Source organism: Nonomuraea sp. NPDC005730, from assembly GCF_040630865.1.
Classification (GTDB): domain Bacteria; phylum Actinomycetota; class Actinomycetes; order Streptosporangiales; family Streptosporangiaceae; genus Nonomuraea.
The window spans coordinates 1-54,665 of sequence record NZ_JBEXYK010000068.1; the positions used below are offsets into that span (position 1 = coordinate 1).

At 71.4% G+C, this 54,665-nt stretch carries 44 protein-coding genes, 1 tRNA gene and 1 pseudogene; 27 read left to right on the forward strand and 19 right to left on the reverse strand.

Going from position 1 to position 54,665, the window contains the following annotated elements; genetic code table 11:
• A pseudogene (locus ABZ444_RS43600) lies at positions 1-657 on the forward strand (phospholipid carrier-dependent glycosyltransferase); the annotation flags it as partial.
• Here the strand turns inward: ABZ444_RS43600 and ABZ444_RS43605 are convergent.
• Positions 593-2,140, reverse strand: a complete 1,548-nt coding sequence (locus ABZ444_RS43605) for a hypothetical protein (RefSeq protein WP_358010069.1) — start codon at positions 2,138-2,140, stop codon at positions 593-595. The pseudogene ABZ444_RS43600 and the gene ABZ444_RS43605 overlap by 65 nt on opposite strands.
• A 100-nt stretch (positions 2,141-2,240) precedes the next feature.
• Between ABZ444_RS43605 and ABZ444_RS43610 the strand changes: the two genes are divergently transcribed.
• Both ABZ444_RS43610 and metG read left to right on the forward strand, forming a co-directional pair.
• Positions 2,241-3,461 (forward strand): glycosyltransferase, encoded by a 1,221-nt coding sequence (locus ABZ444_RS43610; protein WP_358010070.1) that lies wholly within the window; start codon positions 2,241-2,243, stop codon positions 3,459-3,461.
• A 119-nt stretch (positions 3,462-3,580) separates the two neighbouring features.
• Complete coding sequence (gene metG, locus ABZ444_RS43615) at positions 3,581-5,362, forward strand: methionine--tRNA ligase (protein WP_358010071.1); 1,782 nt, start codon at positions 3,581-3,583, stop codon at positions 5,360-5,362.
• On the opposite strand, the gene ABZ444_RS43620 is transcribed toward metG, so the two are convergent.
• Entirely contained in the window at positions 5,307-6,536 is a 1,230-nt protein-coding gene (locus ABZ444_RS43620; protein WP_358010073.1) for an FAD-dependent monooxygenase, read from the reverse strand. The two genes, metG and ABZ444_RS43620, sit on opposite strands and share 56 nt — an antisense overlap.
• Positions 6,537-6,690: 154 nt before the next feature.
• On the reverse strand, positions 6,691-9,864 hold the full coding sequence (locus ABZ444_RS43625; RefSeq protein ID WP_358010074.1) for a BTAD domain-containing putative transcriptional regulator: 3,174 nt from the start codon (positions 9,862-9,864) through the stop codon (positions 6,691-6,693).
• 18 nt (positions 9,865-9,882) lie between these two features.
• Between ABZ444_RS43625 and ABZ444_RS43630 the strand changes: the two genes are divergently transcribed.
• Positions 9,883-10,737 carry a TatD family hydrolase gene (locus ABZ444_RS43630; protein ID WP_358010075.1) on the forward strand — a complete coding sequence of 285 codons (855 nt, stop codon included), beginning with the start codon at positions 9,883-9,885 and terminating at the stop codon, positions 10,735-10,737.
• Between the two features lie 167 nt (positions 10,738-10,904).
• Positions 10,905-11,741 (forward strand): ubiquitin-like domain-containing protein, encoded by an 837-nt coding sequence (locus tag ABZ444_RS43635; RefSeq protein WP_358010076.1) that lies wholly within the window; start codon positions 10,905-10,907, stop codon positions 11,739-11,741.
• Between the two features lie 34 nt (positions 11,742-11,775).
• On the opposite strand, the gene ABZ444_RS43640 is transcribed toward ABZ444_RS43635, so the two are convergent.
• Both ABZ444_RS43640 and ABZ444_RS43645 read right to left on the reverse strand, forming a co-directional pair.
• Positions 11,776-13,044, reverse strand: coding sequence for an FG-GAP-like repeat-containing protein (locus tag ABZ444_RS43640; RefSeq protein WP_358010078.1), 1,269 nt, complete (start codon positions 13,042-13,044; stop codon positions 11,776-11,778).
• Positions 13,041-15,248, reverse strand: a complete 2,208-nt coding sequence (locus tag ABZ444_RS43645; RefSeq protein WP_358010080.1) for a protein kinase — start codon at positions 15,246-15,248, stop codon at positions 13,041-13,043. Before ABZ444_RS43645 ends, ABZ444_RS43640 begins: the two co-directional genes overlap by 4 nt.
• Before the next feature lie 47 nt (positions 15,249-15,295).
• Here ABZ444_RS43645 and rsmA point away from each other — a divergent pair, with 47 nt between their 5' ends.
• The 3 genes from rsmA to ABZ444_RS43660 all read left to right on the forward strand — a co-directional run bounded on the left by rsmA (position 15,296) and on the right by ABZ444_RS43660 (position 18,657).
• Positions 15,296-16,156: a 16S rRNA (adenine(1518)-N(6)/adenine(1519)-N(6))-dimethyltransferase RsmA gene (gene rsmA, locus ABZ444_RS43650; RefSeq protein WP_358010081.1), complete on the forward strand. Its 861-nt coding sequence runs from the start codon at positions 15,296-15,298 to the stop codon at positions 16,154-16,156.
• 162 nt (positions 16,157-16,318) lie between these two features.
• Positions 16,319-17,560, forward strand: a complete 1,242-nt coding sequence (locus ABZ444_RS43655) for an IS256 family transposase (RefSeq protein WP_358010115.1) — start codon at positions 16,319-16,321, stop codon at positions 17,558-17,560.
• A gap of 464 nt (positions 17,561-18,024) precedes the next feature.
• Complete coding sequence (locus tag ABZ444_RS43660) at positions 18,025-18,657, forward strand: NlpC/P60 family protein (RefSeq protein ID WP_358010082.1); 633 nt, start codon at positions 18,025-18,027, stop codon at positions 18,655-18,657.
• Positions 18,658-19,146: 489 nt separating this feature from the next.
• Here ABZ444_RS43660 and ABZ444_RS43665 read toward each other — a convergent pair whose 3' ends face one another.
• The 3 genes from ABZ444_RS43665 to ABZ444_RS43675 all read right to left on the reverse strand — a co-directional run bounded on the left by ABZ444_RS43665 (position 19,147) and on the right by ABZ444_RS43675 (position 22,122).
• Positions 19,147-19,950: an arginase family protein gene (locus ABZ444_RS43665; protein WP_358010083.1), complete on the reverse strand. Its 804-nt coding sequence runs from the start codon at positions 19,948-19,950 to the stop codon at positions 19,147-19,149.
• Between the two features lie 280 nt (positions 19,951-20,230).
• Entirely contained in the window at positions 20,231-21,265 is a 1,035-nt protein-coding gene (locus ABZ444_RS43670) for a hypothetical protein (RefSeq protein WP_358010084.1), read from the reverse strand.
• 344 nt (positions 21,266-21,609) lie between these two features.
• Positions 21,610-22,122, reverse strand: coding sequence for an RNA polymerase sigma factor (locus ABZ444_RS43675; RefSeq protein ID WP_358010085.1), 513 nt, complete (start codon positions 22,120-22,122; stop codon positions 21,610-21,612).
• Positions 22,123-22,456: 334 nt separating this feature from the next.
• On the opposite strand from ABZ444_RS43675, the gene ABZ444_RS43680 reads away from it, so the two are divergent.
• Positions 22,457-23,359, forward strand: coding sequence for a 4-(cytidine 5'-diphospho)-2-C-methyl-D-erythritol kinase (locus ABZ444_RS43680; protein ID WP_358010086.1), 903 nt, complete (start codon positions 22,457-22,459; stop codon positions 23,357-23,359).
• A gap of 270 nt (positions 23,360-23,629) precedes the next feature.
• Positions 23,630-25,447, forward strand: a complete 1,818-nt coding sequence (locus ABZ444_RS43685; protein WP_358010087.1) for an ABC-F family ATP-binding cassette domain-containing protein — start codon at positions 23,630-23,632, stop codon at positions 25,445-25,447.
• 141 nt (positions 25,448-25,588) lie between these two features.
• Here ABZ444_RS43685 and ABZ444_RS43690 read toward each other — a convergent pair whose 3' ends face one another.
• Positions 25,589-26,092 carry a MarR family transcriptional regulator gene (locus ABZ444_RS43690; RefSeq protein ID WP_358010088.1) on the reverse strand — a complete coding sequence of 168 codons (504 nt, stop codon included), beginning with the start codon at positions 26,090-26,092 and terminating at the stop codon, positions 25,589-25,591.
• Between the two features lie 56 nt (positions 26,093-26,148).
• Between ABZ444_RS43690 and ABZ444_RS43695 the strand changes: the two genes are divergently transcribed.
• Genes ABZ444_RS43695 through ABZ444_RS43710 form a run of 4 tightly spaced genes read left to right on the forward strand, consistent with a single transcriptional unit; the run spans position 26,149 to position 29,987 of the window.
• Positions 26,149-26,919: a trans-aconitate 2-methyltransferase gene (locus tag ABZ444_RS43695; protein ID WP_358010090.1), complete on the forward strand. Its 771-nt coding sequence runs from the start codon at positions 26,149-26,151 to the stop codon at positions 26,917-26,919.
• Between the two features lie 17 nt (positions 26,920-26,936).
• A complete protein-coding gene (locus tag ABZ444_RS43700) occupies positions 26,937-27,287 on the forward strand; it encodes a glyoxalase (RefSeq protein ID WP_358010091.1) in 351 nt (116 codons plus the stop codon).
• Between the two features lie 52 nt (positions 27,288-27,339).
• Entirely contained in the window at positions 27,340-28,815 is a 1,476-nt protein-coding gene (locus ABZ444_RS43705) for a CYTH and CHAD domain-containing protein (RefSeq protein WP_358010092.1), read from the forward strand.
• A complete protein-coding gene (locus ABZ444_RS43710) occupies positions 28,812-29,987 on the forward strand; it encodes a cytochrome P450 (protein WP_358010093.1) in 1,176 nt (391 codons plus the stop codon). The genes ABZ444_RS43705 and ABZ444_RS43710 overlap by 4 nt, the downstream gene beginning before the upstream one ends.
• Before the next feature lie 4 nt (positions 29,988-29,991).
• Here the strand turns inward: ABZ444_RS43710 and ABZ444_RS43715 are convergent, their stop codons facing one another.
• The 4 genes from ABZ444_RS43715 to ABZ444_RS43730 form a co-directional block, all read right to left on the reverse strand.
• Positions 29,992-30,825, reverse strand: a complete 834-nt coding sequence (locus ABZ444_RS43715) for an NUDIX hydrolase (protein WP_358010094.1) — start codon at positions 30,823-30,825, stop codon at positions 29,992-29,994.
• Positions 30,815-32,875 (reverse strand): RNA degradosome polyphosphate kinase, encoded by a 2,061-nt coding sequence (locus ABZ444_RS43720; protein ID WP_358010095.1) that lies wholly within the window; start codon positions 32,873-32,875, stop codon positions 30,815-30,817. The genes ABZ444_RS43715 and ABZ444_RS43720 overlap by 11 nt, the downstream gene beginning before the upstream one ends.
• Positions 32,876-32,930: 55 nt before the next feature.
• A complete protein-coding gene (locus ABZ444_RS43725) occupies positions 32,931-33,797 on the reverse strand; it encodes a TetR family transcriptional regulator (RefSeq protein WP_358010096.1) in 867 nt (288 codons plus the stop codon).
• A 79-nt stretch (positions 33,798-33,876) separates the two neighbouring features.
• A complete protein-coding gene (locus ABZ444_RS43730) occupies positions 33,877-34,815 on the reverse strand; it encodes an acyl-CoA desaturase (RefSeq protein ID WP_358010098.1) in 939 nt (312 codons plus the stop codon).
• Positions 34,816-35,120: 305 nt separating this feature from the next.
• Between ABZ444_RS43730 and ABZ444_RS43735 the strand changes: the two genes are divergently transcribed.
• From ABZ444_RS43735 to ABZ444_RS43790, 12 genes are all read left to right on the forward strand, one after another.
• A tRNA-Gln gene (locus ABZ444_RS43735) sits at positions 35,121-35,192 on the forward strand.
• Between the two features lie 135 nt (positions 35,193-35,327).
• Positions 35,328-36,779: a bifunctional UDP-N-acetylglucosamine diphosphorylase/glucosamine-1-phosphate N-acetyltransferase GlmU gene (glmU, locus tag ABZ444_RS43740; protein WP_358010100.1), complete on the forward strand. Its 1,452-nt coding sequence runs from the start codon at positions 35,328-35,330 to the stop codon at positions 36,777-36,779.
• On the forward strand, positions 36,776-37,753 hold the full coding sequence (locus tag ABZ444_RS43745) for a ribose-phosphate diphosphokinase (RefSeq protein ID WP_352321976.1): 978 nt from the start codon (positions 36,776-36,778) through the stop codon (positions 37,751-37,753). The genes glmU and ABZ444_RS43745 overlap by 4 nt, the downstream gene beginning before the upstream one ends.
• Before the next feature lie 97 nt (positions 37,754-37,850).
• Positions 37,851-38,480 (forward strand): 50S ribosomal protein L25/general stress protein Ctc, encoded by a 630-nt coding sequence (locus ABZ444_RS43750; protein ID WP_358010101.1) that lies wholly within the window; start codon positions 37,851-37,853, stop codon positions 38,478-38,480.
• A gap of 63 nt (positions 38,481-38,543) precedes the next feature.
• Positions 38,544-39,128 carry an aminoacyl-tRNA hydrolase gene (gene pth, locus ABZ444_RS43755; protein WP_358010102.1) on the forward strand — a complete coding sequence of 195 codons (585 nt, stop codon included), beginning with the start codon at positions 38,544-38,546 and terminating at the stop codon, positions 39,126-39,128.
• A gap of 236 nt (positions 39,129-39,364) precedes the next feature.
• Positions 39,365-40,741 (forward strand): sugar transferase, encoded by a 1,377-nt coding sequence (locus ABZ444_RS43760; RefSeq protein ID WP_358010116.1) that lies wholly within the window; start codon positions 39,365-39,367, stop codon positions 40,739-40,741.
• A complete protein-coding gene (locus tag ABZ444_RS43765) occupies positions 40,741-41,505 on the forward strand; it encodes a 3'(2'),5'-bisphosphate nucleotidase CysQ (protein WP_357974810.1) in 765 nt (254 codons plus the stop codon). The genes ABZ444_RS43760 and ABZ444_RS43765 overlap by 1 nt, the downstream gene beginning before the upstream one ends.
• 18 nt (positions 41,506-41,523) lie before the next feature.
• Positions 41,524-42,438, forward strand: a complete 915-nt coding sequence (gene cysD / locus ABZ444_RS43770) for a sulfate adenylyltransferase subunit CysD (protein WP_357974807.1) — start codon at positions 41,524-41,526, stop codon at positions 42,436-42,438.
• Positions 42,438-43,700: a sulfate adenylyltransferase subunit CysN gene (gene cysN, locus ABZ444_RS43775; protein WP_357974804.1), complete on the forward strand. Its 1,263-nt coding sequence runs from the start codon at positions 42,438-42,440 to the stop codon at positions 43,698-43,700. The genes cysD and cysN overlap by 1 nt, the downstream gene beginning before the upstream one ends.
• Positions 43,701-43,838: 138 nt before the next feature.
• Positions 43,839-44,738 carry a sulfotransferase gene (locus ABZ444_RS43780; protein WP_358010103.1) on the forward strand — a complete coding sequence of 300 codons (900 nt, stop codon included), beginning with the start codon at positions 43,839-43,841 and terminating at the stop codon, positions 44,736-44,738.
• Entirely contained in the window at positions 44,735-45,622 is an 888-nt protein-coding gene (locus tag ABZ444_RS43785) for a glycosyltransferase family 2 protein (protein WP_358010104.1), read from the forward strand. Before ABZ444_RS43780 ends, ABZ444_RS43785 begins: the two co-directional genes overlap by 4 nt.
• On the forward strand, positions 45,619-46,650 hold the full coding sequence (locus tag ABZ444_RS43790; RefSeq protein WP_358010105.1) for a WecB/TagA/CpsF family glycosyltransferase: 1,032 nt from the start codon (positions 45,619-45,621) through the stop codon (positions 46,648-46,650). The genes ABZ444_RS43785 and ABZ444_RS43790 overlap by 4 nt, the downstream gene beginning before the upstream one ends.
• Here the strand turns inward: ABZ444_RS43790 and ABZ444_RS43795 are convergent.
• From ABZ444_RS43795 to ABZ444_RS43820, 6 genes are read right to left on the reverse strand one after another with little or no spacing between them, the layout of a single operon-like run.
• Positions 46,640-47,530, reverse strand: coding sequence for a sulfotransferase (locus tag ABZ444_RS43795; RefSeq protein WP_358010106.1), 891 nt, complete (start codon positions 47,528-47,530; stop codon positions 46,640-46,642). The genes ABZ444_RS43790 and ABZ444_RS43795 overlap by 11 nt on opposite strands.
• Positions 47,527-48,780, reverse strand: coding sequence for a lipopolysaccharide biosynthesis protein (locus ABZ444_RS43800; RefSeq protein ID WP_358010107.1), 1,254 nt, complete (start codon positions 48,778-48,780; stop codon positions 47,527-47,529). The genes ABZ444_RS43795 and ABZ444_RS43800 overlap by 4 nt, the downstream gene beginning before the upstream one ends.
• Positions 48,768-49,622 (reverse strand): sulfotransferase domain-containing protein, encoded by an 855-nt coding sequence (locus ABZ444_RS43805; RefSeq protein ID WP_358010108.1) that lies wholly within the window; start codon positions 49,620-49,622, stop codon positions 48,768-48,770. Before ABZ444_RS43805 ends, ABZ444_RS43800 begins: the two co-directional genes overlap by 13 nt.
• Positions 49,619-50,515, reverse strand: a complete 897-nt coding sequence (locus tag ABZ444_RS43810; protein WP_358010110.1) for a hypothetical protein — start codon at positions 50,513-50,515, stop codon at positions 49,619-49,621. Before ABZ444_RS43810 ends, ABZ444_RS43805 begins: the two co-directional genes overlap by 4 nt.
• Positions 50,512-51,777 carry a hypothetical protein gene (locus ABZ444_RS43815; protein WP_358010111.1) on the reverse strand — a complete coding sequence of 422 codons (1,266 nt, stop codon included), beginning with the start codon at positions 51,775-51,777 and terminating at the stop codon, positions 50,512-50,514. Before ABZ444_RS43815 ends, ABZ444_RS43810 begins: the two co-directional genes overlap by 4 nt.
• Complete coding sequence (locus tag ABZ444_RS43820; protein WP_358010112.1) at positions 51,774-53,087, reverse strand: Wzz/FepE/Etk N-terminal domain-containing protein; 1,314 nt, start codon at positions 53,085-53,087, stop codon at positions 51,774-51,776. Before ABZ444_RS43820 ends, ABZ444_RS43815 begins: the two co-directional genes overlap by 4 nt.
• A 348-nt stretch (positions 53,088-53,435) precedes the next feature.
• Here ABZ444_RS43820 and ABZ444_RS43825 point away from each other — a divergent pair, with 348 nt between their 5' ends.
• Positions 53,436-54,455 carry a hypothetical protein gene (locus tag ABZ444_RS43825; RefSeq protein ID WP_358010113.1) on the forward strand — a complete coding sequence of 340 codons (1,020 nt, stop codon included), beginning with the start codon at positions 53,436-53,438 and terminating at the stop codon, positions 54,453-54,455.
• Positions 54,456-54,665: the final 210 nt, after the last annotated feature.

Below are 54,665 nucleotides of genomic sequence, written 5' to 3' on the forward strand. Positions count from 1 at the left end.
CGCAACTGGGACCAGGCCACCTCCTCCGGCCCCTTCTTCTTCCTGTTCGACTCCATGCGCTCATGGATCCAGTACCAGTGGCAGGTCTTCACCTTTCACAGCGGGGTGCACGACTATCACCAGTACATGTCCGACCCCTGGACGTGGCCGCTGCTCATCCGCCCGGTGTCGTTCCACTACCCCGCGAACCTGCCGCCGTCGGCGTGCGGGGCCTCGGCGTGCGCGCAGGCGATCCATGGGGTCGGCACCCCCGCCCTCTGGTTCGGCGCGCTGCTCGCGCTGGCGGGCACGGCCGTCCTGTACGCCAGGAGACGCGACTGGCGGGCGGGGGCGGTGCTGCTGGCGTACGCGATGGGCTGGCTGCCCTGGTTCTACTACGCCCTGGCCGACGACCGCACGATGTACCTGTTCTACATGCTGCCGGTGGTGCCGTTCATGGTGCTGGCGGTCGTGCTGATGGCCGGGCTCGTGCTCGGCAGGGCCGACGCGCCGCCCACGCGCAGGGCCGTCGGGGCGGCGTTCGTGGGCGCGTTCGCGATGATCGTGCTGATCAACTTCTGGTGGCTGCAGCCGGTGCTCACGGCCGAGACGCTCACGCAGGCACAGTGGTGGGCTCGGATGCTGATGCGCTCTTGGGTGACCGCCGCCCCCAAGTGACGCCCTTGCGCAGCGTGATGGCCGCCGCGATGCAGGCCAGCGGGACGGCCGGCAGCACGTAGCGGTAGTCGAACTCGGCCGTCGCCGCCGGGGCCAGCAGCAGCCCGAACGCCCCCAGCCAGGGCAGCGCCACCGGGCCGCCGAACCTGCGCCAGCGGACGACGATGCCGTACAGGCCGATCAGCATGATGCCGCCGAGCATGATGCCGCGCAGGTAGAAGATCTTCTGGTAGCCGCTCATGATGTCCGCCCACGGGTGGACGATCCTGGTCTCGGGCGGGCCCTGCTCGTAGCTGAACGCGTCGGTGTCGGTGTGGCCGCCCCCGTAGGAGGACCACTTCGGCAGGCGCTTGGGCCGCCCGGTGTCGTCCACCTCGTAATAGGGCTTGAACTGGTACATGTTGTACGTCGACTCGTCCGGGAAGCGCGGCCGTCCCCAGTGGAAGGAGCGGAAGAAGTCGCGCGCGACCACCTTCAGGTAGTCGCCCGGCTGGGACAGGATCGCCCGCGTCGCGAACGCGCTGGCCGCGTCGTTGGTGATGCCGCTGAACTTCTTGTTGATGCCCCACCGGTGGAGGACCTCGCCGGTGCCCGTGCCGTCGCCGTTGCCCTGGCCCCACAGATACCACTGTGCGTAGTCTTTGCGCTGGTTGACCGGGTCGTTGATGCACAGCAGGAGGAGCTGGACCTCCTTGTACTTGTCGATCTTCATCTCGCCGCAGTCGGCGAAGATCGCGGTACGCATGTAGAGGATGAGCCCGTCGCTGTTGGTCATAGCGAATTTGCCGTAATTTGTAGAAAACCATCCCATATAGCTAAGAACGGGAACCGCGCACGCCGCGATGACCGCCACAATGGGCCGCCACCCCGTGCGCTGGACGATCAGGTAGAGCACCACGAGCCCGAGGATCGGCATGCCGATCGACCGGGTCAGCCAGGTCAGCGCGAGCAGCAGCCCGACCACGATCCCGGCCCGCCACGACAGCCGCCGCTTCCACAGCACCAGCGTCACCACGCCCACGACCAGCAGCGTGAACAGGGTGTCGGACATGACCATCTGCTCGAGCTGGATCTGGTAGGCGTCGAACAGCACCGGCGCCGCCGCCAGCGTCGCCCCCCACTTGGGCAGCGCGAACCTGCAGCGCAGCAGGGCGTAGATGAGCGCGGCCGCGGCCAGGCCCATCAGGTGTTGCGTGAAGATGGCCAGCGTGAAGCTGTGGAACGGCTTGAGCAGCATCAGCCAGAAGCTGTAGCCGTCGGGCCTGATCGGGTGGGGCCTGGGGTGCAGCGCCACGTTGACGTACTCGTAGGAGTCGTTGAACCACATCGCCGGGCCGTAACCGAGCATGGTGATCAGCCGCAGCACGGCGCCGACGCCGAAGGCCACGGCGAACACGCGATGACGGCGCACGAGGGACAGCACGCGAGCTGCCCGGCCAGGAGCGGAGTGGTCCACAGGGGTAATCTCCGCGACGCTCACCATGCTGTAAAGAATGCCAGTCGTTTTTAGGTCTTGACCCGAGCACGCCGGGCACAGGGCATGATGGTTCACTGGAAGAGCCTTATTACTGAAGGGTTGAGACGTGGAACTGACGGTGGTCATGCCCTGCCTCAACGAGGCGGAGACCGTGGAAGTCTGTGTGCGCAAGGCATTGGCGTGCATGGAGGAGCACGGAATCGAAGGGGAAGTCCTGATCGCCGACAACGGCAGCACGGACGGCTCGCAGCAGCTCGCTCGTGATGCCGGCGCCCGTGTCGTCCACGTCGACGAGAAGGGCTACGGCAACGCCCTCATGGGCGGCATCCGCGCCGCCCGCGGCAAGTACGTCATCATGGGCGACGCCGACGACTCCTACGACTTCACCTCGTTGCTCCCGTTCGTCGAGCAGCTCCGCGACGGCGCCGACCTCGTGATGGGCAACCGTTTCAAGGGCGGCATCTCCCCGGGCGCCATGCCCCCGCTCCACCGCTACCTGGGCAACCCGGTGTTGTCGTTCATCGGCCGGCTGTTCTTCCCGTCGGCCATCGGCGACTTCCACTGCGGCCTGCGTGGCTTCCGGCGCGACTCGATCCTGCGCCTCCACCTCCAGACCGGGGGCATGGAGTTCGCCTCGGAGATGGTCGTCCGCTCCACGCTGTCCGGCCTCGACGTGCGCGAGGTGCCCACCACGCTCTCGCCCGACGGCCGTTCGCGCCCGCCCCACCTGCGCTCCTGGCGCGACGGCTGGCGCCACCTGCGCTTCCTGCTGCTCTACAGCCCCAAGTGGCTGTTCTTCTACCCCGGCGTGTTCCTGATGGTCCTCGGCCTGGTCGCGGGCACGGCGCTGACGTTCGGGCCGGTGGAGATCGGCGAGCTGGCCTTCGACGTCGACACCCTGGTCGGGTCGTCGGCGCTGGTCGTGATCGGCTTCCAGGCGGCGCTGTTCGCGGTGTTCACGAAGGTCTACGCGGCCGAGGAGGGCTTCCTGCCCGAGTCGCGGCGGATCCGGAAGATCATCGACATCGTGACCCTGGAGAAGGGCCTCGTGGTCGGTGGCCTGCTGGCGCTGGCCGGTCTGGTCGGCCTGGTGATGTCGCTGGTCCACTGGCAGGTGCGCAGCTTCGGCGCGCTCGACCCGCGCGAGTCGCTGCGCATGGTCGTCCCGGCCGCCACGGCGCTCGTCATGAGCTTCCAGACGATCTTCGCCTCGCTGTTCATCAGCATCCTCGGCATCCGCCGGACCAAGGAGAGCTCGATCGACGTGGCCGCCAAGGCGGCCGAGGAGGCCGCTGAGGCGGTCTCCCTGGAGAAGTCCAAGCACTAGGGTCCTCCGCGTCCCGGTGGGAGCCGGCGTCGGCCACGTGCCGGCGCCGGCTTCCGTCTTTCCGCGCGGGGGTTGGGGGTTTGGACGAGGAGCAGGGCCGCGCCCCGTAGGCTAAGCACATGTCCCAGCACATCTTGACCGCCGTCGCGTGGCCGTACGCCAACGGCCCCCGCCACATCGGGCACGTCTCGGGTTTCGGCGTGCCGTCCGACGTCTTCAGCCGCTACCAGCGGATGGCGGGCAACAAGGTCCTGATGGTGTCCGGCACCGACGAGCACGGCACTCCGATCCAGGTGCAGGCCGACAAGGAGGGCGTCAGCGCCCGCGAGCTGGCCGACCGGTACAACAGGGTGATCGCCGAAGACCTGACCGGTCTCGGGCTCTCCTACGACCTGTTCACCCGCACCACGACGAAGAACCACTACGCCGTCACGCAGCAGATCTTCAAGGGCCTCTACGACAACGGCTACATCTTCCCCAAGACCACAATGGGCGCGATCTCGCCCTCGACCGGCCGTACCCTGCCCGACCGCTACATCGAGGGCACCTGCCCCATCTGCGGCTACGACGGCGCGCGCGGCGACCAGTGCGACAACTGCGGCAACCAGCTCGACCCGATCCAGCTCATCAACCCCAAGAGCCGCATCAACGGCGAGACCCCCGTCTTCGTCGAGACCGAGCACTTCATGCTCGACCTGCCCGCCTTCGCCGAGGTCCTGGGCTCCTACCTGCAGTCCAAGCAGGGCGAGTGGCGGCCCAACGTGCTGAAGTTCGCCCTCAACCTGCTCGGCGACCTCCAGCCCCGCGCGATCAGCCGCGACCTCGACTGGGGCGTGCCGATCCCGCTCGACGGGTGGCGCGACCAGCCCAACAAGCGCCTCTACGTGTGGTTCGACGCGGTCATCGGCTACCTGTCGGCCTCCATCGAGTGGGCCAGGCGCTCCGGCGACCCCGACGCCTGGCGCCAGTGGTGGCAGAACCCCGACGCCCGCGGCTACTACTTCATGGGCAAGGACAACATCGTCTTCCACGCCGAGATCTGGCCGGCGATGTTGTTCGGCTACAGCGGCATCGGCGCGCGCGGCGGCTCGGCCGGCGAGCTGGGCGCGCTCGACGTGCCGTCCGAGGTGGTCTCCAGCGAGTTCCTGACGATGGAGGGCAAGAAGTTCTCCTCCTCCAGGCAAGTAGTAATTTACGTACGCGACTTCCTGGCGCGTTACGACGCCGACGCCCTGCGCTACTACATCGCCGTGGCCGGCCCCGAGAACCAGGACACCGACTTCACCTGGCAGGAGTTCGTCAACCGCAACAACGGCGAGCTCGTCGCCGCCTGGGGCAACCTGGTCAACCGGTCGATCTCGATGGCGTCCAAGAACTTCGGCGTCGTGCCCGAGGCCGGCGACCTGACCGACGCCGACCGGGCCATGCTGGAGCGCTCGCGCAACGCGTTCGCCCCGGTGGGCGCCGAGCTGGGCAGGTCGCGGTTCAAGAACGCGATCACCGAGGCGTTCGACGTCGTCCGCGAGGCCAACAAATACCTGGCCGAGCAGGAGCCCTGGAAGCTCAAGGACGACATCGAGCGGCAGAAGTCGATCCTCCACGTCGCCCTCCAGGTCGTCGACGACGCCAAGACGATGCTCACGCCGTTCCTGCCGAGCTCGTCCAACAAGGTCTTCTCGATGCTCGGCGGCCAGGGCGTCTGGGCGGGCATGCCGGAGATCCGCGAGGTCGACGAAGACGGCGGCGCCCCCTACCCCGTCATCACCGGCGAGTACGACGGCGCCGCGCGCTGGGAGCACCGGCCGATCAAGCCGGGCACCCCGCTCGCGCCGCCCGTGCCGCTGTTCAAGAAGCTCGACCAGAAGGTCGTCGAAGAGGAGCTTGGCCGGCTGGCCGACTGAGCCCGTAGTCCTTGAGCGTGATGGCGGAGGCCGTCTTCCTGACGGACTTCGCCATCATGCCCTTCCACGGCAGATACGGCATGATCTTGTAGTTCTGGTTCATGAACCAGGCCATCAGCCGGCTCTCCGGCACCATGAACTTGCTGACGCCCACGGCGGACTTCTGGCAGCCGGTGGCGTAGCCGCGCACCTCCTGCTCGTAGCGGGCGAACGCGGTCCGGTGGTCGCCGCCGGCCGCGGCCAGCTCGCCCGCCAGCACGTGCGCGCCGACGAGCGCGAGGCCCGTGCCCATGCCCGACAGCGGCGACGGGCAGCAGGCGGCGTCGCCGATCAGCACCACCCGGCCGCGCGACCAGGAGTCCAGGTGCACCTGGCTGGTCGAGTCGAAGTAGAAGTCGTCCGCGTCCCACATCTTGCGCAGCAGCTTGGGCGTCTCCCAGCCGACCCCCCGGTACGCCTCGGCCAGCAGCTCCTTCTGCCGGGTCACGTCCCGGCGGTCGTGCTCCAGCGGCGGTGAGCCGAAGTAGAACATGGCCTTGGCCTCGGTGTTGTTCCTGGCGCTGTAGAGGCCGACCGTCTTGCCGGGCGTGCTGTAGAGCAGGCCCGTGTGGTCGAGGTCCAGGTAGTTGTCGAGCGTGAACACCGCGCAGTAGAGCCCGAGGTGGCTGGTGACGGCGGCCTCAGGCGCGTTGAAGGCCAGCGAGCGCACGTTGGAGTGCAGGCCGTCCGCGCCCACCACGAGGTCGAACCTGCGCGTCGCGCCCCGCTCGAACGTCACCGTCACCCCGTCCGCGTCCTGGGCGAGGGAGGTGATGGAGTCGCCGAAGACGTACTCGGTGCGGTCCTTGGTGGCGTCGTAGAGGATGCGGGCCAGGTCGCCGCGGAGGATCTCGACGTCGCCGGAGAACAGGTCGCCGGGCACGGAGGCGAGCTTCCCGCCGGACTCGTTGACGTACGACATGTCGCCCATGTGGGTCTGGAGGCGCTCGACGTCGGCGAGGATGCCGAGCGCGCGCAGCGCGGTCATGTGCGCCTCGCCGCGGAAGTCGACGGAGTAGCCGCCCTCACGCAGGGCGGGGGCGCGTTCGACGACGGTGACGCGGTGGCCGGAGCGGGTGAGGTGGAGGGCCAGGGCGGGGCCGGCGACGCTCGCACCGGAGATCAGGATGTCCATGCCCGAGAGCCTGCCCGGCCCCGCTCACCGCCCCCTCACCCCGCACTCACCGCCGGCCGCGCCCCCGCTCACCGCCTTCCACGCCCCCCGCTCGCCGCCTTCCACGCCGCCCGCTCGCCGTCTTCCGCGCCCCCCGCTCGTGGTCTTCCGCGTCTCAGGTCGGGTCGTGGAGCGGGAAGTCGTCGATGGAGTGCAGGGGGGAGGCGTCGATGACCTCCGCCGGGACGCCGGCCAGCATCAGCGCCTCCCGGTGGGAGAGCCGCGCGCCAGCGCGCCGCGCCCCCGCGTACGCCTGCTCGCCCAGCGCCTCGCGCAGCCGCCGCGACAACCCGGCGACGTCCTCGTCCTCGGGCACGTCGATGCCGCGGATCGCGACGGCGGCGCCGAGCAGCGTGGCCGCCGCCGCCGGATCGTCGTCGAAGGCCAGTACCGCCAGCGCCTCGATCGCCCGGACGCTCTCCGACAACGCGCCCGACGTGACCGTGCTCTCCATCGCCCGCAGGTAGGAGGCCCGCGCCCCGGCCGTGTCGCCCTCGGCCGCGGCCAGCCGTCCGAGCCCGACGAGCAGCCTGGCCATGTTCCCGGACGTCTTCACCCAGACTGGGTCGGACCGGCGCAACGCGTCCTCGTAGAGCTCCCGGGCCCTGGGCAGGTCGCCCTCGCGGACCGCCACGTCGCCCAGGCCGCGCAGGGCCGCCGGCAGGATCGCGCCGCCCGTACGCCCGGCCAGCTCGGCCGCGCGCTCGTAGTCGGCCCGCGCGCCGGCCAGGTCGTGCCGGATGCGGTAGTCGCCCCGGTTGCAGTAGTGGTCGGCCAGGTCCTCCTCCGCGCCGAGCTGCTCGGCCAGCCTGATGGCCTCCTCGGTGCGGGCCAGCGCGGTGGCCTCGTCGCCGCACGTACTGGCCAGCCAGGCCAGGGCGTCGAGCGTCATCGCCGAGCCCCAGCGCTCGCCGAGGCCGCGAAAACCCTGGAGAGCCGCCTTCAGGTCCGCCTCGGCGGCGGCGAACTCGCCCGCCGCCATCCGCGGGTAGGCCCAGATCAGCCGGGTGGCGGCCTTCTCCCATGCGTCGGGGCCGCGCTCGCCGCGCCGGATCAGCGCGATCGTGACGGCGGGGTCGACCGCCGCCGAGGTGACCATCGGCCACAGGCACGTGACGACCGGGTTCCGCAGGCCGTCCGCCGCGATCATCGTCTCGGCGCCGTCCTTGTGGCGCTCCCACAGCTCCCGCCGCCCGCTGGCCGCGGTGAGCAGGGTCAGCAGGTACGCGTCCCCCAGCGCGGGATCGGGCCGTGGACCGGCCGCCTCCATCAGGGCCGCCGCCGCCTTGGCGGGAACCGTGCGCATGCCGCGCATCCACAGCGAGAACGTCTGCGCGGCCAGCAGCCGCATCCCGAGCGCCACCTCGCCCTGCTCCACCGTCCAGCGCAGCGCCGCCTGGAGGTTGTCGTGGTCGGCCGCGAACCGGGCCAGCCACGGCAACTGCTCCGCGCCCCGCAGCCGGGGATCGCCCTCCTCGGCCAGGGCGAGGAAGTACGCGGCGTGCGCCCGCCGGAAGGTCCCGGCCTCCTCGCCGAGCCGGTCGGCGCAGAACGCCCGGATCGTCTCCAACATGCGGTAGCGGCCGCCGGCCACCTCCAGGAGCGACTTGTCGGCCAGCGAGTCGAGCAGGTGCTCGGGCAGACCGCAGACGGCCGTGGCGGCGGCCGCGGTGGCCCCGCCGGAGAACACGGTCAGGCGCATGGCCATGGCCTGTTCGGGCTCGGTGAGCAGCTCCCAGCTCCAGGCGACGACCGCGCGCAACGTCTGGTGCCGGGCGTCGGCCGTACGGCTGCCGCGCAGGCTGAAGCGGCCCTGACCGGCCAGGCGTTCGGCCAGCTCGCCGGCCTCGTGCGTACGCATGCGGGCGGCCGCCAGCTCGATGGCCAGCGGGAGGCCGTCGAGCGCGGCGCAGATGCGTTCGACCGGCTCACCAGGGGTGAAACCGGGACGTACGGCCTTGGCCCGGTCGGTGAAGAGCGTGCGGGCGTCGGAGGGGGCGAGGGGGCGTACCGGCCACAGGTGTTCGGGGGTGATCGCGAGCGGCTCGCGGCTCGTGGCCAGCACGCGCAACGCCGGGCACGCCGACAGCAGCCGCTCGGCCAGGGCCGCGGCCTCGCCGACGACGTGCTCGCAGTTGTCCAGGACCAGCAGGGCCGGCCGATCGGCGAGCACCGCGACCAGGCGGGCCAGGGGATCAGGCTCAACGGACGCGCCTAGCGCCGCGGCCCCCAGCAGCGCGCCGTCGCGTACGCCCAGCGCGGCGAGGACCGCTCGCGCGAGGTCGGCCCCCGGGCCGAGCGGGGCCAGCTCGACCAGGACGGCGTCGCGGTGGTCTCTGGCCAGCTCGACCGCCAGCCGGCTCTTGCCCGCGCCGCCGGGGCCGAGCAGCGTGACGAGACGGGCGGCGGCCAGCAGCGCCCGGACCTCGGCCAGGTCGCCGTCGCGGCCGACGAAGCTGGTGAGCCTCCCGGGCAACGGCACCGCCGCTGTGCCCGTCTCGGCCCGGGGCGCCGGGGCCGGGGGCGGGCTGGTCGCGCCGCGCAGGAGAGAACGGTGCAGGTCGGCGAGCTCGGGGGAGGGGTCGGCGCCCAGCTCATCGGCCAGCAGCCGCCGGGTCTCCTCGTAGAGCACCAGCGCCTCGGCCGGCCGGCCGTCGGCGCGCAGCGCCCGCATGAGCTGGCCGCGCAGCCGTTCGCGCAGGGGGTGGCGCTGGACCAGCTCGCCCAGCTCGGGGATGACGCCCTGGTGGCCGCCGCAGCGCAGGTCGGCCTCGATGCGGTCCTCCAGCGCGGCCAGGCGGCGCTCCTCCAGCGGCGCGCCGTGCACGGGGTCGAGGTCGGCGAACGCGGGCCCCCGCCAGAGGGCCAGCGCCTCCCGCAACAACTTCCCGGCCAGCGCGGCGTCGGCCCTGCCGGTCTCGGCCGGGTCGGCGTTCGCCCGGTCGGCGGGGTGGTGGCCGAGGAGGGTGGCGCGGCCGGTGTCGGCGAGGTGGAGGAAACGGCCGGCGTCGATGTCGTCGGGGGCTGCCGGCAGCCGGTAGCCGGCGGGGGTCAGCTCGACCGGGATCCCGTCGCCCCGCAGGCGGGAGACCTGGGAGTGCAGGGCGTGCTGGGCGTTCTTCGGCGAGCGGTCGCCGTACAGGAGGTCGACGAGGCGGTCCTGGCTGACGATCTCGCCCGGACGGACGAGCAGCAACGCCAGCAGCGCGCGCCTGGCCGGACCACCCAGGGGTACGTCGACGCCGGCCGCGTCCCAGGCTCGGGTGCTGCCGAGAATGCCGAAGCGCATGGAGGCTACTTTAGATGCGTGAGCAAGATTCCCGCCGCGCCCGAGCCGCTTTCCGCACCGGTGTTCGACAGCCACTGCCACCTCGACATCATGGTCGGCAACAGGCAGGCGTCCTCGGGCGACCCGGTGGCCCAGGCCGCCCAGGCGGCGTCGGCCACCGTACGGTCCATCCTGCGGGACGCCCGCGAGGTCGGCGTGACCAGGCTGGTCACCATCGGGTACGACCTGCCCTCCTCGCGCTGGAACGCCGAGGTGGCGGCCGAGCAGGAAGGCGTGTACGCCGGGGTCGCCATCCACCCCAACGAGGCCCACGAGGCGACCCCCGAGGTCCTGGCCGAGATCGAGTCGCTGGCCGGGCAGGCCGACGTCCGCGCGGTGGGGGAGACCGGCCTCGACTACTTCCGCGACTGGGCGAGCAAGGACGACCAGCACGCGAGCTTCCGCGCGCACATCGAGATCGCCAAGCGCACCGGCAAGGCGCTGGTCATCCACGACCGGGACGCGCACGACGACGTCCTGAAGGTGCTGGCCGAGCAGGGCGCGCCGGACAAGGTGGTGTTCCACAGCTACTCAGGCGACGCCGAAATGGCGAAAAAGTGCGCGGAAGCCGGATATTTTATGTCCTTCTCCGGTCCCGTCACCTACAAGAATGCCGGCTACCTGCGCGAGGCCGCCGCCGTGGCCCCCATGGAGCTCATGCTCGTCGAGACCGACGCCCCGTACCTGCCGCCGGTCCCGTACCGGGGCAAGCCCAACGCCCCCTACCTCATCCCGCTCACCCTGCGCTGCCTCGCCGAGGTCAAGGGTGTCCATCCGGACGAGTTGTGCGCGGCGATCAGCACCAACGGAGTCACGGTCTTCGGCGAGTGGTGACCATCTTTCGGTGCGGCTTTTCGTGAAGCGGTGGAGGCGGTCGCGCCGCCGCCGCTAGCGTTCGGGCGGTCCCTGGCCGTTTCCGGAGGTGGTTCGTGCGAGGCAGGAGGCGTGCGCCGCGTCCGCGGATCCCCTGGCGTTCTCCGTGGACGCCGGTGGTGTGCGTCATGGGTACGCTGGCCGCCGGCCTGCTGGTCGCGGCCTCGTACCTGGTCAAGGACGTCGTCGTGGTCGTCGACGGCACGCCGGTGGCGATCCGCAGCTTCGCCGCGCGGGTGGCCGACGCGCTCGGCGAGGCGGGCGTGTCCGTGGGGCAGGGCGACGTCGTACGTCCCGCCCTGAGCGAGGGCCTCGCCGACGGCTCCACCATCGAGGTGCGCCACGCCCGCCTGATCACGCTGACCCTCGACGGCCACACCACGACCCACCTGGTCACCGCCACGAACGTCCGGGACGTCCTGACCGAGCTCGACGTCGAGGCGGCGGCCGGCAGCCTGTCCGCGCCGCCCGGCCGCCCGGTGCCGCTGTCGGGCATGTCGCTCACGGCGTACACCGAGCGCAGGGTCTACGTGGTCGCGGGCGCCACCCGGCTCGCCTCGCGCACCACGGCGCGTACCGTCCGGCAGGTGCTCAGGCAGGAGCGCGTCGTCGTCCGGCGCGGGTCCATGGTGCGCCCGCCGCTCGGCAGCTTTCCCGAGGACGGGACGGTCATCACGGTCATGCCGCCGCGAGCCGTACAGATCCCGTGGGAGGTGACCAGGCTCGACTGGCAGGCGCTGGCCGCCTGCGTGGCGCGCGGCGACCCCCAGGCGTACAACCCCGACGGCCCCTACTACGGGATGTACCAGTTCAGCCTGCCCATGTGGCAGGCGGTCGGCGGCGTCGGCCTGCCGAGCGCCTGGCCCGAGGAGGAGCAGACCTACCGGGCGCAACTGCTCTACCAGCGGGTCGGCGGCCGGTGGCAGACCCAGTGGCCCAACTGCGGCGACCGCCTGTTCGCCTGACGCCGCCCTGACCCGGGGCCTGTCCGGCCGCCCCTCATCCGGCCAGTGACGTCCCGAAGTCGGTGCCCTTGGGCGGTTGCACCGACTGCACGTCGTCGGCGTTGCGCGGCGCCACCGCGACCTTCCCGTACGGCGGCCCGTCCGGCTGGCCCACGAAGAGCTTGTTCCCGCTGAAGGCCACCGACCAGCCGAACAGCCCCTCGGCCGCCGGGAGCTTGCGGTCGTCGGCCGGGTTCTTCCACGAGAACACCTGGACGCCGCCGCCATAGGGCGCGCCGACGGCCAGCCTGCCGTCCGACGAGGCGGCCATCGAGAAGCCGAACGCCTGCCTGCCGCCCTGCTTCAGCATCCTCGTCTGCCTCCTGCCCAGGTCGAGGAGCTGCACGTAGCCGGGGCCGGGCGCGCTGACCGCGTAACCGTTGCCCTCGGCGTAGGCGACCGCGTAGCCGTACCGGTCGCCGGAGGCCTTGGTGGGGGAGTCGAGCTTCAGGCTGACGATCCGGGGCGCCAGCACGTCGTCGATGAAGACCACCGACCCCGAGTCGATCTTGCCGGCCTGGACCTGCCGTCCCGCGCCGTCGTCGTTCTCGTACGGGACGCCGACGACCAGGCCGTTTCGCGGCCCGATCGCCAGCGACCAGCCGAACTGGTCGCCGACCTCGCTGTTGCCGCGCACGTCCACGGTCTCCTGGCTGATCCGGCGCAGCGCGTCCGAGCCCTGGCGCACGTAGATCGCGCCGGCGTCCTCGATCTGGCCGTCGTCCTCGTAGGGCGCGCCGATCACCGTCAGGTCGCCCCTGGCCGCCAGCGACCAGCCGAAGTGCGCGAACCGCTGCGGTTGCGGGGCGGTCAGGCGTTGCGGGGGCGCGGCCTTGCCGCCGTAGACGACGTAGACGCTGCCCGCGTCCTGCTCGCCGTCCACGTCCGCGAAGGGGGCGCCGATCAGCAGGTCGGCGCAGGAGTCGCCGTTGACGTCGGCCAGCCGTACGGACCAGCCCAGCCCGTCCCCCTTGACCGGCCCCGGCACGGCGACGGGGGTCACCTTGGCGCCCGACAGCAGGTGGACCGACCCCTTCCGGCCGTCGCCGAACGGGTCGCCCACGGCCACGTCGTCCGCGCCGTCACCGTCGAAGTCGGCGGCCCCGGCGCAGGCAGCCGCTGTTGTCGTTTCCCTCGCCGTCTTCGCCGCCGTTTCCGACGCGGCGGCGGGCGCCGTCGGCAGGACGCCGCCGGCGGCGAGCAGGACGGCCATCACCACGGCCGTCCTGAGGGAGCCGGTGGGGAGCGTTCGGACGGGGCTCACAGGGCGACCTCGATCTGTCGGCCGTTCTCCAGCATGGTCGCGGTCATCTTCACGGGCCTGCGATAAGGCGCCAGGTCGAACACGAAGGCGCCGTCCACCCGCCCGCCCGGCTGGAGGGCCGGGGGCAGGGTGACGGGGGCGGGGTCGTGCTTGCCGCCCTTGTCGTCGACCATGGTGACGACCGGCCGGATGAGCCGGCGGCGTTCACCGCCTGGATTGATCACGGTCCAGTGGACCACGCAGAGCTGCCCCTTCGTGGTGGTTTGCCCCTCGAACTCCTTCAGCCCGCACTCCGGCGCCTCCGGCACGACCACGACCGGGTCGTCAAAGTTCCCGCCCAGGGCGAACCTGCGGCCCACGTCGCCCGAACGCGGGTTCGTCACGGCCCTGGAGGGGGTGTTGGAGGTGGCGACGCCGGCGGAGTTGCGGCCGGAGTTCACGATCAGGACGGTGACGGTGACCACGATCGCCAGGACCGCGGCCGCGGCGGCGATCAGCCAGCGGGTGCCCTTCGTGCGGGTGCCGCCCAGGGTGTCCGGTTCGTCGGGGGCGTACGTCAGGACGCCCGGATCCGTGCCCTCGCCGCTCCGGGACTCGCCGCTCCAGGACTCGGCAGCCGGCCGGGAGTCGGCTGCCGATCGGGACCCGGTGAAGGGTCGGGAGTCGGTGGCGGGCCGGGTCTCTGTGGCGGGCCGGGTCTTGGAGGTCGGCCGGGACTCGGGGGTCCGCCGGGACTCGGGGGTCGGCCGGGGCCGTGCCGGTTGCCCGCCCGAGGCGGCCTGCCTGCGTGCCAGCTGGCGGGCCTGCTCAAGCTGGCGTTCCTGCTCCTGGCGGCGGGCCTGCGCCTCGGCCTCCCAGCGGGCCAGCTCGTCGCGGGCGGCCTGCTCCTCGCGCCGCGCCAGCTCGTCCGGGGACGCCTGCCGCGGCCCCGCCTGCCCACCCGCCAAGTCGGCGGCCCCTCCGGAAGCGTTCCGAACATCGGGCCCGGCGTCCGCCCCGAACGCCCCCGGCGCCTTGCGCCGCCCCGCCCCCGCTCCTGGCCCCGGGCCTGCTCCGGGTCCTGGGCCCACGCCGGGCCCCGAGCCCGCTGCTCCCAGCCCCGCCCCTGCTCGGGGTCCCGAGCTCCCTCCGGGGCCTGCGCCTGCTCCGGGGTCCGAGCCCCTCCCGGCCCCCGAGCCCTGTCCTGGACTCGCGGCGCCCCCGAGGGCGGGGTGGCGCGCGCCTGTCGCGTCGCTCGGCGGCGGGGTCGTGAACGTGGCCGTGACGTCCGGCTCGTCCACGACGTTCTGCGGCGGCTCCCAGTCGGTCAGCATCTCCGTGGCGACCAACGTGGGCGGATTGTCGGCGATCGCCGGAGTGCTCCCGCCCACCAGCGCGATCAGCAGCTCCTGGGCGGTGGGCCGATGGGTGGGGTCCATGGCGGTGGCGCGGCGTACCAGCTCGTTGAGCGGCGCGGGAAGCGCGCCGAGATCGGGCGGCGTGTTGAGCACGCGGGTCGCCATCGTGATGGGATCGCCCCGCCCGAACGGATGCCGCCCGTTGCCCGCGTACGCCACCAGGCACCCCCAGGCGAAGATGTCCGCCGCCGGGGACACGAGCTCCCCCCGCACCTGCTCCGGAGCCCACCACCCGGGGCTGCCCAGCAGTTCTCCGGAGAGCGTGAACCCGGTCTCCCGGTCCAGCGCCCTGGCGATCCCGAAGTCGATCACCCGCGGCCCGGACAGCGACAGGATGACGTTCGCCGGCTTCAGATCCCGGTGCACCAGCCCGGCCACGTGGATCGCCGCCAGCGCCGCGGCGACCCCCAGCGCCACGCCGTGCAGCGGCCCCGGGTCGAGCGCCCCGAAAGTCACGATCTGGTCGGAAAGAGGGGTGCCCGCGATGTACTCGGTCACCATGTAAGGACGTCCGTCCCCGGTGTCGCCGTTGTCGAGCACCTGAGCCGTGCAGAACGACGCCACCCGGCGCGCGTTGTCCACCTCGGCGTGGAAGCGGGCGGCGAACCCCTCCTGGTTGGCGAACTCCGCCTTCACCACCTTGACCGCGACGAACCGCCCCGTCGGGGCCCTGGCGAGGAAGACGGTCCCCATGCCGCCTTCGCCGAGCCGTCCGAGCAGGCGGTAGGGCCCGATCTCCCGCAGATCGGTCGGACGGAGCGGCGCGGCGCCCGTTGGCTCCATCAGGGACGTCCCTTCCTGTTCCACGCCATCCTCTCCTTAGGTCTCCCCCATCCGCCATCGCAGGTTCTTCGATGCGGGAGACTGGTTGGATGATGAGGCTGTTGGGCCCTGCAGAAATACGTATTTTGGCGAACAAGCTAGATCTTCGCCCCACGAAAAAGCTAGGCCAGAACTTCGTGATCGACGCGGGGACCGTCCGGCGCATCGTCCGCGTGGCCGACCTGTCGCCCGACGACGTGGTCATCGAGGTCGGGCCCGGCCTCGGCTCGCTCACCCTGGCGCTCCTGCCCGAGGCCGCGCACGTGGTGGCCGTCGAGATCGACCCGGTCCTGGCCACCCAACTGCCCCTCACCGTCGCCGAGCGCGGCCCGTCCGACCGGCTCACGGTCGTCAACGCCGACGCCATGAAGGTCACCCTCGACGACCTCGCCGGTCACGACCCCACGGCCCTGGTGGCCAACCTCCCGTACAACGTGGCCGTCCCCGTGGTGCTCCACCTCCTGGAGAGGCTGCCCTCGCTGCGCAAGGGCCTGGTCATGGTGCAGCTGGAGGTGGCCGACCGCCTCGCCGCCGGTCCCGGCTCCAAGGTGTACGGCGTGCCGTCGGTCAAGGCCGCCTGGTACGCCGACGTACGCAGGGCGGGCCCGGTCGGCCGTACGGTGTTCTGGCCCGTCCCCAACGTCGACTCCGGCCTGGTCTCCCTGACCCGCCGCGAACCCCCCGCCACCACGGTCACCAGGGAAGAGGTCTTCGCCGTCGTGGACGCGGCCTTCGCCCAGCGCCGCAAGACCCTGCGAGCCGCCCTGGCCTCGTGGGCCGGCAGCCCGTCCCAGGCGGAAACGGCACTGCGAGCCGCCGGCGTGGACCCCTCGGCCAGAGGCGAACAACTCACCATCGACTCCTTCGCCCGAATAGCCGAACAAAAGCCCTGACTCCGCCCCGCCCTCAAGCCCCACCAGAGCACCCGCTCCAGGTTGCGTCCACGGAAGTGGTGTACGAGTTTGACCTGGTCACAAGCGTGGCGGTCGTGAAAAGGAGACGGCCATCGCGTGATCCTTCGTGATTGCGACATCAGATCGAAGGAGAACAAAGCGATGGCCGTGCACGACAGTGTGACGCCTGCCCAGTGGCTGACGCAGCAGCTCGAGACCGGGGATCCAGATCTGTTGCGATCCATGGTGAAGACCATGGCCGAGGCGTTGATGTCGGCTGAGGCCGACAGCCTGTGCGGAGCGCCGTATGGCGAGCGCAGTGACGAGCGGACCAACTCCCGCAACGGATACCGGGGACGGGAGTGGGACACCCGCGCCGGCACGATCGAGCTGGCGATCCCGAAGCTGCGCACCGGCTCCTACTACCCCGACTGGCTGCTGGAGCGGCGCCGCCGTGCCGAGCAGGCGCTGATCAGCGTCGTGGCCACCAGCTACCTGCTTGGGGTCTCCACCCGGCGGGTGGACAGGCTGGTTGAGCAGCTTGGCATCAAACACATCTCCAAAAGCCAGGTCAGCCAGATGGCCAAGACGCTGGATGAGCAGGTCGAGACCTTCCGCACCCGGGCCTTGGATGCCGGCCCGTACACCTTCGTGTGGCTGGATGCGTTGACGCAGAAGGTGCGCGAGGGTGGCCGCACGATCAACGTGCACGCCCTGGTCGCCACCGCCGTGAATGCCAACGGGCAGCGGGAGATCCTCGGGCTAGAGGTCACCTCGGCCGAGGATGGCGCGGGCTGGCTGGCGTTCCTGCGCGGCCTGGTCGCTCGCGGCCTGGCGGGGGTGCAGTTGGTGATCTCCGATGCGCACCGCGGCCTGGTCGAGGCGATCGGTGCCAGCCTGCCGGGCGCGGCCTGGCAGCGCTGCCGCACCCACTACCTGCGCAACCTGCTCACCACCGTCCCGAAGTCGGCGCAGCCGTGGGTGGCCACGCTGGTGCGCACCATCTTCGACCAGCCCACCAGCGAGCAGGTCCGCACCCAGCACGCCTGGGTGATCGACGCGTTGGAGGCCAAGTATCCGGCCGCCTGTGAGCATCTGGACGCTGCCCGCGAGGACCTGCTGGCTTTCGCCGCCTTCCCCCGCGAGGTCTGGAAACAGATCTGGTCAAACAACCCGCAGGAGCGGCTGAACAAGGAGATCCGCCGCCGCACCGACGTGGTCGGCATCTTCCCCGACCGGGCCGCGATCATCCGCCTGGTCGGCGCGGTGCTGGCCGAGCAGACCGACGAATGGACCGAGGCCCGCCGCTACATGGGCCTGGACATTCTCGCCAAGGCCCGCGTCCGGCTCATCGCCAGCGACACACCGGCCCAGAACCCTCTCCCGCAGACACTTACCGCTTAACCTGCAGAAACAGGATCACGCGAAGATCGATTCATACACCACGTTCGTGGACGTGACCCCCGCTCCACTCCCCAGGGCTTGTGGCGCCCCACGACCATGCCAGGGGTCCCTCCAGCCTGAGGCATCCGCCACCCGGCCCTGGCCACGTGCAACTTTGGCCCAAAGAGCCTCCACCCCTGGGCCCGCACACCCCCAGGCGCCTCGCCGCACATCGCCTGCGGCCCCCGGGCATCCGCCTACGTCGGCGCGGCGAACCTGCACAGCCCCCACCACACCCGCCCTTCCTCGCAAACGCCCCACCCGCACCCACACTTGCTCGCATGGGTCCCCCGACACCAGGCGGCTGTCCACAACCCAGGAGGCTCAACAACCACCTATCCACAGAACCCCGTTCGGCCCCTCCGCCCCCGGTTCACCCACGTGATCCTGGCTCCCGTCCCTCATCACGACGAAGGAGCCCACTCATGCACACCCGCCACCCCATCACCCGACTGTCGATCATCCTCAGCAGCGGCCTCCTGACCGTCACAGGAGCCCACCCCGCCCAAGCCAGAGCCACACCCGTTCCCTGCCTCCGGGCCCTCGTCACCGTCCCCGCCGCCGGCGCCGAAGCAACCGCTTCCACTCGCTGCCCGGCCCCCCACCACCCCAAGAAGCCGAAGCCGAAGAAACCCAGAAAGCGCCCGAAGCACAAGGGCGAAATCGCGGCCGCCGCAGCCCTCACCCAGTTGGGCGTCTCCTTCTCCTGGGGCGGCGGCTCCTCAAGAGGCCCCACCATCGGAGTGGGCACCGGCGCGTACACAAGAGGCTTCGACTGCAGCGGCCTCACCCTCTACGCCTGGTCCAAAGCCGGAGTAAGGCTCGCCCACTACACCGGAACCCAGTTCCGCCAGGGCCGCAGAGTCCCCCTCGCCTCCAGACGCAAGGGTGACCTCCTCTTCTTCGGCGGCACCGGCGACCCGACCCACGTAGCGCTCTACCTGGGCGACAACATCATGATCCACGCCCCCCGAACCGGCGACGTAGTACGAAGAACCAACTTCCTGAACTCCGCCTACTACCGAACCGCCTACCGAGGAACCATCCGCCCCGCCTGACACCACCGCACCCTGGGCCAGCAACAAATGGCCCCGCCCCTCGAACGCCCACCAACCGAGACGCCCCTCGACCCGCAGCGTCCACCAACCCCGGCCGTCCACCAACAGCCGTCCACAAACCCGGCCGTCCACCAACCATGGGCGCCCGCCAACCTCTGCCGCCCATCAACCAGGGCGGCCGCCAACCAGGGTGCCCGCCAACCCTGGGCGTCCACCAATTGCTGACGACGCGCTCTCCGGTAGGCGGCCGTCCGCGCCGGATGCCTACTCGTCACCCGAGCACAGCCACCACGGACCAGCACAGCGACCGGTCACCTACCCCGAGCAGCGCTACGGGCGCCCACCGTCCACCCTGACCAGCGCCACAGGCAACCGCCGTCCGCCCCGACCAGCACCACAGGCAACCGCCGCTCACCCTGACCAGTGCCACGGGTGCCCACCGCCCGCCCCGGCCGGACCCCGGGAGGACCACTCCGCCGGAAGCGGGACCTACCGCCCGGCGCAGACCGCCACCAGCTCCTTCACCACCGACGTGAGCAATGCCTGATCCTCAGCCCCCGCCGGCTCGTACTCCATGAGCCCCAACCCCACCACCTCGAACCGCTCCGCAATGGCCCTCACCAGCTCCAGAAGCTCCTCAGCCCGGAACCCTCCCGGCGCAGGAGACCCCACGCTCCCGAAGAGCTGCGGATCAAGCACATCGAAGTCGACATGCACATAAACAGCCGTCCGCTCCCCGCCCCCCGCCGCAGCACCGACAGCCTCGACCAGAGCCTCCGCATCCGCCGCCCGTACCCACCGCACACCCCGAGCCTCGACGAACGCGACCTCGGCCGGATCCAGATCACGCACCCCCGCCAGCACGACCTGCCCGGCCCCGACCGGCTGCCCGGTCACCAGCCCGTCAGGCCCTTCACCGGTCAACGCCCTCAGGACCATGCCATGAAAGGCCCCCGACGGCGACGACTCCGGCGTGTTCAGATCCCCATGCGCATCGAACCAGACGACGACCAGCCCATCCCCGAACCTCCGCCGCGCCGCCGCCACCGGTTCCAGTTCGACACCGCAGTCCCCACCCGCGGTGACCAGAAGCCCGTCCCACCCGGCCTCGGCGACCGCCGCCCGAACCCTGGAAGCGGTGACCACCAGATCATCGTCATCGACCTCGACCTGAATCCGACGATCCGCGTCCACCATCTCCGCGACCAGCCGAGCCCCCTCACGCAGGCGCTCAGCCGTACGAGCCCCCGACCCCCGCCACTGCGGCACCTCGACAACCGTCACCTCGGACACGAGCACCTCCACATCAAGTAGTCCCGCTCAGCATCCCAAGGACGAACCCATGCTGACCACCACAAACCCTTCTGAACCCGATCGACGAGTGCCACATGGAAGCCTCGGCCGTCGTCCTGGACGGTGGGCGCCCCTGCCCGCCACCCCCCACGATCGCCCCGGCCGGATCCCGCACGTTCACCTCACAGGTGGGTGGTGATGTGCCATGAGCACCCCTGACCCCGAACGTCCCCAGCGTCAGGCCAAGGAGGCCGACGCGGCGACACCACCCCCGGCCCGGTCATCTGTCCCGCTTGCACCCCTTGGGCGCCGGAGCCGGCGGGCCGGTCCAGCCGGATTCGGGGCCGCGTGCCCGATAGCTCACGACCTCGCCCTCACTCACCCCCGCAGCCGCACGAGTCGCATAGGAGACCGACGTGAGCAACTCGCCCGTCCCGGGATCGAGGATGTGCCTGTCGCGGACCGTCACCGTCCTGCTCGGCGACAGCAGTTGGCTTCCGGTGCCGCCGAAGTCCACCGAAAGCCCGGCTCTGCCCAGCGGGTCCCTGACCGTGCCGACGACCTTGGTGGACGGCAGCCCGGCCAGCACCCGGATGACCGCCGCACGCTGGGCCGGGCCGAGCGGCATGGTCAGAAGGTTCACGGTGACGGGCAGGAACTCCTGGAAGGACTGGGCGAACCCGCGAGCCGTCGAGAGCTCGTGGTAGACGTGCAGCCGCTTCAGAAGGTCGTCAGGACGTGCAGGGATCGCGGACAGATCCGCCATGGTGAACTCGGCGACCGTCATATCGGGATAAATCCCCCTAGGCTCCAGCCCTGCGCTGTATACGCAGCCCTTGGAACCGTCCACACCGGTGATCGACTTGGCCTCGCCGCCACGAGCCGACGGCAGCCCGCCCACGACATCCCCTTCGCTCATCGGAACCGGACGGCACGACGTCCTGCCGCCGCCGTAGCACGGGCCGGCCACCTGGGCGGGTGCCCCGGAAGCGCGCCAGGCACGTTCGTCCGCGACCGTGGCCGGGCGGGCGACGACCGGCGACCGCTGCCTGATCACCACGTCGGCGGGATCGCGCGGCTGCCAGGTCTCCCGGCGCTCGACCACCATGACCGTGTACCCGCCGCCGGCCGACCAGGCGTTGCCCTCGATCCGCACATCACGCCAGTACGCGCCGCTGCTCGCAGGCAGCTTCTCGATCCTGTCGGCGAGGTCGTACAGCTCCTGGTTGGGTCTCGACGGCGTGAGCACGGGCGGGGCAGCGGTCAAGCTCGTGACCAGCGTGATGACCAGGGCGACGACCGCGGCCGTGGCCACCGGCGCGCAGAGAGACCGCAGACGGGGGAGGCGAGGCTCCCGCACCGCACGCACGGCACCGACGACTGGCACGCGCGTCCGGCCTGGGAGGCGAGGGAGCGGCAGGCGGGTGAGCGAGACGCGGGGAAGCACGAGACGGGAGAGCGGCGGGCGGGTGAGCGAGAGACGGGGCAGCGGGAAACGAGGGAGCGGGAAACGAGGCAGCGGGAAACGGGGCAGCGGCAGGCGGCGTGCCTGCCGCGGCTCGTCCGCCATGATCGCGTCGCGCAGCCGGCGCGCACCAGGTCCCTGAGGAAGCGCCTGCGGAGCGGGATCGATGGCCTTCACCAGATCGTCTATGTCGTTCATGCCTTCCTCATCACCATCGTCCAGGACGGCTGCCGCTCCAGCAGCGCCGCCAGCCGTTTGCGCGCACGATGCAACCGGGTCCGGGCGGCGATCGCCGTACATCCCATGACCTGGGCGATCTGCTCGCCGCTCAGCCCCTCCCAGCAGGCCAGCGCCAGCACCTCGCGGTCCCGTTCGGGCAGTTCGTCGAACGCCTTGCGCACGTGGTCGAGCTCAACCGGCGTCACCGTCCGGGCGGCGGCCAGTTCGTCGCGGAGGCGTTCGGCCAGCACGGCCCGCCGCGAGGCGCCGCGCTGCTGGTTGGCCAGCACCCGCCGGGCCACGCCGTACAGCCACAGCAACGCCTTGTCCCCTTGGGGGACGTCGCCGATCCGCCGCCACGCGATGAGGAACGTCTCGGCGAGCACGTCGGCCGTGTCCTCGGGCGAGCTGGTACGCCGGGCGGCGTACTGCTGTATCGCCGGGTAGTACGTGTCGTAGACCGCCTCGAAGCGATCTCGCTGTGTCACAGGTTCTCCTAGCGAAAGGTGCCGGACACAGTGGTAAATGTCCGGCACCCGCCCACCCGTTGCACCACCGACGACAACGGTCGCGACGCCACCGAAGCAGAAGGCAAGACGTCGTCCCGGAGAGAAGCTCGGCTCGAAGAGAAGGCGGTGGCAGAAAGACGGCAATGTCGGCGTATGGCCCTCTGGCAGGCAGAAGGCGGACGAACCTCACTCTGCGTGGCCCGCAGTCGGCCATCTCACACGTCTAATTCCGAGAACCGCATGTCAGCGCACCCCACCCCGATAACATCGAGTGTCCTTGACCCCGGCAAGCGATGAAAGTGGCAGAAGATCGATGAGTTCGGTGACCGTACGTGTGCCCGCGAAGGTCAACGTGCAGCTTTCAGTCGGCCCGCTCCGGGAAGATGGCTACCACGACCTGGTCAATGTCTTCCACGCAGTATCGATCTTCGATGAGGTGGTCGCGAAGGAGGCCGAGTCGATCACCGTCACGGTCAACGGCAGATGGTCCGACCAGGTGCCCCTCGACGACGACAACCTCGCCATCCGCGCCGCCCGCGCCCTCGCCAAGCACGCGGGCCGCTCCTACGGCGCCGACCTGATCATCGAGAAGGCCATTCCGGTCGCCGGCGGCATGGCGGGCGGCAGCGCCGACGCGGCGGGGGCCCTCGTGGCGTGCAACGAGCTCTGGGGGCTCGGCCTGCCCTTCGAGGACCTCATGGAGATCGCCGGAGATCTGGGGAGCGACGTACCCTTCTCGCTGCTCGGCGGCACGGCGGTCGGCACCGGCCGCGGCGAGCAGCTCAGCGAGCTGCCCACGGGCGGCACGTTCCACTGGGTGTTCGCGCTGGCCGACGGCGGCCTCTCGACCGCCAGGGTCTACGCGGAGTGCGACCGCCAGCGCGAGGCTACGAACGCCCGCGTGCCCTGGCCCGAGCTCGACGCCCCGCTCATCGAGGCCCTCGGCACCGGCGACGCGTACGCCCTGGGCGCCCACCTGAGCAACGACCTCCAGGCCGCCGCCCTGACCCTCCGCCCCGAGCTCGCCACGACCCTCGACAGCGGGCGCCAGCACGGCGCGCTGGGCGCGATCGTCTCCGGCTCCGGCCCCACCTGCGCCTTCCTGGCCATCGACGCCACCCACGCCCGCGACCTCGCCAACAGCTTGACCGCCACAGGCGCCGCCACCACCACGGTCGCCGCCCACGGCCCCGTGACCGGCGCCACCCTGCTCTAACCCCCTGGTGACACCCACCAGGCCCCCAGCCACCACCGGCTCACGCTGGGCGTGGCACGACAGACCCCGCCACAGTGCGGGCGGTGCGAGGGGGCGCTCGGCCTCGTGTGCACCTCCCGTCGTGCGAGGGGGCTGACGCTGCACAGGGCCTGGACGAGAAGCCGGGCGCTCGCGGCGGGCATGCGGTCCGGCAATCCCAGCCCCGTAGACGATCAAGGGACGTCGTGGGCGTCGGGAAGCGGTTGAGGGGACCGATACCCTGGACACGTCATGAATCTGGTCAACCTTGAGTCGGTCTCCCACGCCTACGGGCCCAAGCCGCTCCTCAGCGACGTCTCCCTGGGCATCGAGGCCGGGGAGCGCATCGGCGTCGTCGGCCGCAACGGGGGCGGTAAGACGACCCTGATGTCGGTCATCGCCGGCGACGTGCGTCCCGACAGCGGCCGGGTCACCCACACGCGCGGGCTGCGGGTCGGGTCGCTGTCCCAGCAGGACACCCTCGACCCCGAGGCCACCGTGAGCCAGCTCGTCCTGGGGGACAGGGCTGAGCACGAATGGGCAGGTGACCAGCAGGTCCGCGAGATCCTCGCGAACCTGATCGGCGACCTCGACCTGAGCGCCAAGGCCGCCGCGCTGTCCGGTGGCGAGCGCAGGCGTACGGCGCTGGCCCGTCTGCTCATCGACGACCACGACCTGGTCATGCTCGACGAGCCCACCAACCACCTCGACATCGAGGCGATCGCCTGGCTCGCCGCCCACCTGGCGGCCAGGAAGAGCGCCCTGCTGGTCGTGACCCACGACCGCTGGTTCCTCGACGCCGTCTCCACCCGCACGTGGGAGGTCGTCGACGGCCGGGTCGAGCGCTACGAGGGCGGTTACGCCGCGTACGTGCTGGCCAAGGCCGAGCGTGCGCGCATCGCCCAGGCCGCCGAGGAACGCCGCCAGAACCTCATGCGCAAGGAGATCGCCTGGCTGCGCCGCGGTCCGCCCGCCCGCACGTCCAAGCCGAAGTTCCGGATCGATGCCGCGCAGGCCCTGATCGCGAACGAGCCGCCGGCGCGGGAGACCGTCGAGCTGATGCGGTTCGCCGCGGCCCGGCTCGGCAAGACCGTCTACGACCTGGAAGACGTCACCCTGCACGCGGGCGGCCCCGGCGACGGGCCGCTGGTGCTCGATCACTGCACGTGGCAGTTCGGTCCGGGCGACCGGATCGGCCTGATCGGCGTCAACGGGTCGGGCAAGTCGTCGGTGCTGCGGTTGCTCGCCGACGGCGTCCAGCCGGACTCGGGCCGGGTGATCCGCGGCAAGACCGTACGTCTGGCGCATCTGTCCCAGGAGCTGACCGAGCTCGACCCGTCGCGGCGGGTGCTGGAGTCTGTGGAGGAGATCCGCAAGTACCTCCAGCTGGGCAAGCGGGAGTGGACGGCGTCCCAGTTGCTGGAGCGTCTGGGCTTCAAGGGCGACGCGCAGTGGAAGGTCATCGGCGACCTGTCCGGCGGCGAGCGGCGGCGGCTGCAGCTGCTGCGCCTGCTGATGGACGACCCCAACGTGCTGCTCCTCGACGAGCCCACCAACGACCTCGACATCGAGACGCTCAACGAGCTCGAAGACCTGCTGGACGGCTGGCCGGGCACGCTGGTCCTGGTGAGTCACGACCGTTACTTCCTGGAGCGGGTGACCGACCGGTGCGTGGCGCTGCTGGGTGACGGCAAGCTCGCGCTGCTGCCGGGCGGGGTCGACGAATACCTCGAACGCCGCAGCGCCGGCACGGCCGTGACCGCCCGCATCGGCAGCGCTCCTGCCCCGGCATCCGGCGCTCCGGCCCCTGCCGCGGCTTCGTCCGGCACGCAGGCGGAGACCGGGCTGTCGGCCAAGGAGGAACGCGAGCTCCGCAAGGAACTCAACCGCCTGGAACGCCAGCTCGACAAGCTCGGCGACCAGGAGACCCGCCTCCACGCCGCCATGGCCGACGCCGCCAGCGACTACGCCAAGCTCGGCTCCCTCGACGCCCAGCTCCGCGACGTCCTGGCCCAGAAGGACACCGTCGAGGCGGAATGGCTCGAAGTGGCCGACCGCCTCGGCGACTGACAGTGACCACCCTCATATCGCGTTGATGCCCGGGAACTCGATCGAGGTCCTCGAGTGCCCGCCCATCCCGTCCTGAGTGAGGTCATCCCCCGGACGGGGGGCTGCCCGCCGGGAGAGCGTACGTAAGAACTCGTAGAGGGGTTACCGAGGGGAGTCGAAGGGGGCAAGGAGCAGGCGGAGGAGGGCGGCGAGGGAACGCTGGTCGGTGGAGGGGAGGCCGGAGAGCAGGTCGCGCTCACGCCGGAGCAGGTCGGCGAACGCCGCGTCCACCCGCGCCACCCCCGTGTCCGTCAGCGACACCAGCACGCCGCGCCGGTCCTCGGGGTCGGGCCGCCGCCGCACCAGACCCGCCTGCGCGAGCCGGTCGATGCGGTTGGTCATGGTGCCGGACGTCACCAGCGTGGCCCGCAACAGGGCCCCGGGGCTCAGCTCGTACGGCTTCCCGGCCCGCCGCAACGCGGTGAGCACGTCGAACTCCCAAGGCTCCAGATCATGTTCGGCGAACGCCGCCCGCCTGGCGCGGTCGAGATGTTTGGCCAGCCGTGACACCCTGGAGAGGACCTGGAGGGGCTCGACGTCGAGATCGGGCCGCTCGATCCGCCATGCCGCGACCAGCCGGTCGACCTCGTCATCCTGTGGCGTCATGACACAGAGTCTACTGTCTTGACATCGAGATATCTCTCTCGATATCAATTATCTCTATGTCAAGAGATATCTGGGACCCGGTGACCTACGCCGTCTACGCCGACGAGCGGTCGCGGCCGTTCATCGAGCTGATATCCAGAGTCGGCGCGGTGGCTCCCGATTATGTCGTGGACGCGGGCTGCGGCAGCGGCGAACTCACCGTCATGCTGGCCGAACGCTGGCCGGGCGCCACCGTCGAGGGCTTCGACGCCTCGCCCGCGATGATCACCAAGGCCCGCCGGCTCAACAGCCGGGTGCATTTCGCCGTGGCCGACGTCGACACCTGGCACCCCGACCGCCCCATGGACGTGATCGTCTCCAACGCGGTCCTGCAGTGGGTGCCCTCCCACCACGGCGTGCTCGAACACTGGCTGGAGGAGCTGGCTCCCGGCGGCTGGCTGGCCTTCCAGGTGCCGGGCAACTTCGACGCCCCTAGCCACGTCGCGATCCGCGAGCTGTGCGCCTCCCGCGCCTGGTCCGACCGGCTCAGCGACCTCAACAGGGACAATCCGGTGGACGACCCGGTCCAGTATCTCGACTTCCTCAACGACGGCGGCTGCCAGGTGGACGCCTGGGAGACCACGTACGTGCACCTGCTCCAGGGCGAGAACCCGGTCCTCGACTGGGTCTCCGGCACGGCCCTGCGCCCGATCTTCGACCGGCTCGACCCGGGCGAGCAGCGGCGGTTCAAGGCCGACCTGGCCGGGCTGCTCGCCGAGGCCTACCCGGCCAGGAGCTACGGCACCCCCTTCCCCTTCCGCCGCATCTTCGTGGTGGCCCAGAAATGACTCCTGGAGGCCCAGAGATGACGATCAAAGCCCTGCACCACGTCCAGCTGGCCGCGCCCAAGGGCAGCGAGCCCGAACTGCGCGCCTTCTACGGCGACGTGCTCGGCCTGAGCGAGGTGCCCAAACCGCCTGAGCTGGCCAAACGCGGCGGGGCCTGGTTCCGTGGCGACGGCGTGGAGATCCACCTCGGCATCGAGGACGACTTCAGCCCCGCGCGCAAGGCCCACCCGGCGTTCCTGGTCGAGGACCTCGACGCCTACGCGGCCAGGATCCCCGGCGCGGTGCCCGACGGCCTCTTCCCGGGCTACCGCCGGATCTACGTGACGGACCCCGTGGGCAACCGGATCGAGCTCCTGCAGGCCGTGTGATGTTCACCTGCAGGTGGCATCATGGTCCGAAATCGGACACTTGTGAGGTGCAGTGGGCATCGAGATCGAGGACAAGTTCGACGTTCCAACCGACTACGCGATCCCGGACCTGAGCAGTCTGGCCCAGGTCACGGGCCCGCGCAGCCATCAGCTCGTGGCGCTCTACTACGACACGGCCGATCTGCGGCTGGCCGCGCGCGGCGTCACGCTCAGACGCAGGCGCGGCGGCGACGACGCGGGCTGGCACCTGAAGCTGCCCAAGGCCAGGGGCGTGCGCCAGGAGATCACCTGCCCGCTCACCCGCAGCACCAAGGTCGTGCCGCCGGAGCTGGCCGAGCTCGTCCGGGCCTACGCCCGGGGCGCGGAGCTCCAGGTCGTGGCCGAGCTCGACACCCGCCGCAGCGTCACCCTGCTGCACGACGGCGACACCCGGCTGGTCGAGATCGCCGACGACCGGGTGAAGGGCACCGTCCACCGGGACGGCAGGGTGCTGCGGTGGCGTGAGGTCGAGGCCGAGCTCCTGGCCGAGGACCGGCGGGACCTGCTGGCCAAGGTCGGCAAACGTCTGCGCAAGGCGGGGGCGAGCCCGGCGGGCAGCGCCAGCAAGCTCGCCCGGCTCCTCGAACCCGCCCCGCCCGCCCGGGTCGCCACCGAGCCCGGCACGGCGGGCGAGACCGTCATCGACTACCTGTCGAGCCAGGTCGCCGCCCTCCTCAGCCAGGATCCGCGGGTGCGCAGGGCCGAGGAGGACGCCGTCCACCAGATGCGGGTGGCCTCGCGCAGGCTGCGCAGCGCGCTCAAGGCGTTCAAGTCGGTGGTGACCGGCACGGAGCAGGTCCAGGAGGAACTGCGCTGGCTCGGCACGGTGCTCGGCGAGGCCCGCGACCTGGAGGTGATCAGGGCCAGGTTCGCCGGGGAGCTGTCCGGCCTCGCCCCCGAGCTGGTCACCGGCCCCATCCAGAGCCGTCTCGGCGCGGACCTGCGCGTACGTGAGCAGGAGGCGTACGCGCGCATCAAGGACGCACTCAGCGGCGACCGCTACTACACCCTCCTGGACGCCCTCGACGCCCTGATCGCCACCCCCGAGCTGGGCAAGGCCGCCGACAAGCCGGCGAAGGAGAAGCTCACCGCCCTCGCCTCCGCCGGCTGGGACCGCGTGACCCGGGCGTACGAGGCCGCCCAGGCCACCGAGGACGCCGGACGCCGCGAGATCGCCCTGCACGACGTCCGCAAGGCGGCCAAACGCGCTCGATACACCGCCGAGGCGCTCGAACCCACCCTCGGCAAGGGCATGGCCAGGCTGGCCGAGCTGGCCGAGAACGTCCAGGAGGTGCTGGGGGCGCACCGGGACGGCGTGGTCGCCCAGGAGACGCTGGCCAAGGAGGCCGAGGGCGCCCGGCAGGCGGGCGAGGACACCTTCACGTACGGGCTGCTGATCGGGATCGAACGCAACACCGCCGAACGCGCCGAGGCCGATTTCCCCAGAGTCTGGGCGGAAACCGTGAAGGCGGTTAAGAAGGTTCTATGACGAACCTTCCGGCAATTCCCTTCCCGCGCAGCGACCCTCTCGACGTTCCGGCGGCCTACCGGGAGCTGCGGGCGAAGGAGGGCATCGCGCGGGTGCGCACTTCGGTGGGCGACGAGGTCTGGCTGGTCACCGGCCACGAACAGGCACGCAGGCTGTTCACCGACAGCCGGCTGGGGCGTTCCCACCCCGAGCCCGAGCGGGCGCCGCGCGTGTCGAACTCGGCCCTGCTCGGCGGGCCGCAGGGCGAGGCCGCCACCGAGAAGGCCGACCACGAGCGCCTGCGCAAGCTGTTCGCCCCCTCCTTCTCGGCCCGCCGGATGAGGCGGCTCGCCGACGAGGTCGGCTCCCTGGTCGAGGAGCGGCTGGACCGCCTGGCCGGGCTGACGCCGCCGGCCGACCTGCACGCCGAGCTCTCCTTCCCGCTGCCCGTGCTGGTCATCTGCCGGCTGCTCGGCGTCCCGTACGAGGACAGGGAGTACTTCAGCGGCGTGTCCGCCCGCATGGCCGACCTCCGGGACGAGGCGGCCGGCGAGGCGGCACGGGCGGAGCTGAGCGCCTACATGGCCGGGCTGATCGCCCGCAAACGGCACGAACCGGCCGAGGACGTCCTGTCGGACCTGGCGAACGAGCTGGACGACGACGGCAAGATCGCCGAGCTGGCCGCCGGCCTGCTGTTCGCCGGGCACGAGACCACGGTCAACCGCATCGACCACGGCGTGCTCCTGCTGCTGGCCAACCCCGGCCAGCTCGCCCTGCTGCGGTCGGACCCCGGGCTCGCGCCCGCCGCGGTCGAGGAGATCCTGCGCATGGCCGCGCCTAGCCTGCACGGCCTGCCCAGGTACGCCCACGAGGACATCGAGATCGACGGCCGCACGATCCGCCGCGGCGAGGCTGTCGTCCTCAACACCGGCGTGGCGAACCGGGACGAAGACGTCTATCCCAATCCCGACACCTTCGTCATCGGACGTCCTCCGACCGACCCGCATCTCGCCTTCGGGTACGGCCCGCGGTTCTGCATCGGCGCGAGTCTGGCCAGGGTGGAGCTGGAGGCGGTGTTCAGCCGGCTCTTCCAGCGTCTCCCCGGCCTGCGCCTGGCCGTCCCCGTCGCCGAGCTGCCGCGCAACGAGGGCAGGATCACCCAGGGCTTCGCCCGTCTGCCGGTCACCTGGTGAGCCGTCAGGTCGCGTAGCGCTCCACGCCGACGACGTGCCCGCCGACCCGGTGCAGCACCGCGAACGCACCCTTGCGCAGGTGCACGTCCTTGCCGCTCAGCGCGTGGATCAGGTGCGGCAGGACCTTGCCGTGGCTGCACACGGCGGCGGGCACGGCGAGGTCGCCGACCAGGTCCGGCGTCTTGTGCGGGTCCTGGCCCTCCTCGCTGAGCAGCGGCTCGGTCCTGATCTCGGTCCCGTACGGCTCCAGCGTCTGGACGCACCGCCGGCTGGGCGAGCTGACCAGCAGCTCGGGCCGGTACGCGGGCAGCGCGGTGGCCAGGGCGGCGGCCTGGGCGCCGCCATGGTCGTCCAGCGGGCGCAGCGCGTCGTCGCCGTCCCACCGGCTCCTGGACCCGGCCGTGGCGTGCCGGACGAGCACCAGCGGCACGGTCGCGAGCGGCGCGGCGGCCAGGGCGCGCAGCAGCCCGGCGTCCCACTCGTAGGTCAGCAGCTCGCGAGCCCGGTCGACGGGCAGCCAGTGCAGCCCGTCGACCTCGTCGCCCGGCTCGAAGCCGGCGTCGGAGGCGACCCGCGCCGACCAGTAGTCGACACGCTTGAGCCGGCCGCCGCTGAGGTAGTGGATCGGCGGCAGGGCACGGCCCAGGACGACCGTCAGGCCGGTCTCCTCGGTGACCTCGCGCAGGGCGGCGGCGATGACGTGCTCGCCGCTCTCCAGCTTGCCCTTGGGGAAGGTCCAGTCGTCGTAGCGCGGGCGGTGGATCACCGCCACCTCGGGGCTGCTCTCCGCGCCCCTCCAGACCACGGCCCCGGCGGCCCGGAGCAGGTCAGTCGTCAACGGTCCTCCATCGCCTGGTGCCGACGAGATGGCTCTGCAGGTCCTCGCCGTGGTGGCGGATCCAGGTGCCGTCGGAGTTGAGCCACCACGCGTTCGTGGTGTCGGCCATGGCCAGGTCCATCAGCTCGATCAGGTACGCCTTGTGCTGCTGGGAGGTCACCTTGACCAGGGCCTCGACCCGGCGGTCGAGGTTCCTGCGCATCAGGTCGGCGCTGCCGATCCACACCTCGGGACGCCTGCCGAGGCCGAACTCGTACACGCGGGAGTGCTCCAAAAAGCGCCCCAAAACCGACCTTACGCGGATATTTTCTGACAAATGGGGGATTCCTGGGCGAAGGATGCAGATACCGCGCACCCACAGGTCCACCGGCACCCCCGCCCTGGACGCCCGGTAGAGCGCGTCGATGATCGGCTCGTCCACCAGCGAGTTCGTCTTGATCCTGATCCGCGCCGGGCGGCCCGCCTGCTGGTGGGCGATCTCCCGGTCGATCCTGGCCAGCAGGCCGCTGCGCATCGAGTGCGGTGCGACCAGCAGCCGGCGGTAGGCCGAGTGGTTGGAGTAGCCGGTCAGGTGGATGAACAGGTCGGTGACGTCCTCGCCCACCAGCGGGTCGGCGGTGAGCAGGCCGAAGTCCTCGTACTGGCGGGCCGTCTTGGGGTTGTAGTTGCCGGTGCCGATGTGGCAGTAGCGGCGCAGCTCGCCCGAGGGCTCCTGCCGTACGACGAGGGCCAGCTTGCAGTGGGTCTTCAGACCGACCACGCCGTAGACCACGTGGCAGCCGGCCCGCTCCAGCTTCCTGGCCCAGGAGATGTTGGCGTGCTCGTCGAAGCGGGCCTTGATCTCCACGACCACGACGACCTGCTTGCCCGCCTCGGCCGCGTCGATCAGGGCGTCGACGATGGGCGACTCGCCGCTGGTCCGGTAGAGGGTCTGCTTGATCGCCAGCACCCGGGGGTCTGCCGCGGCCACCTCGATGAAACGCTGCACGCTGGTCGCGAACGAGTCGTACGGGTGGTGCAGCAGCACGTCGCGCTCGCGCAGGGTGGAGAAGAGGTCGTCCTCGGCGTTGATCACCTCGGCCGGCACGAACGGGCGGTAGCTCAGCTCGCCGCGGTCGAGGTCGGCGATGGCGTGCAGGCCGGTCAGGTCGAGCGGGCCGGGCAGCCGGTAGATCTCGTGCGGGGCCAGCTCCAGCTCCTCGATGAGCGGGGCCAGCACCTCCGGCGTGATCGTCTCCTCGACCTCCAGCCGCACGGGCGGCCCGAACCGCCGCTTGAGCAGCTCCTTCTCCAGCGCCTGCATGAGGTTCTCGGTGACGTCCTCGTCGACGTCGAGGTCTTCGTTCCTGGTGACGCGGAAGACGTGGTGCTGGAGGATCTCCATGCCCTTGAAGAGCTGGCCGAGATGCGCCGCGATGACGTCCTCCAGCGGCACGAACCGGTCCTTCGACGCCGGCACGAACCGGGGGAGCTGCGAGGGCACCTTCACCCGCGCGAAGACGGTGTGGTCGGTGATCGGGTTGCGCACCAGCACGGCCAGGTTGAGGCTGAGCCCGGAGATGTAGGGGAACGGGTGGGCCGGGTCGACCGCCAGCGGCGTCAGCACGGGCCTGATCCGCTCCCTGAACAGCTTGCGCAGCTCCGTGCGCTCCTCGCGGCCCAGGTCGTCCCACCGGACGATCTCGATGCCCTCGGTCGCGAGCTGGGGGCAGACCCGGTCGTGGAAGGCGGCGGCGTGCCGCTTGGCCAGGGAGTCGGCGATCGTGGCGATCCGGGCCAGCTCCTCGCGCGGCTTCAGCCCGCTCTTGGTGCGCAGCAGCAGGCCGGTGGCCATCCGCCGCTTGAGGCCGGCCACCCGTACGCGGAAGAACTCGTCGAGGTTGCTGGCGAAGATGGCCAGGAAGCGCACCCGTTCGAGCAGCGGGACCGACGGGTCCTCGGCCAGTTCGAGTACGCGCTCGTTGAACTGGAGCCAGCTTTCCTCGCGGTTGAGGAACCGCTCCTGTGGCAGGGGCAGGTCGTTTCCCGATTGCAGCGGTTCCGCGGACATATGGCCTATATTGCCCCGATTGGTTGAACGGAACGTTAACGTAGCCGCAACGAACTCACTCTGGCTGGTCGGCCTGCTCAAGGCGTGCGGCGCGCTCGGCGAGCCTGGCCTCCCGCTGACGGATCTTCTCCTCGCGCTCGCGGGCCTTCTCCGCCTCCTTCAGCAGCCGCTCGCGCTCCTTCAACTCTCGTACCCTGGCTTTCTCCGCATCACGCAACTCTCGCTGGCGGAGCTTCTCGGCTTCCTTGAGCTCCTTCTCGCGCGCCTTCTCGAAGTCGCGCAGGTCCTTGTCGCTGACGCGCGGCTTGGCGGCGGCGGCCTGGTTGCGGGTGGCCACCGAGATCGCCGGGCTCGGGTTCAGGCCGGTCAGGCCGTTCCAGGCCAGGTTCACCAGGTGCGCGGCGACCTCCTCGCGCCCCGGCTTGCGCACGTCCAGCCACCACTGGCCGGTCAGCGCGACCATGCCGACCAGCATCTGGGCGTACATCGGGGCGAGCTTGGGGTCGTAGCCCCGGCCGGCGAACTCGTCGGCCAGGACGTCCTCGACCTGGCTGGCGATCTCGCTGATCAGGCTCGCGAACGTGCCCGTGCCCGAGGCCGCGTGCGAGTCGCGCACCAGGATGCGGAAGCCCTCGCTGCTCTCCTCGATGTACTGGAGCAGGGCCAGGGCGGCCCGCTCCAGCTTGATGAGGGAGTGGGAGGCGGCGAGGGCCGAGGTGATCATGCCGAGCAGCTTCTGCATCTCGCGGTCGACGACGACCGCGTAGACGCCTTCCTTGCCGCCGAAATGCTCGTACACCACGGGTTTCGACACCTGCGCGGTGGCGGCTATCTCCTCTATCGAGGTCCCGTCGAACCCCTTCTCGGCGAACAGCGTGCGGCTGATCTGGATCAGCTGCTCTCTGCGCTCTCTACCGGACATGCGCCTGCGAGATCGGGGTTCGGTCACGGGTTCCATAATGACGGCCACGGACGAATGGCCGTTCATCGGCTGATTCTCGTCAGGCAATGCGCTTCGCCGCCAGGCGTTCTGGCGTCGGCCAGCGCACGTCGGACACCCAGCCCGCCCGTTCGAAGAGGCGGATCAGGCCGGCGCTGAGGTCGATCTGGCCCTTGAGCGCGCCGTGCCGGGCACAGGTGGGGTCGGAGTGGTGCAGGTTGTGCCAGGACTCGCCGAACGACGGGATGGCCAGCCACCAGACGTTGCGCGACTTGTCACGCGTCTGGAAGGACTCCTCGCCGAAGACGTGGCAGATCGAGTTGATCGACCAGGTCACGTGGTGCAGCAGGCCGATGCGGATCAGTGAGCCCCAGAACAGCGCGGTCAGGCCGCCCTGCCAGGACCAGGTCAGCAGCAGGCCGAGCACGCCGGGCAGCAGGACCGAGACGAGGGCCAGCATGGGGAACCACTTGTGCAGCTTCTGGATGTCCTCGTCCTTGCACAGGTCGGGGGCGTACTTCTCGCGGTTGGTGCGCTCGCTCTCGAACAGCCAGCCCATGTGGGCGTACAGCAGGCCCTTGGACATGGACTTGAAGCCGGGGCCGAAGCGCCACGGCGAGTGCGGGTCGCCCTCCTTGTCGGAGAACTTGTGGTGCTTGCGGTGCGTGGCCACCCAGTCCAGCACGGACATCTCCAGCGACAGGCTGCCCGCGATGCCCATCGCGACCTTCAGCGGCCGCTTGGCCTTGAACGAGCCGTGCGTGAAGTAGCGGTGGAACCCGACGGTGACGCCGAGCCCGGAGACGACGTAGAAGACGAAGGCGATGGCGATGTCCGTCCAGCCGAGTCCCCATCCCCAGGCCAGGGGGACCGCCGCCGCGAGCGCGACCAGGGGCAGTCCGACCACGAGCGCGAACGTGATGATCTCTGCCCTGGATTTCGGTTCGGGCTCGAAGTCGGGCTTCGGGGCGGGGGAGGAACGCTCGGCGAGAACGGTCATGGGCTACCTCCAACTACATGTATGAGGATGAATGTCCAGGCTACGCCACCGTAACCTACGCCATCGTAAGTAAGGAAGCCCTAAGCTGTGGATGTCACTTAGCTGACGGTCGGCTCGCCCAGGTGAGTGGGGTTCGTGCCTTGCGGCATTTGGGGTGGTCTGTTATACGGCCGGCGTGCCGACTACCCCTGCGTGTCCCCGGTATTCACGGCCACTGGAGATGTGCGAGAGAATTGAGGGCGCATACGCCCGTGCGGGCTCGGTATCGTAGGGGCTGTGTGTCGGACGCCACGGCGTCCGGTCCGTCCCGGATCGTCTAATCGGCAGGACAAGTGGTTTTGGTCCACTTTGTAGGGGTTCGAGTCCTCTTCCGGGAGCCTTGACAGCCATCCCGCGACTCCCCGCGCGAGAGAGTTACGAACCGGGCAGGTATCCTCACGGTGTCGGGGGGGTTGCGGCGCGGTAGCCGCGCCGACGACCCTGATCCGTCCAGTCACAGGGAGTCTCAGTCCGTGAGTGTGCCGCGCCCGGCAGCCGTCATCGTCCTCGCCGCGGGCGAGGGCACCCGGATGAAGAGCCAGACCCCGAAAGTCCTCCACGAGCTGTGCGGCCGCGCGCTGGTCGACCACATGCTCGCCGCCGCCCGCGACCTCGATCCCGAGCGGCTCATCGTGGTCATCGGCCATGCGCTCGAACAGGTCGGCGGTCATCTGGCCGCCACCAGCCCCGACGCGCGCGCCGTCGTCCAGCCTGAGCAGCGCGGCACCGGCCACGCCGTCCGCACCGTGCTCGAAGAGGTCGGCACGATCGCCGGCACGATCCTGGTCACCTACGGCGACGTGCCGCTCATGCAGGCCCGCACCCTCGCCACGCTGCTCGCCAAGCACGCCGCCGACGGCAACGCGGTCACCGTGCTGACGGCCGAGGTGCCCGATCCGACCGGCTACGGCCGGATCGTCCGCGACCCCTCCGGCGCCGTGCTGGAGATCGTCGAGGAGAAGGACGCCGACGACGAGCAGCGCGTGATCAAGGAGATGAACTCCGGCATCTACGCCTTCGACGGCCTGCTGCTCGCCGACGCCGTCAAGCGCGTGTCCACCGACAACGCCCAGGGCGAGGAGTACCTCACCGACGTCCTCGGCATCCTGCGCGGCGACGGCCACCGGGTCGGCGCCTGCGTGGCCGCCGACTACGTCGAGGTCGAGGGCGTCAACGACCGCGTCCAGCTCGCCTTCGCCCGCAAGGTGCTCAACCAGCGGCTGCTGGAGCAGCACATGCGCGCCGGCGTCACCGTCGTCGACCCGGCCACCACGTGGGTCGACGTGGGCGTCGAGATCGGGCCCGACGCCGTCGTCCACCCCGGCACCCAGCTCCACGGCCGCACGGTCATCGGCGCCGGAGCCGAGGTCGGCCCGGCCACCACGCTGACCGACACCCGCGTCGGCGAGGGCGCCGTCGTGCGCAACGCGGTCTGCGACAACGCCGAGATCGGCCCCGAGGCCAACGTCGGCCCCTACGCCTACCTGCGCCCCGGCACCGTGCTCAGCCGCAGGTCGAAGGCGGGCACGTTCGTCGAGATGAAGAACACCAAGGTCGGCGAGCGCTCCAAGGTGCCCCACCTCACCTACGCCGGCGACGCCACCATCGGGGAAGACGTCAACATCGGCGCCTCCACCGTCTTCGTCAACTACGACGGGGTCGACAAACACCACACCACCGTGGGCGACGGCGCGTTCGTCGGCTGCGACACCATGCTCATCGCCCCCGTGACGATCGGCGAAGGCGCCAACACCGCGGCCGGGTCCGTGATCGTCAGCGACGTACCCCCAGGGGCGATGGGCGTGGCCAGGGCGCGACAGCGCAACATCGAGAAATGGGTCCTGCGCAAGCGCGCGGGCACCAAGTCGGCCGCCGCCGCCGAACGGGCGCTGGCCGAGCGAGCACAGCAGGAGAACGAACAGTGACCAGCATCAAACAGCCGGGCGAGAAGAACCTCATGCTCTTCTCCGGCCGGGCCTATCCAGAGCTGGCCGAAGAGGTTGCCGAGCACGTCGGCGTCTCCCTCACCCCCACCAAACTGATCGACTTCGCCAACGGCGAGATCTACGCCCGCTACCTGGAGTCCGTCCGCGGCTGCGACGCGTTCGTGATCCAGAGCCACACCGGTCCCATCAACAAGTGGATCATGGAACAGCTCATCATGGTCGACGCGCTCAAGCGGGCCTCGGCCAAGCGCATCACCGTGGTCATGCCGTTCTTCGGCTACGCCCGCCAGGACAAGAAGGGCCGCGGCCGCGAGCCCATCACGGCCCGGCTGATGGCCGACCTGTTCAAGACCGCCGGCGCCGACCGGCTCATGTCGATCGACCTGCACACCTCGCAGATCCAGGGCTTCTTCGACGGTCCCGTCGACCACCTGTTCGCGATGCCGGTCCTGGAGAGCTACCTGAAGAACAAGCTCGACCTGGAGAACACGACCGTCGTCTCGCCCGACACCGGCCGCGTCCGCCTGTCCGAGCGCTGGGCCGACACCCTCGGCACGCCCCTGGCCTTCATCCACAAGCGCCGCGACCTCGACGTGGCCAACTCCGTGAAGGTCAGCGAGGTCGTCGGCAAGGTGAGCGGCCGCACCTGCGTGCTGATCGACGACATGATCGACACCGCCGGCACGATCTGCAAGGCCGCCGACGCCCTCTACGAGCAGGGCGCCACCAACGTCATCGTCGCCGCCACCCACGCGGTCTTCTCCGACCCCGCCGTCGACCGGCTGAAGAACTCGCGCATCTCCGAGGTCATCGTGACCAACACGCTGCCGCTGTCGGAGGCCAAGCGGTTCGACAAGCTGACGGTGCTCTCCATCGCGCCGCTCATCGCCCGCGCCGTCACCGAGGTCTTCACCGACGGCTCCGTCACGAGCCTGTTCGAGGGCGACACCTGAGCGAGTAAGCTGTACGGGTTGCGCTCGTAACGCCTTCCGCTAGGGCGGGTGAGGGGGAGCGCACCACAATCCGATCTCTGCATCCCTAGGAGATGTCGTGTCTGAAGTACGTATCGCCGCCGAGGCGCGCACGGTGTTCGGCAAGGGCGCCGCCCGCAAGATCCGCCGCGCCGACAAGGTGCCCGCCGTCCTCTACGGGCACGGCATCGACCCCAAGCACCTGACCCTGCCCGGTCACGAGGTGCTGCTCGCCCTCCGCACGCCCAACGTGCTGATCCGCCTCCAGGGTGACGGCGTCGACGAGCTGGCCCTGCCCAAGGGTGTGCAGCGCGACCCGATCAAGGGCTTCGTCGAGCACGTCGACCTGCTCCTGGTCAAGCGCGGCGAGAAGGTCACCGTCGAGATCCCGGTCACCACGACCGGCGACGTCAACTCCGAGGGCCTGCTCGACCAGCAGCTCGTCTCGGTGGCCGTCGAGGCCGAGGCGACCCACATCCCGACCGGCGTCGAGGTCGACGTCGAGGGCATGGAGGTCGGCACCGTGATCACCGCCGCGCAGCTCGACCTGCCGTCGGGCGCCACGCTGGCCGCCGACCCCGAGGCCGTGGTCCTCCACGTCATCGCCAAGCCGACCGAGGAGCCCGCCGCGGAGGCCGAGGAGGCCGCCGAGGGCGAGACCGCCGAGGCCGAGGGCGAGGGCGAGAGCGCCGAGGCTGCCGCCGAGTAAGCACGTACCGCGAAAACGGGGGTGGCGCGAGGCCGCCCCCGTTCCGCTGTAAGGGGAGCGCACATGGACCGCTGGCTGATCGTCGGACTGGGCAATCCGGGGCCCGAATACGCGGGTAGCAGGCACAACGCGGGCTTCATGGTGCTCGACGAGCTGGCCGCGCGGGCCGGCGGGCGCTTCAAGGCGCACAAGAGCAGGTCCGAGGTGCTGGAGACGCGGGCGGCCGTGCTGGCCAAGCCGCTGACGTACATGAACCTGTCGGGCGGGCCGGTCAAGGCGCTCGCCGACTTCTACAAGATCGGCCCCGACCGGCTGATCGTCGTCCACGACGAGCTCGACGTCCCCTACGGCGCGCTGCGCGCCAAGCTCGGCGGCGGCGACAACGGCCACAATGGGCTCAAGTCCATCACCAAGGTCCTCGGCACCCGCGACTACCTGAGGGTGCGCTTCGGCATCGGCCGGCCGCCCGGCCGCATGGACCCGGCCACCTTCGTGCTCCGGGACTTCGTCACCGTCGAGCGCAAGGATCTGCCCTTCCTCGTCGACCGGGGCGCCGACATCGTCGAGTCGCTCATGGCCCGTGGCCTGGAAGCCACCCAGAACGACTTCCACCGGGCTGATCTGCACATTTCCGGCCCTCCGCGCTGATCGCCGCATAGAACCGTTCGCCGCCTGTCGCGGCGCAGGCGCGGCTAGCATCGGTGACTGTCCGTTCGGGAACGGGCACACAGAGGCGTGCGTGCCACCGCCCGGAGCGACGGCGGGAGCGGAGCGGGGGAAGACGGCATTTGGCGACCGAGGCCGCCTCACGGAGTGAGGCAGGAGAGCCCGTGAAGTCCGGCGAGGCCCTCTCGTGGCGGGTCAGCCCGGTGACTCCGGCGTGGATGCGTTCCTACCGGTTCCGTGCCGTGGTGGGCGATCTGTGCGGGGCGGGCATCGGGTCCGCCGCCGCCTTCTGTGGCAGGTTCGGCGGGTTCACCCCTTACGTGCTGCCGTACCTGCTGGTCAGCGTCGCGTTGCCGTGGGTGTGGGTCTGCGCGGTCGCGCTCAACCGGGCCTACGAGCCGCGCATGGTCGGCGTCGGCTCCGAGGAGTTCCGCCGCGTCGTGCACGCCGGCGTGGCGCTGACCGCGGCCACCGCGATCGGCTCGTACGTCACCAAGACCGACGTCGCCCGCGGCTACGTCGTGCTCGCGCTGCCCCTGGTCACGCTGCTCACGCTGGTCGCCCGCTACCTGCTGCGGCGCTCGCTCAACCGGCGCAGGGCGGCCGGGGCCTGCATGCGCCGCGTGGTCGCGGTCGGCCATCCGGCCTCGATCGCCGAGCTGGTGCACCTCTTCCGCAGGGAGCGCCACCACGGCATGGACGTCGTGGCCGCCTGCCTGCCCTACGGCGAGCCGCCCGGGGTGCTGACCGAGGTGCCCGTCGTGGGCGACTTCGGCGACGTGCCGCTGGTCGTCGACCAGGTGCGCGCCGACACCGTGGCGGTGCTGGCCTGCCCCGAGATGGACGGCGACGCGCTGCGCAGGCTGGCCTGGCGGCTGGAGCGCACCCACACCGAGCTGGTGGTCGCCCCCGCCCTGATGGACGTCGCCGGCCCGCGCACGATGATCCGGCCGGCCGCCGGGCTGCCGCTGCTGCACGTCGAGCACCCCGAGCTGACCGGCGCCCGGCAACTGGTCAAGAACGTCTTCGACCGCGTGGTCGCCGCCGCGCTGCTGGTGCTGCTGTCGCCACTGCTGGCGGCCCTGGCCGTGGCCGTACGCGGCACGAGCCCGGGGCCCGCGTTGTTCCGCCAGACCAGGATCGGCAAAGACGGCAGGCCGTTCACGATCCTGAAGTTCCGTACCATGCGGCGCGGCTCGGAGCAGCAGAAGATCACCCTCGTCAGCGACCACGACGGCGTGCTGTTCAAGATCCGCAACGATCCGCGCGTGACGCCGCTCGGCACGCTGATGCGCCGCCACTCCCTCGACGAGCTGCCCCAGCTCATCAACGTGCTCCTCGGACACATGTCGCTGGTCGGCCCCCGTCCGCCGCTTCCGGAGGAGGTGGCGCGCTACGGTGACGACGTGCGCAGACGGCTTCTGGTGCGCCCGGGGCTGACCGGGCTGTGGCAAGTGAGCGGGAGATCTGACCTATCGTGGGAGGAATCCGTCCGTCTCGACCTGCGTTACGTGGAGAACTGGTCCCTCACGCTGGACCTCCAGATCCTGTGGAAGACTTGGTCGGCCGTCGCCCGCGGGCAAGGAGCATATTGATGACGATTCGCGACGACCACGCCGTGGCCGGCGACCTGGCGACGGAAGCGGGCGAGAGGCTGCTGCGGGTCCGCGAGCAGACCGGGTTCGGCGACTCCGCCGCGCTGCGCGCGGAGGGCGACCGGGCCGCGCACGTGTTCCTCATGGAGGCGCTGGCGCGGTTGCGTCCCAGTGACAGTGTCCTGTCCGAGGAGGCCACCCGCGAGGAGCGGCTCGACCCGCGCCGGCTGGGCGCCGAGCGCGTGTGGATCGTCGACCCCCTCGACGGCACGCGCGAGTTCGCCGAGGAGGGCCGGGCCGACTGGGCCGTGCACGTCGCGCTGTGGGAGCGCGGCAAGCTGACCGCGGGCGCCGTGGCGCTGCCCGCGCAGGGCCGTACGCTGACCACCGCCGAGCCGCCGGCCCTTCCCGCCTTCGAGAAGGGCCGCTTCCGCATCGCGGTGAGCCGCACCCGGCCGCCGGAGTTCGTCCAGAAGCTGGCCTACCTGCTGGGGGCCGACCTGGTGCCGATCGGATCGGCGGGGGCGAAGATCTCCGCGGTGCTCACCGGCGAGGTCGAGGCGTACGTGCACGCCGGCGGCCAGTACGAGTGGGACTCCGCGGCCCCCGTCGCCGTCGCGCAGGCGGCCGGGGCGTTCGCCAGCCGCGTCGACGGCTCGGAGCTGACCTACAACCAAGCCGACCCGTCACTACCGGATATCCTGGTTTCCCTACCGGAGCTGGCGACATCCCTGCTCGCCGGAATTCGGGACCTGCATCGCTAACCGCCGGAGGAAGCGCCCATGCTCCAGCGCGACTACACGACGTCGCAGCTCGACGTACTCGAAGCCGAGGCCATTCACATCATGCGCGAGGTGGCGGCGGAGTTCGAGCGGCCGTGTCTGCTCTTCTCCGGCGGCAAGGACTCGATCGTCATGCTCCGCATCGCGGAGAAGGCGTTCTGGCCCGCGGCCATCCCGTTCCCGCTGATGCACGTCGACACCGGGCACAACTTCGACGAGGTCATCGAGTTCCGCGACCGCCGTTCCGAGGAACTGGGCGCGCGCCTGATCGTGGCCAGCGTGCAGGAGTCGATCGACAGCGGCCGGGTGGTCGAGGAGACCGGCCGGCGCGCCTCGCGCAACCGCCTGCAGACCACCACGCTGCTCGACGGGATCGAGGAGCACGAGTTCGACGCCGTCTTCGGCGGGGCCAGGCGCGACGAGGAGAAGGCCCGCGCCAAGGAGCGCGTGTTCTCCTTCCGCGACGACTTCGGCCAGTGGGACCCGAAGAACCAGCGCCCCGAGCTGTGGAACCTCTACAACTCCCGCATCCGCAAGGGCGAGCACATCCGGGTCTTCCCGCTGTCCAACTGGACCGAGCTCGACATCTGGGACTACATCCGGCGTGAGGGCATCGAGATCCCGTCCATCTACTTCTCGCACACCCGCAAGGTGTTCGAGCGCGACGGCATGCTGCTGCCCGACTCCGACGTCGTGTCCCGCGGCGACGACGAGCCGCTGTTCGAGGCCGTCGTGCGCTACCGCACGGTCGGCGACATGACCTGCACCGGCGCCGTGCAGTCCACGGCCGCCACGGTCGAGGAGATCATCGAGGAGATCGCGGCCACCCGGATCACCGAGCGGGGGGCCACCAGGGCCGACGACCGCTCGTCCGAGGCCGCCATGGAGGACCGCAAGCGAGAGGGCTACTTCTGATGGACATTCTTCGCTTTGCCACCGCGGGAAGCGTCGACGACGGCAAGTCCACCCTCATCGGACGGTTGCTCTTCGACTCCAAGGCCATCTTCGAGGACCAGCTCGAAGCGGTCGAGCGTACCTCCCGCGACCGCGGCACCGAGTACACCGACCTGTCGCTGCTGACCGACGGCCTGCGGGCCGAGCGTGAGCAGGGCATCACGATCGACGTGGCCTACCGCTACTTCGCCACGCCCAAGCGCAAGTTCATCATCGCCGACACGCCCGGGCACATCCAGTACACCAGGAACATGGTCACCGGCGCCTCCACGGCCGACCTGGCGATCATCCTCATCGACGCGCGCAAGGGCGTGCTGGAGCAGTCGCGCCGGCACGCGTTCCTGACCTCGCTGCTGCGCGTGCCGCACCTGGTGCTGGCCGTGAACAAGATGGACCTGGTCGACTACTCGCAGGAGCGCTTCGAGGAGATCCGGGAGGAGTTCACCTCCTTCGCCTCCAAGCTCAACGTGAGCGACCTGACGTTCATCCCGATCTCCGCGCTCAACGGCGACAACGTCGTCTCGCGCTCGGAGAACATGCCCTGGTACCTCGGCACCTCCCTGCTCCACCACCTGGAGAACGTGCACATCGCCTCCGACCGCAACCTGGTCGACGTGCGCTTCCCCGTCCAGTACGTGATCCGTCCGCAGAAGGCCACCGACCACGCCTTCCACGACTACCGCGGCTACGCGGGCCAGGTCGCGGGCGGGGTGCTCAAGCCGGGCGACGAGGTGACCCACCTGCCGTCCGGGCTGAGCACGCGGATCGCCTCGATCGACACGTTCGACGGGCCGGTGGAGGAGGCGTTCCCGCCCATGTCGGTCACGCTGCGCTTCGAGGACGACCTCGACATCTCGCGCGGCGACATGATCGCCAGGCCCAACAACCAGCCGCACGCGGCCCAGGAGCTGGAGGCCATGGTCTGCTGGATGGCCGACAGCCTCAAGCTGACCCCGCGCACCAAACTGACGATCAAGCACACCACCCGTACGGCGCGGGCGCTGGTGCGCGACCTGCACTACCGGCTCGACGTCAACACGTTGCACCGGGACGAGCAGGCCACCTCCCTCGGCCTGAACGAGATCGGCCGGGTCTCGCTGCGGGTCACCCAGCCGCTGTTCGTCGACGACTACGCCCGCAACCGGCTGACCGGCGGCTTCATCCTCGTGGACGAGGCCACCAACGGCACGGTCGGCGCCGGCATGATCATCGACGCCAGCTGAGCGTTCCGAACGGCCCGGCGACACCACGCCGGGCCGTTCGCCGTTTCGGTAGATCTTTGCGGGGTTTCCTGACCATCTGATTACCCTCCGCGCTAGGGTCGTCGCGTTCCGTGTTGGCGACGTTAAGGCCCTCCCCCTGTGACCGACCGCGCATCCGCCACCCGAGTGATCTTCCTCGGGGGCCTCGGCCGTAGTGGCACCACTCTGCTGGAGCGACTGCTCGCGGAGCTGCCCGGCGTGGTGGCGCTCGGCGAGGTGGTCCACCTGTGGTCGAGGGGCGTGCTGGCCGGAGAGCCGTGCGGCTGCGGCGCGGCCTTCGCCGCCTGCGACTTCTGGCGGCAGGTGGGCCGGGCGGCGTTCGGCGGGTGGCGGCCGTCGCTGGCCGAGCGGGTGCTCACGTTGCGGCAGCGGGTCGATCGCACCCACAGGATGGGGCGCATCGCGCATCCCGACCTGGCCGAGTACGCGCGGGCGTACCGGAGGGTCTACGAGGCGACCGGCGCGCCCGTCGTGATCGACTCCAGCAAACACGCCTCCCTCGCCCACTGCCTGGTCGCGGCCGGCATGGACGTCCGCGTCGTGCACGTCGTCCGGGATCCGCGGGCGGTGGCCCACTCCTGGCGCAGGACCGTCGAGCGGCCCGAGGACGGGCGTCCCATGACCCGCTGGGGGCCGCTGCGCACGTCCCTGCACTGGACGGCCCAGAACGCCGGTCTTGAGCTCCTCGCCCGCCAGGGGGCCCTGGTGACCCGGGTGCGCTACGAAGACCTGGTCGCCGAACCGGAGCCCACGCTGACCGCGCTGGCCGGATTCCTCGGGCTCGACGTTCCCGGCCTGCCGTTCCTGGAGGGCACGACGGCGCGGCTCGGGCCCGCGCACACCGCGTCCGGCAATCCGATGCGTTTCCAGGTCGGGGGGATCAGGCTGCGGTGCGACGACTCGTGGCGTTCGGCGCTGCCCGTCCGCGACCGGCGGCTGGTCACCGCGCTCACCTGGCCCCTCCGGGTCCGGTACGGCTACCGGGAGGCCGCCGCGTGAGCGCGCCGCCGTCCGTGGGGGTGGTGATCCCGACCCGCGGCGACCGGCCCGAGCTGCTGCGCGAGGCCGTGGCGGCGGTGCTGGCCCAGGACTGTCCGGGGCGGCTCGCCGTGGTCGTGGTCGACGACGGGGGGCGCGGGCGTCCGGGGCCGGAGCTGGGCGTGCCCGTCCTGGCCAACCGGCGTACCCCTGGGCTTCCCGGGGCGCGCAACACCGGCATCGCGGCCCTCGACACCGATCTCGTCGCCTTCTGCGACGACGACGACCTGTGGCTGCCGGGCAAGCTCGCCGCCCAGCTGCGGGCGCTGGCCGCCGCCGGCGGCGAGTTCGCGAGCTGCGCCATCGAGGTCGAGCACGGGCGGCGCCGGGTGACCAGGCTCGCCGGCGCCGACACGGTGACCACGGCCGACCTCCTGCGGTCGCGCATGGTGATGGTGCACTCCTCGACGTTCCTGTTCCGGCGCGGGGCCCTGTGGGCCGACGAGAGCGCCCCCGGGGGCCAGAACGAGGACTGGGACCTGGCCCTGCGCGCGGCCCGGCGGCGGCCGATCACGCACGTCGACCGGCCGCTCGTCCGCGTGCGGTGGGGTGGCTCGTCCTACTACGCGGCCCGCTGGGCGGACCGGATCGCGGGGCTCGACTGGATGCTCGACCGCCATCCCGAGCTGGCCGCCGACCGGCGCGGCGCGGCGCGGGTCTACGGGCAGCTCGCCTTCGCGTACGCGGCGCTCGGGCGGCGGCGCGCGGCGGTCCGGTGGGCGGTGCGCGCGTTCGGGGCGCGGCCGGGTGAGCCGCGGGCGCCGATCGCGCTGGCCGTCGCGGCGGGGATCGTCCCGGCCGCGACCGTGCTCGGGCTGCTGCACGGACGGGGGCGCGGCATATGACCCCGCCCAGGACCCGCATCCCCGCCGTCCCCGTCCAGCGCCCGCCCGCCCCGAATCCCGCTGCCGATCCGGCGATCGCCCGTGGCCATGCCGCCGAGTCCGCCCGGACCCACGCGTCCGGGGCCGGGCATGCCGCCGAGTCCGCGCGGACCCGTGCGGCCGGGCCCGTGGCCGGCCGGGCCCGTGGCCCCGAGCCGGTTGCCCGCGACCTCCCGCCCGAGCGACTGGCGGGGCGCGGGCCCGCCGAGGCGGCGCGCCGGGGGCGTGCGGGGGAGCGCGTGCGGGTCGGTGGCGTCGGGCTGGACGTCGTCACCGAGGCCGACGTGGTGCGCTGGGTGGCGGCGGAGGCCGCGGCCGGCCGGGGCGGCCGCATCGTGACGCCCAACGTCGACATCTGCCGGGCCGTCGCCCGCGACCCCGCCCTCCAGGAGCTCGTGGGCTCGGCCGAGATCGTGGTGGCCGACGGCATGCCGCTGGTGTGGGCGGCCAGGCTGCTCGGCACCCCGCTGCCCGAACGGGTCACCGGAGCCGACCTGATCTGGTCGCTCAGCGAGGTGGCCGCGGCCCGCAACTGGCCCGTGTACCTGCTCGGCGGGCCGCCGGGGGTGGCCGAGCTGGCCGCCGACGAGCTCAGGAGCTGCCGTCCCGGGCTGAAGGTGGCCGGGGTGCACGCGCCGCCGTACCACTTCGACGAAACGGCGGAGGGTAGGGAGCGGGTGCGGCGCCGGGTGGTCGCGGCGCGGCCCCGCCTGGTGTTCGTCGGGCTGGGCTTCCCCCGGCAGGATCTGCTCATCGCCGAGCTGCGCGAGGAGCTGCCGCAGGCGTGGTTCGTGGGCTGCGGGGCGGCCATCGCCTTCGCCGCCGGCACGGTCCGGCGGGCGCCGCGCTGGATGCGGCGGGCCGGGCTGGAATGGGCGTTCCGGCTGATGAGCGAGCCCGGACGGCTGGCGCGCCGCTACCTCGTGGACGATCTCCCCTTCGCGGTACGCCTGCTCGCCGGCTGCCTGCTGACCAGGCTCAGGCGGTGAGGGCCCGGACGCGGTCCGCCTCCCGCGGGGTGAGACCCCGGGCCGCCGTGGCCAGGGCCTGACGGGAGTCCATCGGACGGAAGGCCGTCCGGGACAGCCCCGACCACGCGAACGCCGCCGACCGGCGGGACGGCGTGGTGCAGGCCCGGACGATCCGGCGTTCGGCGGACGGTGACCACGGCAGGCCCGCATGGGCGTAGAGACGCCGGAAGCCGGTGACCGGATCCTCGGCCAGCGACTCGTACGAGGCGACCAGGACGCCGGGCGTGGCGGCCAGCACCGACCGCGCGGCCCGCCACAGGGCGGCGGTCGTGGCCAGGTCGTCGGCGGAGCCGAGCAGCGGGCACAGCTCCAGCAGGCCGGGATGGTCGCGGACGAGCAGCGGCTGGCCGACCAGGTCGCCGACGTCGAACCGCCACCCGAGACGGCGCCAGCTGGCCACGAACGACACCGGATCGCGGACGAGGACGATGACCGCGCAACCCAGCCGCCGGGCGAACCAACCGGCCGACAACACCGCGAACGGGTCGTCGAGCAACGCCCGGCGCCTGGCCAGGCGGCCGAACGCGAACGCGGTGCCGTAGCGCGCCAGCCGGGCCAGGTCGTAGGGGGAGCGGTTGGCGCGCAGCTCGGCGAGCCAGTGGTAGCGCAGGGCGACCGTGTCGCGGAAGGCGGGCAGGAAGTCGGCGGCGTTGTCGTCGCAGATGTACTGGAACCGGTGGGCGACCTCGGCCCGCAGCACGCCGGGGCAGCGGCCGGGCGGATGCTGCGGGTTGAGCGGCTCGTTGACGTAGACCAGGCCGCCGCCGGCGGTGAGCATCTTGCCGGCCCAGCTCGTGCCGCTCCTCGGCAGGCCGGTGACCAGGACGGGCGTGTTCACGCGGCCGCCGCCCAGGTGCGCGGGCGCAGGGCGGGCAGGGTGTGGCGGCCGAACGGGCGCAGGCCGTAGCGGTGGTGGAGCTGCCACAACGGCAACAGGTTCTTCACGATCACCCCGGCCGACCAGCCGACGACCGCGCCGAACGCCCCCTGGGAGGGGATCAGGGCCAGGTCGAGCGCGACCGTGCAGGCGACCGCGGCCAGCAGGTTGAGCAGGCTGGCCAGGGTGTGGCCGGCGGCGGTCAGGACGACGTCGACCATGCCGCAGGCGGTCGCCACCAGCATGGTCCCGGCCAGGACGAGGGCGATGGGGGCGGCGGCGCCGTACGCGGGGCCGAAGACGCGCAGCAGCCACGGCGCGAGGACGGCGTAGCCCAGCCACACCGGCCAGGTCAGCAGCACCAGCCAGATCGTGGTGGCCTGGTACAGCTCGCGCGCCCGGCCGAGCTCCCCGTCGGCGAGCGCCCGGACCAGCCGCTCCTGCACGGCCTGCGCCAGCCCCTGGTTGGCGAGCTGCCCGACGACCCGGAACCGGGTGGCGGCCGTGTAGACGGCGGCCTGGGCCGGCCCGCCGAGCAAGGCGACGACCACGATGTCCAGCCGCTGGAACACCGCCTGGATGGCGCCGGCGGCGGACCGCGGCGCGGTGTACCGCCACAGGTCACGCCCGGTCCCCGGCAGGTACGGCGTGCGCGGCGCCCGTCCGCGCAGGTCGGCGAGGGCCAGGAGGAGCAGCGGCAGGAAGGGCAGCGCCCAGGCCGCCGGCAGCCACTGCGGCGCGTGCGCGAGCGCCGCCCAGGTGACGAGCACGAGCTGCGCGGCGGGCAGCAGCACGCCGTCCAGCAGCACGGTGGGCCGCATCGAGCCGAACCCGCGGGTGGCGGCCAGCGCGATGTCGCCGAGCACGATGACCGGCAGGGCCCAGGCCAGCAGCCCGATGCGCGGCTCCAGCAGCACCCCGGCCGCGCAGGCGGCCAGCGCGCACGGCACCATGGCCGCCCGGAAATAGCCGGAGATACCGCGATAGCCGTACGTCTTGGCCCGCGCGATGAAGTACACCAGCCCGTTCCCGGCGTCCAGTTTGGCGATGCCGGCCGCCATCAGCGCCAGGGCCGTCACGCTGAAGAACGCCCCCGCCTGCGCCGGGCTGAACGCCCTGGTCACCACCACGGCCACCAGGAACTGCGCCAGCGCGCTCACCCCGGCCCCGGTCAGCCCGGCGATCCCGCGCCGGACCATCACCGGCGCCATGACGGCTCACCGCCCAGCCAGCGCGTCAGCCGCGCGTCGTAGGGCTCGAAATGGTCCCTGAGCGCCCGTTCCAGCACCCGGGGCACCGGCCGGGGCAGCGGCCGGCCGTTGTGCCGCTCGAACGCCGGATAGCCCAGGTGCGGCACCGTCAGGAACTCCAGCACGCGGTCGTAGGCGGTCTCGGGCTCGGCGAAGAACCGGTGGCTGTCGAGCACCAGGAGGCGGTCGCGGCCGAAGAGCGGTTCGAGGCGGTCGAGCTGGTCGGCGTACCGGCCGCGGGCCAGGTAGGCGTGGTGGCGGTGGGAGTGGTGCTCGGAGAACGGCGACACGCGCAGGCTCTCCTCGGCCCCGGCCAGCCGCCCGGCCTCCAGCTCAAGGGCGAATTCGAGGTGCGACTCGGACTCGAAGCCCCTGGCCAGCTCGTGGGCGTGGGCCGAACAGGCCCGCTCGACCGGGTCGCGGACCAGCACGATCAGCTTGACCCCGGGCAGGTCGGCGGCGATCCGCTCACCGGCCAGCGGATGGAACAGGTAGTAGGGGGACGACTCGAACGCCTGGGTGCGGCCGCCGTACCGGTGGGCCAGCAGCGCCGCGCCCGCACGCAGCGGGAAGTGCGCCTGGTACCAGGCCATCGGCCGGTGGTAGCCGACGTCGAAGTAGTGGACCCCCTTGTGCAGGACGGGCTTGAGCAGCAGCGGGTGCTGGGCCAGCGCCCGGTAGAGCGAGGTCGTGCCGCACCGCTGCGCCCCCACGATCAGGAACGAGGGCAGCACCCGCGCGCTCGACGTGAACCGGCCCGCCAGGCGCGAGAAGGACAGCACCGGCCGCTTCATCGTCCTCATGGCAGCAGCTCCTCGTGGTCGACGGCCGGGTTGAGCCAGGTCTCGGGCGGCCCGAGCGGGCAGTGGCCGTCGGCGGCGTGCCGGTCGGCCAGCATGATGAGGTAGCGCAGCGCCGTCCGCCTGGCCTCGGCCGACGACAGGCCGAGCGGGGCCAGCTCGCGGGGCGCCCTGGCCACGCAGGCGCGGGCCGCCGTGGGCGGGTCCATCCTGCGCAGCGCCCGCTGGAAGAGGTGGTGCGCGGCGTCGAGGCCGTAGGGGACGCCGGTCTCGTACCGCTCCCAGTCCCAGACGAGCAGCCGGCCGTCGGCGGACGGGCTGATGTTCCACGGGGACAGGTCGCCGTGCCAGGCCGGTACCGGACCGCCGGTGGCGGCGATCTCCATGATCGCGGCGTGCAGCAGGGCCGGGGGCACCCGGCCGCGCCGTACCGGCAGCGGCGAGAGCGCCAGCACGGGCAGGCCGCGCCACTCGCCGTGGTGCAGCACGTCGGGCACGACGACGGTCTTCAGCGGCGCCGCGGCCAGCCCGCGCAGCGCGGCCGCCTCGCGGCCGACCAGCTCGCGGGCGAGCGGGCTGTCGCCGACCTTCACGTACGCCAGCAGCCGCCCCCCGGTACGGGCCTCCAGGACGGGCTTGCGGTTGGGCCGCAACGCCGGACGCACGTGCAGCACGGTCTCCACGGGCGCGTCGAAGACCTCGCCCAGGTAGGCCGCGACGGACCCCTCCAGCGGCACGGTGACCGCGCCCCCCACGTGCCACCAGCGCCGCGGGGCCAGCCGGCGGGGCAGCACCCGGTGCGGCAGCACCGAGTACGGCCGCGGCGACCCCGTCCCCGGGAACAGCAGGCGCACGGTCTCGCGGAGGTATCCGAGCCGCGCGGAGGCGTCCTTCATGCGTTTCTCCACAGCAGGGCGAACGAGATGAGATAGAGGCTCAGCGGCGTCACCAGGCCGTCGTAGACGAACATGTAGAGCAGCACGAGACCCATCACCAGCACCCCGGCCAGCCCGATCGGGGAGCGGTCGGCCCAGTGGCGGCGGATGGCGCCGAGGAAGAAGGCCACGTAGAGGGCGGCCCCGGTGAAGCCCTGGGTGATCAGCAGCAGCCAGAGCTGCCCGTCGCTGCCGAGCGGCGGGTGCCCGCAGGCCGCGCACCACTGGGTCTTGCCCGTGGTGATCGAGCGGTGGTTGCCGAGCGAGTTGCGGGTGTTGCCGTAGCCGATGACCGGCGAGTGGCGGGCCGCGGCGACCGTGGCGGTCATCGTGAAGGCCCTGACGTCGTTGGAGTGCGGTTTGTCCAGCCGCTGGGCGAACACCGAGGCCAGCGGGCTGAGCGCGAACACCACCAGCCCGGTGGCCACCGCCCCGCACAGCACGATCCTGGTCCGGCCGGCCACCCGCACGATCAGGTACGCCACGGCCAGCCCGAGCCCGATCCACAGGCCGCGGTTGAGCGAGTACACGACCGGGATCGCGGCCAGAGCGATCACCAGCACCGCCAGCACCCGGCGGCCCCGCCCGCCGTACGTCCACCAGCCGACGACGAACCAGATCAGCAGCACCGACGCGTTGCTGCCCCACGCGTTGGCCCACTCGAAGGGCGCCTCCGGCCTGGGCGAGGAGTAGCCGAGCACCTTCTGGGTCTGGGCGGCCGTGGGATGGATGAGGTTCTGGACGAAGGAGTTCTCGCTGATCCAGCCGGGCAGCAGCAGCTCGACCGGCGAGGTGAAGGCGAAGTGCGGGACCAGGACGCCGAGCAGGCCGCCGGCGACCGTCGTCAGGAACAACACGCCGAGCCAGCGCACCAGGCGCAGCTGCGGCAGCTCGCGCTCGGTCAGGTTGCCCAGGTAGAGCACCATGACCAGGACGGACACGTACAAAGCCAGGCGCATGGCCCAGCCGATCAGGCGGCCGGTGCTGAACTCGCCGTACGTGCCGGGCGGCAGCTCGTCCAGCATCATCGCGCTCAGCAGGTAGCCGGCCAGCAGCAGCAGCCACAGGCCGAACCCGTGGGGGACCCTGACCGGCCGGCGCCGCCACAGGATCACCGCCATCGGCACGGCCAGGACGATCACCGACAGGCCGCCGAACCCCAGCGCCCACCAGATCGGGTAGCCGAGCAGGAGCGCCGCGATCGGCCAGGCTGGTCCGGTCACGTCTGCTTGCGCTGCCGGTGATGGAACGACTGCATGGGCGTGGTCTCGGCCGCCAGGCTCACCTCCAGCTCGCCGGTGGCGACGAGCTTGCCGAGCGAGGTGTGGGTACGCGGCTCCAGCAGCGGGACGAACTCCGGCACCGCGTCGATCGCCGTCACCACGCCGACGACCGGCACGTCGTGCCGCTCCAGATGGCGGGCGGCCGCCGTCACCTCCGGCGAGGTGACCCGGCCCAGCCCGACCAGCAGCAGGGCCGCGTCGGCCCGCGCCAGGTCGCGGACGTCGGAGCCGTCGAGCACCGACAGCGGCGCGCTGATGGCCAGCGGCTCGGCCAGCGAGGAGGCGTAGAGGTCGGCGGGCAGCGAGCGCACCAGCAGCCGCTTGCCGGGGCAGGCCGCGACCACGGCGCAGGCCAGCTCGTGCAGCACGCCGTGCTCGCGGGAGGCGGACAGATCGGTCAGCACCGGCAGCCCGGTCAGCCGCTCGACGTCGGCGGCCGTGCGCAGCCGGGTGTCGAGCCGGTCGCGGGCGTAGGCCGCCGCCGCGCCGAGCAGCAGGCCGGCCATCAGGCCGGTGCCGAGGTAGAGGGGCAGGCTGGGGGAGCTGGGCCGGGTCGGCGGCAGCGCCTCGCTGATGACCGAGCCGGGGGTCACCGCGACCGTGCGCAGCGCGTCGTACTTGAGCGTCAGGCTGGCGGCCTGCCGGTTGAGCACGCTCTGGCGCTGGGTGGCGATGGCGTGCTCGGCGCCGCCCTTGGGCAGGCGGCCGACCTCTTTGATGGCCGCGTCGAGGCCGGCGTCGACCTGCTTGAGCTTGGCCAGCACCGCCTGCTGCCGCTCGGCCATCGCGGCCTGCGCGCTCTCGCGCCGGTTGGCCAGGTAGGCGTCGGCGTAGGCCCGGGACTGCGCGGCGGCGGCCACGGGATCGGCGTCGGTCACCGAGACCCACAACACCGCCGAGTTGGGCGGGACGGAGACCTCGACCGGCTGCGGCGCGGTGATCCGCAGGGCCTGGGCGACCCGCGCCGAGACCACCGCCGACTGGGCGATCTGGGCCTCGGTGTCGAGGTTGAGCGGCTCGCGCTGCCGGTTGCTCACCTGGTTGCCCTGGTCTTGACCGTCGACGGGCGTGACCAGGACCTGGGTGATCGCGGTGTAGGCCGGCGGGGTGGCCCGCAGCAGGGCGAGCCCGGCGGTGCCGCCGACCACGACGCAGCCGACGAGGAGCAGCCACCGCCTGCGCAGCAGGGAGAGGTGCTCGTCCAGGTCGGCGCCCGGTCGGCGCGCCTGGAAGTCCGGCGACGGGCTCATGGGGACGGTCTCCTGGAGGGGATGCGCGCTGTCGCGGGTGGGCAACGCTGCGTCACTCGGCGCAGTGTGCGCCCACTATAGGCCGGACGGATATTACCCAAGTCGAATACTGAAGATTTTTTCCGGTACGGCCGCGAAGATGCCCCTTTTTAAATGGATATTTCCAGAAAATGCGGGTGGCGGGTCGGGTGCTGTGACCTGGGCAGACGAGCACACTGGCTGAAGTTCGAGGAATGGCATGGCAAGGTTCAGGTTTGATAGGCGGGGGTCCGTCGACAAGGGGGTTGGAAGGCGTTGCAGCTTCGGGGCTTTTCTCATTTCGCGACGAAAACCGCAATCACCTGCGCGGTGCTCGCCCTCCTGGCCGCCTGCTCGACGGCCGAGGGCGCGCCCGCCCGGGTCGACACCAGCACGGCCGAGCTGGCCGGCGCGCCCTCCTGCGCGGTCACCGCCAGGCTCATCCCCTCCTGCGGCGCCTGGTGGGGCGTGGCGCCCGAGGTCTTCACCGGCGCTCCCGTGGCCGAGGCGCTGCGCGGGGCCGAGTCGCGCATGGGCGCCGGCGCCGATCTGCTGCACGTCTACCATCGCGGCAGCGAGCTGTTCCCCACCCAGCAGGAGATCGGCCTGGCCCGCGACCCGGGCCGCCCCAGGCTACTCATGATCAACTGGAAGCCGTCGCTCGACCGCACCTGGGCCGACATCGCCGACGGCGCGCTCGACCGGCGGATCGACCGCCTGGCCGACTATCTCAGGCGCACCTTCCCCGAGCGTTTCTTCCTCACCCTCCACCACGAGCCGGAGAACGACGTCGACGCCCGCTCGGGGTCGGGCATGCAGGCCGGCGACTACGCGGCGATGTTCCGGCACGTCGTGCTCAGGCTGCGCGAGCGCGGGGTCAAGAACGCCGTGACGGTCATGACGTACATGGGGGCGCCCAACTGGGCGGCCAAGCCCTGGTTCGAGGATCTCTACCCCGGTGACGACGTGGTCGACTGGGTGGCCATGGACCCGTACGCCGACGACCGGGTGCACGACTTCGACGGGCTGGTGAACAAGACCCGCAAGGAGTACGGGAGCTGGCCGGGGTTCTACCGGTGGATGCAGGCCCGCTTCCCCGGCAAGCCGGTCATGGTGGCCGAGTGGGGGGTGTTCGAGCGGCCGGCCGACCGGGCCTTCAAACGGCGCTTCTTCGAGTCGGTGCTGAGACAGATCAAGCGGTATCCGCAGATCAAGGCGCTGTTGTACTTCGACTCGCCGCAGGCGCCGCGCGGCAACACGAGCTTCGACTCCGATCCGGGCGCGGCCCGCGCCTTCACCCAGCTCGCCCGCGACCGCTACTTCCGCTCGACCCGCGTGCCGCGGCCCTAGCAGGGTTCATGGCCGCACTTCGTGCGGCGGGCTCGGTCGCCTGATGCCGCCGCCTTCCCCCGCTCTGGTCGCTGCGCTCCCGCCGCTCCTCCAGGCGACGGCGCTCCCTCGCGGTGTTCATGGCCGCACTTCGTGCGGCGGGCTCGGTCGCCTGATGCCGCCGCCTTCCCCCGCTCTGGTCGCTGCGCTCCCGCCGCTCCTCCAGGCGAC

Bases quoted from the DNA above. Each gene is read 5' to 3' on its own strand.
- ABZ444_RS43725 (WP_358010096.1), bottom strand. From the start codon at position 33,797: ATGTCCGGTAGAGAGCGCAGAGAGCAGCTGATCCAGATCAGCCGCACG.
- ABZ444_RS43625 (WP_358010074.1), bottom strand. From the start codon at position 9,864: ATGCGCTTCGGCATTCTCGGCAGCACCCGAGCCTGGGACGCGGCCGGC.
- ABZ444_RS43605 (WP_358010069.1), bottom strand. From the start codon at position 2,140: ATGGTGAGCGTCGCGGAGATTACCCCTGTGGACCACTCCGCTCCTGGC.
- ABZ444_RS43760 (WP_358010116.1), top strand. From the start codon at position 39,365: ATGCGTTCCTACCGGTTCCGTGCCGTGGTGGGCGATCTGTGCGGGGCG.
- ABZ444_RS43695 (WP_358010090.1), top strand. From the start codon at position 26,149: ATGTCAAGAGATATCTGGGACCCGGTGACCTACGCCGTCTACGCCGAC.
- rsmA (WP_358010081.1), top strand. From the start codon at position 15,296: ATGCGGGAGACTGGTTGGATGATGAGGCTGTTGGGCCCTGCAGAAATA.
- cysD (WP_357974807.1), top strand. From the start codon at position 41,524: ATGCTCCAGCGCGACTACACGACGTCGCAGCTCGACGTACTCGAAGCC.
- metG (WP_358010071.1), top strand. From the start codon at position 3,581: ATGTCCCAGCACATCTTGACCGCCGTCGCGTGGCCGTACGCCAACGGC.
- ABZ444_RS43810 (WP_358010110.1), bottom strand. From the start codon at position 50,515: ATGAAGGACGCCTCCGCGCGGCTCGGATACCTCCGCGAGACCGTGCGC.
- ABZ444_RS43820 (WP_358010112.1), bottom strand. From the start codon at position 53,087: ATGAGCCCGTCGCCGGACTTCCAGGCGCGCCGACCGGGCGCCGACCTG.
- ABZ444_RS43800 (WP_358010107.1), bottom strand. From the start codon at position 48,780: ATGGCGCCGGTGATGGTCCGGCGCGGGATCGCCGGGCTGACCGGGGCC.
- ABZ444_RS43720 (WP_358010095.1), bottom strand. From the start codon at position 32,875: ATGTCCGCGGAACCGCTGCAATCGGGAAACGACCTGCCCCTGCCACAG.
- ABZ444_RS43685 (WP_358010087.1), top strand. From the start codon at position 23,630: ATGAATCTGGTCAACCTTGAGTCGGTCTCCCACGCCTACGGGCCCAAG.
- ABZ444_RS43700 (WP_358010091.1), top strand. From the start codon at position 26,937: ATGACGATCAAAGCCCTGCACCACGTCCAGCTGGCCGCGCCCAAGGGC.
- ABZ444_RS43660 (WP_358010082.1), top strand. From the start codon at position 18,025: ATGCACACCCGCCACCCCATCACCCGACTGTCGATCATCCTCAGCAGC.
- cysN (WP_357974804.1), top strand. From the start codon at position 42,438: ATGGACATTCTTCGCTTTGCCACCGCGGGAAGCGTCGACGACGGCAAG.
- ABZ444_RS43805 (WP_358010108.1), bottom strand. From the start codon at position 49,622: ATGAGGACGATGAAGCGGCCGGTGCTGTCCTTCTCGCGCCTGGCGGGC.
- ABZ444_RS43765 (WP_357974810.1), top strand. From the start codon at position 40,741: ATGACGATTCGCGACGACCACGCCGTGGCCGGCGACCTGGCGACGGAA.
- ABZ444_RS43710 (WP_358010093.1), top strand. From the start codon at position 28,812: ATGACGAACCTTCCGGCAATTCCCTTCCCGCGCAGCGACCCTCTCGAC.
- ABZ444_RS43635 (WP_358010076.1), top strand. From the start codon at position 10,905: ATGGGTACGCTGGCCGCCGGCCTGCTGGTCGCGGCCTCGTACCTGGTC.
- ABZ444_RS43730 (WP_358010098.1), bottom strand. From the start codon at position 34,815: ATGACCGTTCTCGCCGAGCGTTCCTCCCCCGCCCCGAAGCCCGACTTC.
- ABZ444_RS43680 (WP_358010086.1), top strand. From the start codon at position 22,457: ATGAGTTCGGTGACCGTACGTGTGCCCGCGAAGGTCAACGTGCAGCTT.
- ABZ444_RS43655 (WP_358010115.1), top strand. From the start codon at position 16,319: ATGGCCGTGCACGACAGTGTGACGCCTGCCCAGTGGCTGACGCAGCAG.
- pth (WP_358010102.1), top strand. From the start codon at position 38,544: ATGGACCGCTGGCTGATCGTCGGACTGGGCAATCCGGGGCCCGAATAC.
- ABZ444_RS43690 (WP_358010088.1), bottom strand. From the start codon at position 26,092: ATGACGCCACAGGATGACGAGGTCGACCGGCTGGTCGCGGCATGGCGG.
- ABZ444_RS43620 (WP_358010073.1), bottom strand. From the start codon at position 6,536: ATGGACATCCTGATCTCCGGTGCGAGCGTCGCCGGCCCCGCCCTGGCC.
- ABZ444_RS43790 (WP_358010105.1), top strand. From the start codon at position 45,619: ATGACCCCGCCCAGGACCCGCATCCCCGCCGTCCCCGTCCAGCGCCCG.